Here is a 57671-nt window from a genome sequence, read left to right on the forward strand (position 1 = left end):
GAGTGAGAATGCAGGCATGAGTAGCGAATCACGGGTGAGAAACCCGTGCGCCGAATGATCAAGGGTTCCAGGGTCAAGCTAATCTGCCCTGGGTAAGTCGGGACCTAAGGCGAGGCCGACAGGCGTAGTCGATGGACAACGGGTTGATATTCCCGTACCGGCGAAGTGGCGCCCATGACGAGCCCGGTGATGCTAACCACCCGAAACATCCGTTAACCATGCTCCTTCGGGGGTGTGGGGCGGGTGCGGAGCGTGGGATCCGATCCGGTAGTAGTCAAGCGATGGGGTGACACAGGAAGGTAGCCCAACCACGCCGATGGTAGAGCGTGGGTAAGCAGGTAGGACGTGGCCCAGGCAAATCCGGGTCGCAGCCGCGAGGCAAGTCTGAGATGTGATGCCGACCCCGTATGGGGGAAGTGGGTGATCCTATGCTGTCGAGAAAAACCTCTAGCGAGCCACGAGCCGCCCGTACCCCAAACCGACTCAGGTGATCAGGTAGAGAATACCAAGGCGATCGAGACAACCATGGTTAAGGAACTCGGCAAAATGCCCCCGTAACTTCGGGAGAAGGGGGACCCGAACCGTCAACCCACTAGCTGGGGGACGCGGGGAGGGTCGCAGAGACCAGGCCCAAGCGACTGTTTACTAAAAACACAGGTCCGTGCGAAGTCGTAAGACGATGTATACGGACTGACTCCTGCCCGGTGCTGGAAGGTTAAGAGGACCGGTTAGCACACCCTCTACATGTATGGTGTGCGAAGCTGAGAATTTAAGCCCCAGTAAACGGCGGTGGTAACTATAACCATCCTAAGGTAGCGAAATTCCTTGTCGGGTAAGTTCCGACCTGCACGAATGGAGTAACGACTTGGGCGCTGTCTCAACCATGGACTCGGCGAAATTGCACTACGAGTAAAGATGCTCGTTACGCGCGGCAGGACGGAAAGACCCCGGGACCTTTACTATAGTTTGGCATTGGTGTTTGGTTCGGCTTGTGTAGGATAGGTGGGAGACTATGAAACCGCCACGCCAGTGGCGGTGGAGTCAACGTTGAAATACCACTCTGGTCGTACTAGATGTCTAACCTAGGGCCATGATCTGGTCCAGGAACAGTGCCTGATGGGTAGTTTAACTGGGGCGGTTGCCTCCTAAAGAGTAACGGAGGCGCTCAAAGGTTCCCTCAGCCTGGTTGGCAATCAGGTGACGAGTGTAAGTGCACAAGGGAGCTTGACTGTGAGACAGACATGTCGAGCAGGGACGAAAGTCGGAACTAGTGATCCGGCACCACCATGTGGAAGGGGTGTCGCTCAACGGATAAAAGGTACCCCGGGGATAACAGGCTGATCTTCCCCAAGAGTCCATATCGACGGGATGGTTTGGCACCTCGATGTCGGCTCGTCGCATCCTGGGGCTGGAGTAGGTCCCAAGGGTTGGGCTGTTCGCCCATTAAAGCGGCACGCGAGCTGGGTTTAGAACGTCGTGAGACAGTTCGGTCCCTATCCGCCGCGCGCGTAGGAAACTTGAGAAAGGCTGTCCCTAGTACGAGAGGACCGGGATGGACGAACCTCTGGTGTGCCAGTTGTACCGCCAGGTGCAGGGCTGGTTAGCTACGTTCGGAAGTGATAACCGCTGAACGCATCTAAGCGGGAAGCACGTTTCAAGATGAGGTTTCCCCACCCCTTTGAGGGTGTAAGGCCCCCAACAGACTATTGGGTTGATAGGCCGGAGGTGTACAGCAGCAATGCCCAGCCGACCGGTACTAATAGGCCGAACACTTGCCACACAAACCCCCAACACAACCAACAAACCACCGTTGGACGTGCCAGCCGGGGCGAATGCGCAAGACACAAACAACACCCCGTTATACACGGGTAGATACAACACCGACCACCGCAAACACGCGTCCACACAATCCAACCCCACCACCGGGAGACAACACCCAAACCCGGCTGGAACCCAAGGGGTTCATAAAGTTACGGCGGCCACAGCGACAGGGAAACACCCGGACCCATCCCGAACCCGGAAGTTAAGCCTGCCAGCGCCGATGGTACTGCAACCGAGAGGCTGTGGGAGAGTAGGACGCCGCCGGACATACCATTCGTAGAGGCCACCCCTCGGGGTGGCCTCTACGCTATTTCGACTACGCTGCGCGAGACGGTTTGCACGCCGTCAGCCCGACGGCGTGGTCGCGAGTTCCCCCCATCTGAAGAGAGTGAGTCGTCGTGGCAGAGCAACGACGGGGCAAGCCAGGCGCATCCGGTTCCGGACGCGCCGGCGGACAGCGCCGTACCACCGGCGGGACCGGGCGCGGCCCGGCCCGGTCGAGCAGGGGCACCGGTGACGACAAGCGGCGCGAGGGCCGCTCCGCCGGTCAGCGCCGGCCCGACCGCGCGAGCGGCGCCGGGCCGAGGTCGAAGGACGCCCGCTCGAGTCTGTCGCAGGAGGAGCGGACCGCTGCCCAGCAGGTCTACGACGGGCCGCCGCTGCCCGACGACATCACCGGCAAGGAGCTGGCGCCCGACGTCCGCGCCCAGCTGAGGACCCTTCCCGAGAAGCTGGCGCAGCGGGTGGCCCGCCACCTCGCCGCCGCGGGCGCGGTCATCGACGACGACCCGGAGACGGCCTACCAGCACTCGTTGGCGGCGCGCAGTCGCGCGCCCCGGCTCGCCGTCGTGCGCGAGGCAGCCGGTGAGGCGGCGTACGCCGCCGGTCACTACTCCGAGGCGCTGGCCGAGCTGCGCGCGGCGAAGCGGATGAACGGCGCCACGGCGTACCTCCCGATCATGGCGGACTGCCACCGTGCCCTCGGCAACGCGAAGCGTGCGCTCGAGCTCGCGAAGAGCCCGTCGGTCAAGGGGTTCCCCGCCGCGGCGAAGGCGGAGATGACGATCGTCGAGGCGGGTGCCCGACGTGACCTCGGCCAGTTCGACGCCGCCCTGCGCACGCTGGAGCTGTCCCCGATCAACAGCAAGAGCCGGGAGTCGTGGGTCGTGCGGCTCCGCTATGCCTATGCCGACACGCTCGAGCAGGCGGGCAAGGAGCGCGACGCACTCAGCTGGTTCCACCGGACCAACGCGATCGACGCGGAGGAGATCACCGACGCGGCAGGGCGCGCCGCGGCGCTGGAGAAGCGTCTCGACGGCTGACGGCGGGGTCAGGCGTTGTTGCCCGTCCTGTCCTTCCTCTCCTTCTTCTTCTCGCGGTCCGTCGGGTCCTCCTGATCGGGACGCTCGCTGGTGGATTCGTCGGCCTCGGTGTCCTCCACGACCGTCCCGGGGTCGTGCTCGACGAACGTGAGGGTGGCGCCGTCGATGCCTGCGGCCTTGGTGCCCCACTTGATGCCCTCGCGGAACGAGATCTCGATCCGGCCGATCTCGACCTCGGTCGGCTCCGCTGCCGAGACGACGAGCACGATGGAGTCCCCGTCGGAGAGCTCGGCGCCTTCGACGGGGTCGAGCTCGGGGCAGAACGGCGCCGCGTCGGTGGTCACGCTCACGCTGCCGCCGCGGCAGAGCATGGGCTCGACGTCGACCTCGCCGTCGGCCGTCACGTCCACCTCGACGTCGGAGATGTTGATCGTGCGCTCGAAGTCGTCGCCGACCGCCAACATGCCGATGTAGACCTCCTGGCCCACGACACCGACGTCGTCGACGGTGCCGGAGGAGGTCGGAAGGTCGTCGGGCGTCCGGAGGAACCAGATCAGCCACCCGACAGCGACGGCGACCGTCGCCACGATGACGAGGACCCGCCACCACTGGGAGCGCTTCTCGGGTCGTTGGCGCCGCGGGACCTCGAGAGAGCTTGACGACATGGTCGAACCATAGGACACCGGTCGGGGCGCGAGAGCACCGTGCCAGACTCGGCCGCATGTTGCACCGCGAGCAGCCCCGGCGGCCGACTCTCGAGGGCAGTGTCGCCGTCCGGGACGGCCGTCGCTTCAGCTTCGCCGAGTACGGCTCGCACGTCGGACCGGCGATCGTGTGGATGCACGGGACACCCGGGGCGCGGCGGCAGATCCCCATCGAAGCGCGGGAGTACGCCGAGGAGCACGGGCTGCGGATCATCGGCATCGACCGACCCGGCATCGGCTCGTCGACGCCGTACCTCTATCCCAACGTCCTGGACTGGACCGGGGACCTCGCGCTGCTGCTCGACGCGCTGGGGATCGACGACGTCCGGGTGATCGGCCTGTCGGGTGGCGGGCCGTACGCGCTCGCAGCCGGCGCCGGGCTCCCGGAGCGGGTCCGCGGCGTGGGCGTGCTCGGGGGCGTCGCTCCCACCCGAGGACCGGACGCCGTCGGCGGTGGCGCGATCCAGCTCGCGGTCCGGCTCGCGCCGCTGCTCTCCGTGGGCCGGGTCCCGCTCGGTGTCGCGTTGACGACGGCGATCCGTACGGTCCGGCCGCTCGCGGGCGCCGGGCTCGACCTCTACGCGATGGTGCAGCCGGTCGGCGACAAGAACCTGCTGTCACGGCCCGAGTTCAAGGCGATGTTCCTCGACGACCTGCTCAACGGCAGTCGCTTCCAGACGTCCGCTCCGCTCGCGGACCTCGTTCTCTTCACCCGGGAGTGGGGCTTCGACCTCGCCGACGTGCAGGTGCCGGTGCGTTGGTGGCACGGCGATGCCGACCACATCGTCCCGTTCCGGCACGGTCAGCACGTGGTCGACCGGCTGCCGAGCGCCACCATGTCGGTCATCGACGGCGAGAGCCACCTGGGTGGCCTCGGCATCACCGCCGCGGTGCTGAGCGAGCTGATGTCGCTCGACACGGTGTGATTTCCGCCCTTCCGCGCCGATTACTGGTGCACAGGCGTCTCATGGGTCACAATGGGTGTCACAACCACACATTTGTCACTTCGATGCTCACGGATCGACCTGACCTCCGAGAGAGACCGCTGGGGAAGGCGTAGCTCACGCCGGAGGAAAAGGCAGATCGAGGGAGAGTCGTGGTGACCACGAGCAACAGTGCGACCAGGGGCGTCTTCTACGTCCACTCTGCGCCGTCCGCGTTGTGCCCACACGTCGAGTGGGCCGTGGGCGGCGTCCTCGGCGTCCCCGTCAACCCGAGCTGGACGCCCCAGCCGGCGCAGCCCGGGTCCTTCCGCTGCGAGTTCTCCTGGTCGGGCAAGGCCGGCTCCGCGGCCGCGATCGCCTCCGCCCTGCGCGGTTGGCTCCACCTGCGGTTCGAGGTGACCGAGGAGCCGACCCCGTCGACCGAGGGTGCGCGCTTCTCGTCCACGCCCGACCTCGGCGTCTTCCACGCCGTCACCGGCATCCACGGCGACATCATGATCCCGGAGGACCGGCTCAAGGCAGCGGTCGTCCGGGCGGCGCTCGGCGAGACGACGCTCGAGAACGAGATCGACAAGCTGCTCGGCAAGCCCTGGGACGACGAGCTGGAGACCTTCCGGCACGCCGGCGACGGCGCTCCCGTCCGCTGGCTGCATCAGGTCGTCTGAAACATCGACCCGGCTCATCTGTACGCCGACCCGGCGCGTTCAGACAGGCCGGGTCGGCGTACAGATGAGCCGGGTCGATGCTGCTACAGCGGGATGTTGCCGTGCTGGCCCCGGCGTACGCCCTCGGTCTGGACGGCGGCGGCGATCGCGCGGGCGATGGCCGACCGGGTGACGGCCGGCTCCACGACCTCGTCGACGACGCCGATCTCGATGGCCTTGTCGACGCCGCCGGCGATCCGCTCGTGCTCGGCGGCCAGCTCGGCCTCGACCCGCGGTCGCAGGTCGACCGAAACCTCCGCGAGCTTGCGCCGGTGGAGGATGCGGACCGCAGCGAGGGCGCCCATCACGGCTACCTCGGCGCCCGGCCAGGCGAAGACCTTGGTCGCGCCGATCGACCGGGAGTTCATGGCGATGTAGGCCCCGCCGTAGGTCTTGCGCGTCACCAGGGTGACCCGGGGGACGACGCACTCGCCGAAGGCGTGGAGCAGCTTGGCGCCGCGACGGACGACGCCGTCCCACTCCTGGCCGACGCCCGGGAGGTAGCCCGGCACGTCGACGACGACCACGAGCGGCACTCCGAAGGCGTCGCACATGCGGACGAAACGGGAGGCCTTCTCGGCCGAGAGCGAGTCGAGGCAACCGCCGAGCCGGAGCGGGTTGTTGGCGACGACGCCGACCGTCCGCCCGCCGAGGCGACCGAAGGCGGTCACGATGTTGGGCGCCCAGCGGGCGTGCAGCTCGAGCATCGTGTCGTCGTCGAGGAGACCCTCCAGCAGCGGGTGCACGTCGTACGCCCGCTTGGTGTTCTCCGGGAGGTGGTGGGCGAGGTCGCGGTCGTCGACGGCGTCGACGAGCATGCTGCCCTGGGAGCCGAGGAGGCCGGCGAGTGTCCGGGCCCGTTGCAGAGCGTCCACCTCCGACTCGGTCACCACGTGCACGACGCCCGACCGGCGACCGTGCGGCTCGGGACCGCCCAGCCGCAGCATGTCGACGTCCTCGCCGGTCACCGACCGGACCACCTCGGGTCCGGTCACGAAGATCCGGCCCTCGGGGCCGAGGATCACCACGTCGGTGAGGGCGGGGCCGTACGCCGCGCCGCCGGCGGCGGGACCGAGGACGACGGAGATCTGCGGGATGATGCCCGACGCCTGCGTCATCACCTGGAAGATCCGGCCGACCGCGTGCAGCGAGAGCACGCCCTCGGCCAGCCGGGCGCCGCCCGAGTGCCAGAGGCCGATGATCGGGACCCGGTCGGTGAGTGCGCGGTGGTAGGCGTCGACGACGACCCGGCAGCCCTCGTCGCCCATCGCTCCGCCCATGACGGTCGCGTCGGAGCAGAACGCCACGACCGGGGTGCCGTCAACGGTGCCGACAGCGGCGAGCATCCCGGACTCGTCGTCGGGACTGATCAGCTCGAGCGAGCCGTCGTCGAGGAGCGCCCCGAGCCGCTTGATCGGGTTGCGGGGGTCCTCGGAGCGGGGCAGCTTCGGCGGCTTCGCCGGGGCGTCGGGACGGCGGTCGAGCGCGGTCATCAGGGGCTCCTAGCCGACTGATCCGAAGGCGACGGCGACGTTCGCGCCGCCGAACCCGAAGGAGTTGTTGAGCCCGACGATGTCGCCGAGCGGCAGGTCCCGGGGCTTGGTGGCGATGTCGAGCTCGACGGCCGGGTCGAGGTTGTCGAGGTTGATCGTCGGCGGGGAGAGCCGGTGGTGGAGCGCCAGGATCGTCGCCACCGCCTCGAGCGCGCCGGCGCCGCCGAGCAGGTGCCCGGTCATCGACTTGGTGCTGGTCACGATGACCTCGCTGGCGTGCGAGCCGAGCGTCGCGTGCAGCATCAGCGCCTCCGCGACGTCACCTTGCGGCGTCGAGGTCGCGTGGGCGTTGACGTGGGCCACCCGGGCCGGGTCGATGTCGCCGTCCTCGAGCGCGCGGAGGATGGCACGGGTGCCACCCTTGCCGGCCGGGTCGGGCTGCGCGATGTCGTGGGAGTCGGCCGTGATTCCGGTGCCGAGGACCTCGGCGTAGATCCTCGCGCCCCGGGCCCGGGCGTGCTCCTCGGACTCGAGCACGAGCGCGCCTGCGCCCTCGCCGAGCACGAAGCCGTCGCGGGCGGTGTCCCAGGGGCGGGACACGGTCGCCGGGTCGTTGGGGTTCTTCGAGAGCGCCATCATGTTGGCGAACGCGGCGATCGGCAGCGGGTGGATCGCGGCCTCGGTGCCGCCGGCCAGCACGACGTCGGCCCGGCCGAGCCGGATCTGGTCGGCCGCGAGAGCGATCGCCTCGTTGCCGGACGCGCAGGCGGACACCGGGGTGTTGACCGCCGCGCGGGCGCCGATCTCGAGGCTGATCGTCGCCGCGGGGGCGTTGGCCATCAGCATCGGCACGGAGAGCGGGGAGACCCGACGAGGGCCCTTCGACAGTAGCGCGTCGTAGTTGCTGAGCAAGGTCTGCACGCCGCCGATGCCGGACGCCATCGCGACGCCGACCCGGTCGCCGTCGAGCTCACCGGCCTGCTGCGGCACGTCGAGCCCGGAGTCGTGCCAGGCCTCCATGGCCGAGATCAGGGCGAACTGCGACGACCGGTCCAGCCGTCGGGCGCGGACCCGCTCGAGCACCTCGCTCGGCTCCACCGCCGCCGTGCCGCCGATGCCGACCGGGAGGTCCTTGGCCAGTCCCGACTCGACGAAGGCAGCGAACGCGGGGGAGTCGGCAAGGCGTCGTACGCCGGATCGCCCGGCGACCAGGCCGTCCCAGGTGTCGGCGACGTTCCCGCCCAGCGGGTTGGTCGTACCGAGCCCGGTGACGACGACGCGCGTCCTCTTCGGCTGTCCGGTCATCGCAGTCGAGGTCACGCCGCGGTCTGCGCGCGCTCGATGTAGGAGACGGCGTCGCCGACGGTCTTGAGGTTCTTGACCTGGTCGTCGGGGATCGTGACGCCGAACTTCTCCTCGGCCTCGACGACGACCTCGACCATCGACAGCGAGTCCACGTCGAGGTCGTCCACGAAGGACTTGTCGAGCTGGACGTCGTCGGCGTCGACGCCGGCGACCTCGTTGACGATCTCGGCAAGGGCTGCGCGGATCTCTTCGGTGCTCATCTGTTCTCCTGCTTCATCTACTGGGGGTTGGGGCGGGGGTCTCTCAGGGAATGGTGACGACCTGGGCTGCGTAGGACAGGCCGGCGCCGAACGCGATCAGCAGGGCGACGTCGCCCGACCTGGCGTCGCCGTCGCGCATCATGCGGTCGAGCGCGAGCGGGATGGAGGCTGCGGAGGTGTTGCCCGCGTCGACGATGTCGCGGGCGATGCGGACGTGGGGCGGCAGCTTCATCGACCGTGCCATGGCGTCCGTGATCCGGTTGTTGGCCTGGTGCGGCACGAAGCAGTCGAGCTGGTCGACGCTGACGCCGGCGCGGTCGAGTGCCTGGAGGGCGACCTTGGCCATCGAGAACGACGCCCAGCGGAAGACCTCGTTGCCCTGCATGGTCAGGTGCGGCATCACCGGCGCGTCGGAGGCGATCACGTCACGCCAGTCCTCGCGCTGCCGGATCAGGTCGTACTGCTCGCCGTCGGAACCCCAGACCACCGGCCCGATGGCGGGTACGTCGGAGGGGCCCACGACGGCCGCGCCGGCGCCGTCGGCGAAGATGAACGCCGTGCCGCGGTCGGTGCGGCTGGTGATGTCGGAGAGCCGCTCGACCCCGATCACGAGGACGTAGCGGGCGCTGCCGCCGCGCACCATGTCGGACGCGAGCGTGATGCCGTGGCAGAAGCCGGCGCACGCCGCGGAGACGTCGAACGCCGCGGCGCCGTCGGTGCCGAGCTCGTGGGCGATCGCGGTGGCCGCCGACGGCGTCTGGAGCAGGTGGCTCACGGTGGCGACGACGACGCAGTCGACCTGGCGCGGGTCGACACCCGCCTGGGCGAGCGCGTCACGGGACGCCGCCACCGACATCGCCACGATGGTCTCGGAGTCGTCGGCGAAGCCGCGGGTCTTGATGCCGGACCGCTGCTGGATCCACTCGTCGCTGGAGTCGATCGCCTCGACGACCTCGGAGTTGGGCACCACGCGGGCGGGGCGGTAGGCGCCGATCCCGAGGATGCCGGCGTACGACGTGCCCTGGTCTGCCTGCAACGGGGCGCTCATGCCGCGCCGCCCGCGGGGTGGAGCCGCAGCAGCGGCTGACCGGGTGCGACGAGGTCGCCATCCTCGACGAGCCACTCGACGACCTGGCCGCCGTGGGAGGAGGTGACCGAGATCCGGTCACGCAGGCTGGCCACGTCGCCGATCGTCACACCCGGCGCCAGCAGCCCTGCGTCGGCCGCCCGCTCGTCGCGGTGGAAGACGCCCTTGACGGGGGAGACGACCATCCGCCAGGTCGGGCTGGTCTCGATGGGGGAGGCCTCGCCGTGCTTGATGCAGAAGTCGCGGGCGGCGTCGAGCTGGTCGGGGGAGTCGAGCGCGAACGTCTCCACGGTCATGTCGCGACCGCGGAAGTAGCGCTTGGCGATGCCGGTGAGGGTCCCCGCCGGCGGCATCTCGATGATGCCGGTCACGCCGAGGTCGGCCATCGTCTCGAGGCACAGGTCCCAGCGCACCGGGCGTGCGATCTGACCGACGATCCGGCTCAGCACCTTCGCGCCGTCGTGGATGACACTGCCGTCGCGGTTGGAGATGAACCGGGTGCGCGGATCGTGCACCGACACCGAGCGGGCGAGGCCGGCCACGTGCTCCACCGCCGGTGCCATGTGCGGGGTGTGGAAGGCTCCGGCGACCGAGAGCGGCCGCAGCTTGGCCTTGGCGGGGGCGTCGTCGGCGAACGCCGCGAGCTGCTCCAGCGTGCCGGCGGCAACCACCTGGCCGGGTCCGTTGTCGTTGGCGGCGACCAGGCCGTGCCGCTCGATCGCGGCGAGCACGTCGTCGCGATCGCCACCGAGGACGGCGGTCATGCCGGTCGGGGTGGCCGCCGCGGCGTCGGCCATCGCCCGGCCACGCTCGCGCACCAGCACCATCGCCTGCTCGGCACTGATCACCCGGGCGCCGGTGGCGGCCGCGATCTCGCCGACGCTGTGCCCGGCGACGGCGCCGAGCTTCGTGTAGGCGTCCGCCGGGTGGGGGAACAGCTCGAGCGCCGTGACCAGGGTGGAGGCCACGAGGAGCGGCTGGGCGATGCGGGTGTCGCGGATCTGCTCCTCGTCGGCCTCCGTGCCGTAGTGGGCGAGATCGATGCTCGCGACCGTTGACAGCCAGTCGAAGCGCGCGGCGAAGGTCGGCTCCGCCAACCAGGGACGGAGGAAGCCGGGGGTTTGTGCTCCCTGCCCGGGAGCCACGATGACGAGCACGGTTCCAGCGTGCCTCGCCGGGACCGTGAACCGCGCCTCCGGCGCTCACGAACTCGCCGACAGCGCTTTGTGGAGACCCTACAAACGCCCCAGGGCCAAGGCGAGCTGCAGGGTGAGTGCGTCCCGGGGTCGCGAGGGGGTCAGACCGGTCAGGTCCGCGACCTGGCCGAGCCGGTAGCGCACGGTGTTGGGGTGGACGAACAGCGCGCGGGCGGTCGGTTCGATGGCGGCGCCGTTGGCGAAGTACGCCGACAGTGTCTCGACGAGCGTGCCGCGCGCCTGGGCCAGCGGCTCGTAGACCTGGTCGATCGCCTCCATCCGCGCCCACTCGTCGCCGTCGAGGATCCGCTCGGGAAGGAGGTCCTCGCTCAGCACCGGTCTTGGTGCCTCCGGCCAGCCGACCGCCGCCCGCAGCCCCGCGGTCGCGGACTGTGCCGACAGGTAGGCATGGCCCAGGTCGGCCGCGACCGGGCCGACGACCACCGGACCGTCCCCGTAGAGGTCGACGACCGCTCGCGCGGCCTTCTCCGGGTCGCTCACCCCGCCCAGGATCGCGACCAGCCGGTGGCCCTGCACGGCGCCGAGCGCATCCATCCCCGCGGCACGGGCCGCGCGCCGTACGGCGTCGACCACGCCGGCCTCGGTGTGCTCGGCCGGTACGGCGCCGAGCACCACGGCCACGTTGCCGCGCGCACCCCAGCCGACGGCGCTGGCGCGGGAGAGCACGGCGTCGTCGGTCTCGTCCCGCAGCACGGCATCGACGACCAGCGCCTCCAGCCGGGCGTCCCACGCGCCGCGGACCTCGGCCGCCCGGGCGTAGACCTCCGCTGTCGCGAACGCCGCCTCGCGGGCGTAGAGCAGCACGGCGTCGTGCGTGTCGCTGACGTCGTCGGGATCGAGGATGCTCTCGAGGCTCTGCTCGACGACCTCGATCGTGAGCCGGATCAGCTCGACGGTCTGGTGCAGCGGGATGGTGCCCGCCAGCGCCGGCGGCGCGACCCCGAAGAGGTTCGCCTCCGGAGCCTGGTCGAAGCGCGGCGAGGCGCTGTCCTGCTTGAACCAGGCGATGAAGTCGTGGATGCCCGCCTGGACGATCAGCCCGACCCAGGAGCGCTCCTCGGCGCTGAGCTCGGCGAACCACGGGAGGTCGGACTCCATCCGCCTGGTCGCGGCGGTGCTGAGCCGCCCGGACGCGCTGCGCAGCTTCTTGACCGCGCGCGCCCGCGGGTTCGGTGGTCGGGACACGCCTAGAGCCTAGTGTCCTGGACAGGGGCTGCCAGGCGCCCGGCAGGCAGAGAATTGCGGATGGTGGGTGTCTGGGCGGCTGCCGCGCGTGGTTGAATCCTGCACCAGGGTCGACGAGCGGGAGGACATCGGATGCGGAGCAAGGGGGATGCCACCGCCGAGGTCGAGTTTGTCACCGTCCACGGCAAGCGGCGTGCGTTCGTGAGGACCGGTTCCGGTCCGGCCCTGCTGCTCCTGCACGGTCTCGCCTGCGATCGCACCACCTGGGACCGGGTGATCCCGCTCCTGGCGAGGAAGTACACGGTCATCGCGCCCGACCTGCTCGGGCACGGCCTGTCCGACAAGCCGCGGGCCGACTACACCCTCGGCGGCTACGCCAACGGCATGCGCGACCTGCTCACGGTCCTCGGGATCGACAAGGTGACAGTGGTCGGGCACAGCTTCGGCGGCGGGGTCGCCATGCAGTTCGCCTACCAGTTCCCCGAGCGCACGCAGCGGGTGATGCTGGTGGCGAGCGGTGGCCTGGGCTCCGAGGTGACGCCGCTGATCAAGCTGGTCCAGGCGCCCGGCTGGGAAGCCGCCATGCGCGTCCTCACGATCCCCGGTCTCCGGCACCTCGAGACGACCACCCTGCGCGCCTTGGCGTCGTACGGCGGCGGCCCGCTGCGCAAGTACACCCGCGATCTCGACGAGGCGGCCACCATCGTCGAGTCGTGGCGCGACCGTCGTACCCGGTTCGCCGTCCGGCACCTGGTGCGCGCGGTCATCGACTGGCGCGGCCAGATCGTCACCATGTCCGACCGCGCCTACCTGACGGAGGCGATGCCGATGGCGGTCGTGTGGGGAAGGGACGACCAGGTCATCCCGGTCCGGCACTCGAGCAACGTTGCGGCGTTGGTCCCGGACGCGTCCGTCACCGTGCTCCCCGACTCCGGCCACTTCCCGCACCGCGACCATCCGGAGGAGTTCGTCCGGCTGCTCGACCGGTTCGTGGCGACGACCGCCCCCTCGGTCTACAGCCGGGCGAGGTTCCGCCGGATGCTGAGCCACGGCACCGCGCGGGGGCCGCGGCTCGTCACCGCCGCCGACACGGCCTGAGGTCTGCCGTCCTCAGGCGTCGCCGCCCTCCTGGAGGACGCCGGAGACCGCGGTCGGGTCGTCGATCCGGTACTGCGTGAACGCCTTCTCGACCACCGCGGGGTCGATCTCCCCGGCGTCGGCGAGCGCCTGCAGGGCCTGCACGACGACGGACTGGGCGTCGATGTGGAAGAACCGGCGTGCCGCGGGACGGGTATCGGCGAAGCCGAACCCCTCGGCGCCCAGCACCCGGTAGTCCTCCGGCACCCAGCGGGCGATCTGCAGCGGCACCGCCCGCATGTAGTCGGAGACGGCGATCACGGGACCGTCGGAGCCCGTCAGCTTCTCGGTGACGTACGGCGTCCGTGCGGTCTCGGACGGGTGGAGCAGGCTCCACTCCTCGGCCGCCACGGCGTCCCGCGCCAGCTCGTTCCACGACGTGACCGACCAGGTGTCGGCGGCCACGCCCCACTCCTCGCGCAGCATCCGCGCGGCGTCCTCGATCCACGGCACCGCGACGCCGGACGCCAGCAGCCGTACCCGCGGACCGTCGCCCTCGGCGACGCCGATCCGGTGGAACCCGCGCAGGATGCCCTCGACGTCCACGTCGTCCGGCTCGGCCGGCTGGCTCACCGGCTCGTTGTAGACCGTGATGTAGAAGATGACGTTCTCGCCCTGTCCCTCGGGACCGCCGGTGCCGTACATCCGCTCGAGCCCGCTCCGCATGATGTGCGCGATCTCGTAGGCGAACGCCGGGTCGTAGTGGACGACAGCGGGGTTGGTCGCCGCGATGAGCGGCGAGTGCCCGTCGGCGTGCTGGAGTCCCTCGCCGGTCAGCGTGGTGCGGCCGGCGGTGGCGCCGATCAGGAAGCCGCGGGCGAGCTGGTCGGCCATCGCCCAGATCGAGTCGCCGGTCCGCTGGAAGCCGAACATCGAGTAGAAGATGTAGAACGGGATCATGTGCTCGCCGTGGGTCGCGTACGCCGACCCGGCGGCGGTTGCCGACCCCACCGCGCCGGCCTCGGAGATGCCCTCGTGCAGCATCTGTCCCTGCGGCGACATTTTGTAGGCGAGCAGCAGCGCGCGGTCGACCGACTCGTAGGTCTGGCCCGCGGGGTCGTAGACCTTGGCCGACGGGAACATCGAGTCCATGCCGAACGTGCGGTACTCGTCGGGCGCGATCGGCACGATCCGCTTGCCGATGCCGGGATCCTTCATCCAGTCCTTGAGGAGCCGGACGAGAGCCATGGTGGTCGCGATCTTGTTCTTGCCGGACCCCTGCTTGAGCTCGGCGTACATCTTGTCGCCGGGCAGCTCGAGGGGGGTGCTGCGGACGACGCGACGGGGGAGCGAGCCCCCGAGCGTGCGGCGACGCTCGAACATGTAGTCGATCTCGGGCGAGTCCGGGCCGGGGTGGAAGAACGGCGCGGTGCCCGTCTCCTCGTACGTCGTCTCGAGGTCACGGTCGGAGATGGGGAGGTAGAGCCGGTCGCGGAACTTCTTGAGGTCCGCCATCGTGAGCTTCTTCATCTGGTGGGTGGCGTTCCGGCCCTCGAGGGCGTCGATCGTCCAGCCCTTGATGGTGTGCGCCAGGATCACGGTCGGCTGCCCGGTGTGCTTGGTGGCGGCGTCGAACGCGGCGTAGACCTTGCGGTAGTCGTGGCCGCCGCGCGGCAGCTTCTCGATCTGCCGGTCGGTCATGTGCTCGACCATCTTGCGCAGCCGGGGGTCCGGGCCGAAGAAGTGCTCTCGGTTGTAGGCGCCGTCCTCGACGGAGAACGTCTGGAACTGGCCGTCGGGCGTGGTGTTCATCTGGTTGACGAGGACGCCGTCGACGTCGCGGGCGAGCAGCTCGTCCCACTCCCGGCCCCAGATCACCTTGATGACGTTCCAACCCGCGCCGCGGAAGTTCGCTTCGAGCTCCTGGATGATCTTGCCGTTGCCGGTGACCGGACCGTCGAGCTGCTGCAGGTTGCAGTTGACGACCCAGACCAGGTTGTCGAGCTCCTCACGCGCCGCGATCCGGATGGCGCCCAGCGACTCGGGCTCGCCCATCTCGCCGTCGCCCAGGAACGCCCACACGTTCTGCTCGCTGGTGTCCTTGATCCCGCGGTTCTGGAGGTAGCGGTTGAACCGCGCCTGGTAGATCGAGTTGATGGCCGTCAGACCCATCGAGACGGTCGGGAACTCCCAGAAGTCCGGCATCAGCCGGGGGTGCGGGTAGGACGGCAACCCGGCGCCGACGCCGTGCTGGACCTCCTGCCGGAACCGCGAGAGCTGCTGCTCGTCGAGGCGACCCTCGAGGAACGCGCGGGCGTAGATGCCGGGGGAGGCGTGTCCCTGGATGAAGATCTGGTCGCCGCCGCCGGGGTGGTCCTTGCCGCGGAAGAAGTGGTTGAACCCGACCTCGTAGAGGCTCGCGGACGACTGGTACGTCGCGATGTGGCCGCCGACCTCGAGGCCCTTGCGGTTGGCGCTCGACACCATCACCGCGGCGTTCCAGCGGATGAAGGCGCGGATCCGGCGCTCGATCTCCTCGTCGCCGGGGAACCACGGCTCCCGCTCCGGCGGGATGGTGTTGATGTAGTCGGTGCTGCGCAGGGCAGGAACCCCGACCTGCTTCTGGCGCGCCCGCTCGAGCAGGCGCAGCATGACGTAGCGCGCCCGCTCGCGGCCACGCTCGTCGAGGAGTGCGTCGAACGAGGCGATCCAGTCCTGGGTCTCGTCCGGGTCGATATCGGGGAGCTGAGTCGGCAGACCCTCGTGGATCACCACGGGAGCGGGAGGGTTGGGGGCGTTCTCAGCAGCGTCTGCGTCTCCGGTCACCCCGTCATCGTGACACCTCCGGGGCGTACGCAAAATCTACCCAGCGGTAGCCGCTGCGGTGGACGGTGGTTGCGCGGTCGCGTCAACTCCGCTGGACTACTCCCACACCTCGGGGGACCGACCCCCGCGAAGGGCACGGGGGCTCCGCTCCCGAGCGAATGAAATGGACTGGAGGAACCCGTGAGCGCGACCGCGGAAGGCGGGACCGATTCGAGCGGACCCGCTAGCCGGCTCGGATTCAAGGCGGGCATGGTCGTCCAAGAGCTCGGGTGGGACCAGGACACCGACGACCAGCTGCGCATCGCCATCGAGGACGCCATCGACGGCGATATGGTCGACAGCGACTACGGCAACGTGGTCGAGGCCGTCGTGCTGTGGTGGCGCGACGACGACGGCGACCTGGTCGACGGGCTGTTCGACTCGATCACCGATCTCGTCGGCGGCGGCGTGATCTGGCTGCTGACGCCCAAGGTCGGTCGGCCCAACGCGGTCGACCCGGCCGACATCGCCGAAGCCGCGCCCATCGCCGGCCTGGCGCTGACGACGACGGCCGCGGTCAGCAACGACTGGGTCGCCACCAAGCTGATCGCGCCCAAGACGGTCGGGTGACCGGTCCGGCTGGTGGCGCCGGGGGCATGCTGGGACATCGCAGTGGGTAGCGTCGCCCTCATGGGATCGATGTCCGTCCGGGCGCGTGACGCCGCCTTCAGCCTGAAGACCCTGGTCGAGTCCGGGATCGTCCGCCCCTACGGGCCGCGCACGCTGGTCGGCATCGTCACTTCGCTCCGCAGGTGGGGTACGACCCCGGCGGGTGGCTTCCGGGCGCTCGCGGTCCGCAACCCCGACGGGATCGCGATCATCGACGAGCGCGGCGAGGTCACCTTCGGCGAGCTGCACCGCCGTACCAACGCGCTGGCGCGGGCCCTCACGGACCGCGGCGTCTCGGAGGGTGACGGGGTCGCCGTCATGTGCCGCAACCACCGGGGGTTCATCGAGGCTTCGATCGCGATCAACAAGCTCGGCGCCGACGTGCTCTACCTCAACACGGCCTTCGCCGGGCCTCAGCTCGCCGAGGTGGTGGAGAGGGAGGACCCGCGCGTCGTCGTCTACGACGAGGAGTTCACCGACCTGCTCGACGGCGTCGACATCGCCGACCGGGTGATCGGGTGGACCGACGGTGACGCCGGCCCCGACACCATCGAGGAGCTGATCCGGTCCGCGAGCTCGGACGCAGACCTCGACCCGCCGGAGCACACCTCGCGCACGATCATCCTCACCTCCGGCACCACCGGCACACCCAAGGGCGCGCCGCGACCGCAGGGCGGCATCCCGGCCGCCGTCTCGTTGCTGTCCCGGATGCCGCTGAAGGCCGGCTGGACCTGCCACATCGCGGCGCCGCTCTTCCACACGTGGGGCTTCGCCCACTACCAGCTCGCCATGCTGCTCGGCACCACGATGGTGCTGACCCGGAAGTTCGACCCCGAGCACGCGCTGGAGCTCCTGGCCGACCACGAGTGCGACTCGCTGGTCGTCATCCCGGTGATGCTGCAACGCATCCTGGCGCTGCCCGAGGAGAAGCTGGACCAGCACCCGCTGCCGCGGCTCAAGGCGGTGGCTTCGTCGGGTTCGGCGCTGCCCGGCGACCTGCCCATCCAGTGGATGGACCGCTACGGCGACAACCTGTACTCGATCTACGGCTCGACCGAGGTCGCATGGGCGAGCATCGCGACCCCCCAGGACCTGCGCGAGGCGCCCGGCTCCGCCGGCGGCGTCCCGCACGCCACGGTGGTCAAGATCCTCGACCCTGACGACAAGGAGCTGCCGGCGGGTGAGTCGGGCCGGATCTTCGTCGGCAACGACCTCCAGTTCGAGGGCTACACCGGCGGCGGCCACAAGGACATGGTCGACGGCCTGATGTCGACCGGCGACGTGGGCCGGTTCGACGACGACGGGCGTCTCTACGTCGAGGGCCGCGACGACGAGATGATCGTCTCCGGAGGCGAGAACGTCTTCCCGAAGGAGGTCGAGGACTGCATCTCCAAGCTCGACGGCGTCGCCGAGGTCGCCGCGATCGGTGTCGACGACGACGACTACGGCAAGCGGCTGCGCGCGTTCGTGGTCTGCGCGGACGGCGCCGACGTGTCCGAGGACGACGTCAAGGGCCACGTCAAGTCCAACCTGGCCCGCTACAAGGTGCCGCGCGACGTGGTCTTCCTCGACGAGCTGCCCCGCAACGCGACCGGCAAGGTCCTCAAGCGCGAGCTCGTCGAGGCGGGGGACTCGTGACCGAGGCCGGTCTCTCGCTCGGTGGTCCCGCGCCCGACTTCACGCTGCGGGACCAGTTCGGGCAGGACACCACGCTCTCGTCGTACCGCGGGACCAAGGCGGTGCTCATCCTCTTCTACCCGTTCGCGTTCAGCGGCGTGTGCACCGGGGAGATGGCCGCCATCCGCATCCGGCTCGACGAGTTCCTCACCTTCGACACCGAGGTGCTGGCGATCTCCTGCGACCCGGTGTTCGCGCTGCGCGCGTGGGCCGACGCCGACGGGCTCAACTTCCCGTTGCTCAGCGACTACTGGCCGCACGGCGAGGTGACCAAGGCCTACGGCGTCTTCGACGAGAAGCGGGGCAGCCCGATGCGGTCGTCGTACGTCGTCGACCGCGACGGCAACGTCGCCTGGGCCGTGCACCACGCCTACGCCGACGGTCGCGACCTCGACGAGCACCTCAAGCAGCTGCGCGCCGCCGTCGACTCGTAGTCCCATCGGATCAAGCGGTCTAGTTCTTTCGGATGAATTTTTCATGGAATCTCCGGATTGCCTTGGAGGCGTGACACGAGGTCGCTAAAGTTCGAGACGTCGAACCGCTGGTGACCCGAGACGCCAGCGGTTCGGCTTATTTTTCCGGTCCCTCGGTTCGGTCGGCGGTGTGGGACTCCAGTAGCCTGACGCCGCCGCGTTCTGGACGGCGGCACCTCGGGCGCATAGCTCAGCGGTAGAGCTCCTGCCTTACAAGCAGGCGGTCACAGGTTCGATCCCTGTTGCGCCCACCGACACCAGAACCTCCTCTGACCTCGGCCCCTGGTCGGGTCGGGGGGCGCCGTGCGTCCGGGCTTGTCGAGCGACCGGAGGCCGTGCCCTCGCGGCACCTCCGCCGTTGATCCAAGAGACCACCCCACCCGCTACGCAACTTTGCCGCCGGATCCTGCGACGGAGCCCAGCGCCAATCGCAGGTGGGGTGGCCTGCTTGTGCGGTACCCACATCGGGAGCGGCCCACCTGCTCGAACCGCGCGCTTCTTCCGCGGCGTCTCGGATCTGGTTTCCGCGGGCCGCTGACGGCGGATGGCCGGCATCAGGGCGGGGTAGCGCCACCGAAGGCCGCTTTCTCGGGGCCACGGTGAGGTCCGATCCCCCTCCGCGCGCGGCTAGGCCCCTGCCGGCATCTGAGAGCACCCGGCAGGGGCCGCTAGGCCTACCGATCGAGACCGTCCAGCGGACACGAATGCGAAGGGTGACGCCCTACGCCGCGGGTACTACACCTCGTAGCTGGCTTCTCGGGGGATCAACTCGGTCGGCTATGGCCCCGTCCGGCTGTGCTGGAGCTGCTGGGCGGGGCCGTCCTCGTGCGCGGTCGGGGGTGGCAATGAGTCGTTGGTCGGACAGGTTCGATCCCTGTTGCGCCCACCGACACGAAAGCCGCTCTGTTATCGGAATTGATACCGTTCAATGTCGGGTTGCTCCAATTCGTCGCGCCGATCGAGCAGATGATGCACCGTTGGAGAAGGATTGCGAGTCGATACCCGCGGGTGATGGCGTGGGGGCTCTGGGGATCTCCCTGAAGCGGGGGTGAGAGCGCAATGGAGCGCCCGATCCGGGTTGTACTGGTCGACGACCACACGTACTACCGCGACGGACTGGTGGGCCTGCTCACCGACTGTGGCGTCGACGTCGTCGACGACGTCAGCAGCGGCGAGGCGTCATTGGTGTCGGTGCCGAAGCTCCTACCCGACGTGGTCGTGATGGACCTGAGCATGCCCGGACTAGGAGGGGTCGAGGCCACCCGGCTGCTGCTGGAACGGGATCCGGACACCCGGGTGGTGATGCTGACGGTCTCCCAGGATGAGGAGGACATCCTCCGTGCGGTTTTGGCGGGAGCACGCGGGTTCGTGTTGAAGGACGGCCCGGTCGACGACCTTGTCCGCGCCGTGTCGGATGCCGCCGCCGGCCTGGCCTACTTCTCCCCCAGGATCGCACCGAGACTGCTGCGCCACGTGGACGCTCCCGGGCGGAAGCCCACCGGCCCTAACCGGCTCACGGCTCGCGAGGCGGACGTGATCGCCCGGATCGCTGACGGGGAGGCTCCGGCGCCGATTGCCACTGCTCTAGGTGTCGCGGAGTCCACGGTCCAAGACCTCGTCGCGAGCGTGCTGGTCAAGATCCAGGCCCAGAGCCGCGGCGAGATCGCGGTAAGGGCGATCAGGGACCGGATCGTGTGATGCCCGCGCCGGCCGAGCCCCGCGTCGAGATCTCCGAGGTGCGGTCGACCGGCACCCCTCTGCAGCGACTCGGCGTGCGGCGGGCCGTCGTGTGTGCACTGGCATTCTGCGCGGTGCTTTCGCTGGTCTTCGAGGCCATCGACTTCGACCCGACCTTCGGCACTCGTCGGTTCCACGTGGCTCTGGAGACCGCCGACGCGCTGGTCCTGATCGTCCTCGCCGCCGTGCTCCTCGGCCGGTTCCGTAGTGACGGGTCTCTCCGGAATCTCGTCCTCGCCGCCGGCGTCGTCGTGATTGCCGTCAAGAACGGGTTGTTCGCCGCGAACGCGATGTTCCTCGACGACACCGTTGCCGGCGACCACCCGATCGTGTGGGGAACGGCGGTCAGCGGTGTGCTCGGTGCGAGCCTGCTCGCGGCGGCCGGGCTGCTGACGGACCGGCGCATCGACAACTCCCCGAGGGTGGCCGGTGTGGTGCTGGTCCTGGGCTCCTTCGCGGTGGTGGCGCTGGCGTTGGCCATGAACGCAGTGCACGACTGGCTGCCAACAGCATTCCCGACGGTGCCTGACGACGACGAGTTCACCGACCTCGACGTCCTGAGCGGCCACCCAGTCAAGATCGGGATCGACCTGGGGACCTCGGTGGGCTACGCCGTGGCGGCCGCGGCGTTCGCCCGACTCGCCGATCGCTATCGGGACGACTTCGTCGGCTGGATGGCGGTCGGGTCGGCCATCGCGTCGTGCGCGTTCATCTACTACGCCATGATCCCGTCGCGGTTCACCGAGCTCCTGTACGGCGGTGAGATCCTCTGGCTCTGCGCGATCATCGCCTTCCTTTACGGCGCCATCTCCGAGATCAGCAACTTGGAGTCTGCGCTGGTTCGGTCGGCGGTGCGAGCAGAACGCCGACGCGTCGCTCGGGACCTGCACGACGGCGTAGTACAGGAGCTGGCCTACATCGCGACGCACGGAGGGCGGCTCCTGGAGCAGGTGGGTGGCACGCCGTACGAAGCCTCGGTGCGGCGGATCAGCGACGCCGCGAGCCGGGCGCTCGACGAGTCCCGCGGGGCGATCGCCGCGCTGAACCGGGAACTAGACGAGCCGCTCCATCAGGCCGTCGGGCTGGCGGCCAAGGACGTCGCGGACCGAGCCGACGTCCGTTTGGACCTGCGGATCGACCCATCCGTGGAGACGCCGGTGGAGTGGCGGGACGCGCTGATCAGGATCGCGCGGGAAGCGGTGGGCAACGCCGCCCGGCACGGGGGTGCGTCGTCTGTGGTCCTCGAGCTGGGCGGCAAGCCCGTGGTGCTGACGGTGAGCGACGACGGGCGAGGGTTCGATCCGGGCGCTCCGCGGTCCGCGCACAGCTTCGGCCTTCGGAGCATGCGGGAGCGATCGGAGTCTCTGGGGGGTACGTTCGAGGTGCTGTCCACGGAGGATGCGGGAACGACGGTCCGGGTGGTGGTCGCGCCCTCGTCCTAGTCCCGGGATCAGGCGGACCGGATGAAGAACCCGCGCGGGTCGCCCTTCGATGAGCGACCCTTTGCCACGCCTCGCAGCTCGCCGTTCGAGAGGACGATCAGGCGAACCTGCCCGGCGCGGACGTGAGTCACGTCACCGGCGCGGGTCCCGGTGACGGCAAGCTTGAGGCGCTTGCCGTCCACCAGGCTCAGCGTTCCGGTTCCCCGGTTGCCGAGCGCTATCTGACCCGTCACACCCAGACCGGCGGCGGACGCGCCGCCTAGCTCTCCGCTGCGCGTGACCGTCAACTCGTAGAGACCCGCCGAGCCAGTGGGTGGTGTGGCCTCGTACTCGACCGTCCTGCCGCTCGGAAGCGCGACCGTGCCAGTCACCGAGTCGGCGGTCAGCTCGCCCTCGGTCTCCACGTCTTTGTCCTCTGACTTCGCTGTGAAGCTGTTGTCCGAGATCGGCGCGGAGAACAACTCGCTCAAGCCCTTGCCGTCGGAGAGGTAGATCTGGACTGCGCCGGAGCCACCCTCTGCCGGTGTGGCCACGACGGCCACGAAGGCCGTCGTGCCCGACACCTTGCCCACGAAGCTGCCGAAGACTGAGGCGTCAGCCGCGACCGCCTTCGGACCCTTCTCGCCCTCGGGGTCGTCGTCACCGGAGCAGCCGGCGAGAGGTACGAGCAGGAGCACCATCAGCATGAACCAGCCATAGGTTCGTGTCCGCTTGATCATCCGTCGGTCCCTTCCACTACGCGGTGACTGATTCATCGTTACCCGTCTGCCGGCTTCCGCCGATATCGGGCTTTGCGCGCTACTCAGGAAGCCGGCTTGAAGGTCAGGACGAGCTGGGGAAGGTTGCTCCCCTTCTCCCGTGCGTGGAACTGCTGTTCAGCATCCTGACCCTCGGTGGCGTCCTTGACCAGGAAGCCGTGGTTCGACCCACTCGAGAACATCGCCTGGACCATCGCAGCCACGTTCCACTCGCGGTAACCGGTTGCCGACGTCGTCGTGACCGCCGCGCCGGTCGTCTGTGGCGCGGTCGCCCAGGTCACGCTGCTCTCCGTCCATGACCCGCCGAGCCGGAGCACCTGGAGGGTGCGCTGGCTCCCGGAGGCGGAGGCCGCGTACAGGCGCAGCTTCGCCGTGTCGACCACGCAGCCTGCCGGGATCGTCGGGAGGTTGAACCGGATCAGTGCTCGCAGGTTGGCGCTCCCCTTGGACATGACCTTGAGGATCGAGTCGCCGCCCTTGTTCGCCGATGCGCTGCTCTGATCGATCCACGCGTCGGCGACGGACGTCACGGTCTGCGCCGAGCCGCAGTTCACCGGGGTGCCGCCCGACTGGATCGTCCACTGCTGGTTCGCGGGCGTCTGGTCCGTGTTGCCGGCCGCGTCGGTTGCGCGCACCCGGAAGGTGTGCTGGCCGACGGACAGGTTCGTGTAGTCCTTCGGCGAGGTGCACGCGTTGTAGGGCCCCTGGTCGAGCGAGCACGTGAACGTCGTACCGGACTCCGGGGACTGGAACGCGAACTGCGCGCTCTTGCTCGTCGTCGACGCCGCAGGTCCGCCCGTGAGGACGGTCTCCGGCTCCGTCCGGTCGATCGTCCACGCGTGGACGGCGGCAGTCGGGTCGACGTTGCCGGAGGCGTCCTTGGCCCGCACCCGGAAGGTGTGCGACCCGTCGGCGAGGCTCGAGTAGTTCCTCGGGTTGGTGCACGGGGCCCACGACGAGGTCTCGGGGACGTCGAGCTGGCACTCGAAGGTCAGGCTGCCGGCCGGCGTCGTGTCGTCGGTCCCGGTGAAGGTGAACGAGGCCGAGGTGCTCGAGGTGGCCGGCAGCGGGCTGCCGGTGATCTGCGTCTCGGGCACGCCGTCCGGCGGTGCGCCGGTCCCGAACGTGATCACGAGCTGCGGCCGGTTGGTGCTCTCCTCGCGGCTGTGGAACTGCTGCTCGGCGTCCTGGTCCTCGTTCGAATCACCCAGCAGGAAGCCGTGGTTCGCACCCGTGTACATGGCTTGCACCATCCCGGCCACGTTCCACTCGCGGTAGCCGGTGCCGGAGTTGGTCGTCACTGCCGGGCCCGTGGTCGCCGGCTGGTTCGCCCAGGTGACCGCGCCCTCGGTCCAGGACCCACCGAGCTGGAAGACCTGCACCGTGCGGCCGCTGGCTGCCGACTTGGCGTAGAGGCGGAGCGTTGCGCTCGCGACCGTGCAGCCCGGCGGCATCGTCGGCAGGTTGAACCCGACCAGGGCGCGCAGGTTGCCGCCGCTCTTGGACATGACCTTCAGGGTCGAGTCGGAGCCCTTGTTCGACGTTGTGCTGCCGGCGTCGATCCAGGCGTCCCTGGTGGCCGTCAAGGTCTGCGTCGCGCCGCAGTTGACGGTGGTGCTCTGGATCGTCCACGAGTAGCTCGCTGCGCTCTGGTCCTGGTTGCCGGCGGCGTCCTTGGCCCGGACCGAGAAGGTGTGCTGGCCGACCGCGAGACCCGTGTATGCCTTCGGCGTCGTGCAGGGCTCGTACCCGCCCGTGTCGAGCTTGCACTCGAAGGTCGATCCGGTCTCCGTCGAGGTGAAGCCGAACGACGCGTTGGTCTCCACGGTCGTCGCTGGCGGCTGGGCGCTGATGGACGTGTCGGGCGCCGTCGTGTCGGCCGGAGCCTGGATCGTCCAGGAGCGGCTGGCCGACGACTGGTCGGTGTTGCCGGCCTGGTCCTTCGCCCGCACCTCGAACGTGTGCTGACCCACCGAGAGGCCGGTGTAGGCCTTCGGCGTGGTGCACGGTTCGAAGCTGCCCGTGTCGAGCTTGCACTCGAAGGTGAGTCCGGCCGCCGGAGTCCCGTCGTCGCTGCCGGCGAACGCGAAGCTCGCGCTCGTGTTCGTGGTGTTGTTCGTCGGGGCACCGGTGATCGTGGTGTTCGGGGCGGTCGTGTCGGCCACCGTGAACGTGCGGCTGTCGGGCTGCCCGACGTTCCCGGCCTGGTCGATGGCGCGCACCTGGAAGGTGTGGTCGCCGGGCGACATCGCGCTCAGCTCGGCGCTGGTGTACGTCTTCGGGCTGGTGCACGCGCCGTACCCCGCGCTGTCGACCCGGCACTCGAACCGGAGGTCGCCGACAGCCGTGTGGTCGTCGGTGCCGGTGAACTCGACGACCAGGGAACCGCTGGTCACGTTCGTGATCTGCGCCTCGGGATCGACGACGTCCTCCACCGTCCAGGTGTGGGTCTCGGTCCGCGCGTTGTCCGCGGAGTCGGTCGCCCGCACGACGAACGTGTGCTCGCCGTCCGACAGGCCGGAGTAGGACTTCGGCGAGGTGCAGGGCGCGAACGTGCCTCCCTCGAGGCGGCACTCGGTCGTGACCGCGCCGCCCCAGTTGTCGCTGGTGCTGAAGCTGAACTGTGCGGTCGTCTCGGACGTCGTGGCCGTCGGCTTCTCGCTGATCGTGATCACCGGCGCGGTGAGGTCGGCCACCGTCCAGGTCCGGCGCACCGTCTCGCTGGCGTTCTCACCCTCGGAGAGGTCCTCGGCGCGGACATCGAACGTGTGGGAGCCGCGTTCGAGGCCTGTGTACCGGATTCCGGACTGGCACGCGCCGAACGGGGCTCCGTCCAGCGAGCACTCGAAGATCACCGGCTCGCCGGCCGAGAAGTCGAACGTCGCCGTGGAGGCGTCGACCGTGCCCGTCGGCCCGCTGTCGATCGTGACGTGCGGGGCCGTGAGGTCGGCGACCTCCCACTCGAACTGCGCGGGCAGGAAGCTCGCGTGGCCGGCGGCGTTGATCGCCTGCACCTCGAAGGTGTGCTCCTCGAGCGCGAGGTTCTGGTAGGTCTTCGGCGACGTGCAGGCCTGCCACGTCGTGCCGCCGGCCTCGCTGGTCAGTCTGCACTCGAAGGTGCTGCCGGGCTGGTCGGAGCTGAACTCGAAGGTCGCTGTCCGGCTTTCGTTCTCCACGTCCGGGGTGCTCGGCTCCTGGTCCTCCGGACCGGAGTCGACCGTCGCGACCGGCCGGGCGAGGACCGTCCACGTGTAGACGGCAGGCGTCGCGTCCAGGACGCCGGTGTCGGTCAGCGCGCGGACGCGGAGGGTGTGCTCGCCGAACAGCGCGTTGAACTGGTACGGCGAGTCACACGAGCTCCACTGCTCGGCGTCCAGCCGGCACTCGAACGAGGCGGGGTGCTCGACGGAGTCGATCGTGGAGGAGAACTGGAACTGCACGTCGGCGCCGTCGGCGGTCGTCTGGACGGTCGGGTCTTCCGGCGCCTGGATGATGGTCGTGTCCGGAGCCACCTCCGCGGAGGCCTCGGCAACCGCGAACGGTGACAGGCTGCTGACGACGCCGCAGACCAGGCCGCCCTGCTGCTCGAGCGTGACGTCGACCCACTCGCCGTCGAAGTGCAGGACGTGCGCGTCGACGAGTGCGTCGTACGGCAGGCACACGGTGACGTTGCCGACGAACTGAGCCGTCGTGGAGACGTCGTAGTAGAGCGCGTCGGCCGCGTCGTAGCCGTTCGGCAGGTCGGGCGCCGAGCCAGCAGTGATGGTGGAGACCGACGTCGCGCCGGCCGCGGTGACCTCGGCGAACGTGATGTTCGCGCCGCCGACGGAGACCGCGACGTTCGTGCCCACATCGGTGTTGTTGGCGGTCGGGGCCTCGATCGTCCAGGCCTGCTCAGCCGGCGAGTCGTCCGTGTTCCCGGCTCCGTCGATCGCCCGCACCGCGAAGGTGTGGTCGCCGACGGCGAGGTCGGCGTACACGTCGCCGCTCGCGCAGCCCTCGAACGTCGCGCCGTCGAGCGAGCACTCGAAGGTCAGGTCCGCGGCCGCGGTCAGGTTGTCCGTGCCGTCGAAGAGGAACGTTGCGGACGTGTTCGATGTCGGGTTCGCCGGGCCGAGGTTGATCGCGGTGTTCGGCGCCGTCGTGTCGGCGGCGTCGATCATCCATGAGTACTCCGCGGCCGGGCTCTCGGTCATGGTCTGACCGTTCAGCGGCAGCGTCTTCGCCCTGACCTCGAACACGTGCTCGCCGTTCGCCAGGTCGTAGGGGTACGGCGACGTGCAGTCCTGCTCCCACGGAACGGCGTCCGGGTCGGCCGCGTACTGCGCGTCGAGGCGGCACTCGTACGTCGAACCCGGCTGGTCGAAGAACGACAGCTCGCCTGTCGCGCTCGCGCTGGTCTCACCGGCCGGGACGTCGGCCCCGGCCACCTGGTTGGTGATCGTGGTCAGCGGCGGAGCGATGACGTCCCAGGTGTGGGACACCGGCGCGCTGGTGAGGGCCGTCTCGTCGATCGCCCGCACTGCGAACGTGTGCTCGCCACCGGTCAGGTCCGGGATCGTGTGCGGTGACGAGCACGGGATCCACTCGCCGCCGTCGAGGCGGCACTCGAACTCGAGGTTCGCCGCGGTGGTGCCGTTGTCGCTACCGGTGAAGGTGAAAGTCACCTCGTCGGCGCTCGGGTCGGTCGGCAGCGGCTCGAGCAACCTCGCCTCGGGAGCCGCCTCGTCGGCGATCACCCACTCGTGGAGCGCCGTGTTGAGCGGGACGCTCGGCAGCAGGTCGGCCCTGGTCGCGGTCACCTCGAAGGCGTGCGGGTTCTGCTCGCCTGCCGGGAGGTTGGTGTAGGTGATCGGCGAGATGCACGGGAGCTCCGGGCCACCGTCGAGGACGCACAGGAAGGTGGCCTGCGGGTCGGTGGAGCTGAACTCGATCGTGCCCGTGGTCGCGGTGCCACCGGTCGCGGGCGGCGCGGTCGCCTGGTTGATGGTCACGTCGGGCGCGACGTTCGTGCCGCTGACCCACTCGAACAATGCGGGAGTCGAGTCGAGCGTGCCGTGCTCGCCGACCGCGGCGACCTCGAACGCGTGCTCGCCATAGGGCACGTCGGTGTAGGTGGCCTGGCCCGGAGCTCCGCCCGGGCACTCGACGAACGGACCCGTCTCGCTGTCGAGCCTGCACAGGAACGACGCGCCGGTGCCGGAGAAGGTGAAGGTCACCGTGGTGCTGGTCGTCTCGAGGTCCGGCTCGGCGATCGCAGGCGTGACCGTGTCGATCGCCGTCTCCGGTTCGCCCTCGATCGTGAACTCGTAGGCGGGCTGGGGCACAGGCGTCTCGTCGGCGTTCCCCGCGAGGTCGACGCCGCGGACCTGGAAGGTGTAGTCGCCGGGCGACTCCAGATAGTCCTCGAATGCGATCTCGTGGAAGAACGAGTCGCCTGCTGCCGGCTCGCCGCAGCCCTCCCACACGGGGGCGTCGCCCGCGGTCGAGTTGGTGATCGCGCACTCGAACTCGAGCTCGAAGGAGGAGGCCTGCTCGTCGTCGCCGCGGAAGGTGAACCGAAGGCCGGGGTCCACGAACTGCTCGGGCCCGATCTCTGTCGCGCCGAGGAACTCGGTCTCCGGCGGCGTGACGTCCTGGACCGTCCAGGTGTAGGTCGCGGGTGAGAGATCCATGACCTGCTCGCCGTCGGCGTTGCGGTACTGGTTGACCGCGCGGACCTCGAACTCGTGCTCCTCCGGCTCCCCGCCCTCGCCGGGCAGGAACGGGCCGGCCTGATAGCCGGACGAGCAACCGACGTACGGCGACCCGTTGACCGAGCACTGGAAGGTGGCGCCGGGCTGGTCGGAGTGGAACTCGAAGGTCGCGGTGTACGACCCGGTCGGGTCTGCGGGCCCGGAGTCGATGATCGTCTCGGGCTCACCGGTGGTCGTCCAGACGAACGGCTCGGTGTCGTTGGGCCCGAACCCGCGGTCGCGGCCGGCCGGTGTCGGGTCGACGTTGGGGATCTCCGCGGCGTCGAGCGCGCGCACCCACAGCCAGTGCTGGCCGGAGTCGAGGGCCTCGAGCAGCAAGACGGTTTCGCACTCTTCCCACGTCGTGGGCGCGGCCGGCGGCGTGCCGGTGCCCCAGGAGCACTCGAAGGACTCGACCGGCTCGTTGCTGGCGAAGCCGAAGGTGACGTCGGGGCCGGAGTTCGCCGGGTTCGGGTAGGTGGTGATGAACGTGTCGGGCGGTGTGGTGTCGTCGGCCCCGAGGATCATCCACTCGTAGAACGCGGGCGAGATGTCCTTGTTGCCGTCGGGGTCGACCGCGCGGACGTGGAAGACGTGCACGCCGCCGCCGAGCGGGCCGGCGATCGTGTGCGGCGAGGAGCAGGGCGCGAACTCGCCGTCATCGAGGGCGCACTCGAACTGGTTCACGGGCTCGTCGTTGAGCAGCTCGAAGCCCTCGAACTCGAAGGTCGCGCTGGTCTCGGTCGTCTCCTCCTCGGGACCGACGAGGATCTCGGTGTCCGGTCCGGACATGTCCACGACCGTCCAGGTCCGGGTCGCACCCACGGGGTCGATGTTGTCGGCGCCGTCGATCGCCTGGACGAGGAGGGTGTGCTCGCCCGGGGTCGTGACCTCGATCTCCTCAGGCGATTCGCAGCCCCCGATGGCCTCGCCGTCGAGCGTGCACTCGAACTCGAGCTCGAGAGTCGGCGTCATGTCGTCGGTGCCGGCGAACTCGAAGTTGGAGATGAAGTTCGGAGTCTGCGAGCCCTCTGGCGGACCGCTCGTGATGGTGGTCGTGGGTGGCGTGACGTCGGGCCCGATGACCTCCCACTCGTACAGCGCCGGGGTCAGGTCCATCCAGCCGAAGTCGTTGACTGCCTGGACGAGGAGCTCATGGCCGCCCTCCTCGAGCGGGCCGACGGTCAGCGGCGACTCGCAGTAGAAATACGGGTCCCCGTCGAGCGAGCACTGGGTGATCGCGTTCTCCTGGTCGGTCCAGAACTCGAACGTTGCGGAGCCGCTGGTCGAGGTCGGGAGGCCGTCGGGGCCGAGCGGGCCCTCGGGCCCGGACAGGATCGACGTCTCGGGCGCCATCCCGGACGAGGCGCGCGCGATCGCGAAGAGACCGAAGTCCTCGGCGATGTTGCTGCACACCCGGGCCGGCGTGGAGAACGGGTTGTGGAGCGTGGTGACGTCGAGCCACACCTCGCCGTCGAAGCTGAGCAACCGCAGCGACTTGGAACCGCCGAAGTCGGCCGGGTCGTAGTTGATGCACACCGTGATCGGCTCGGAGTACACCGCGGTCGTCGAGATCTCGTAGTACTTCCCGCCGCCGTAGCCCTCGGGCAGCGACGGCCCACCACCGAGCCGGTTGGCGGTCGTGGTGCCGGCGGTCTCGACCTCGAAGTAGGTCACCTTGACGTCGCCGACCGTCACCGTGACGTTGTCTCCCACCGGCGTGTTCGGCGGGCCGCTCGGCGTGCCGATCGTCCACTCGTGCGTTGCCGGGCTCGGGTCGACGTTGCCGGACAGGTCGGTGGCCACCGCGCTGAAGGTGTAGTCGCCGGGGACCAGGTCGGTGAACTCGGTGATGACTCCGGGCTCGCACTCGCCCTGCTCGGTGCCGGTCGGGCCGGTCAGCGTGCACTCGATCGTCGCCGTCGGGTCGTCGGAGTTGACCTGGAGGTACGCGGTGGTGCTCGTCGTGGTCGCGGGCGGCCCGAACTCGATCGTCGTGTCGGGCGCCGTGAAGTCCTGAACCGTCCAGGTGTGCTCGGCCGGGATCGGGTCGTGCTCGAACGGCAGACCCTGCCAATCGACGCCGGTGTAGAGCGTCTGCACCTGGAAGGTGTGCTCACCGGCCCACAGGTTCGTGTAGGTCTTCCGGTAGGTGCCCGGTGAGCCGTCCACCGGCGTGTCGTTGCACAGTGAGAACGGACGGTCGTCGAGCGAGCAGTAGAAGACCGCGTTGGGGTCGGACGGGTCGCTGGTGAACTCGAACGACGCCGTCGTGTTCGTCCCGCTCGCCGGGGCGGAGGTGATCCGGGCCTCGGACGGGGTGACCCGGAACTCCGAGTCCTCCCAGACGCCGATGTTCCCGAACTCGTCGACCGCGCGCACCGCGAACAGGTGTTCGCCGATGCCGAGGTCGGCGTAGGTCTCGCCTGCCGGGTCGCACGGGGCGGGCTTAGTCGGGTCGCCCGGAGCGTGCGGGTTGAACTTGCCGTCGAGCCAGCAGTGGAATGTCACCGGGCTGACGTCGGCGGAGTACGTGAAGGTCACGGTCCGGTCGGTCGTCTCCTCCTGGTCGACACCGGGGCCGGAGAGGATCGTCACAACCGGCGGAGGCGCGACGGTCCAGGTGTACACGGCCGGCGTCGCCTGGATGTTGCCGGCGGCGTCGACAGCCCGCAGGCGCAGCGTGTGCGTGCCGCGGGTGAGGTCGGAGAACTGCTCGGGCGAGGTGCACGAGTTCCAGGACGTCGTTGAGTCGAGGGCGCACTCGAAGGCCAGGTCCGCCGACGGCGTCCGGTTGTCGGTGCCGGTGAAGGTGAAGATGGCCTCCTGGAGCAGTGTGCCGTTCTCCGGTCCGGTGCGGAACTGCGAGGTCGGGGCGTTGACGTCGGCACTGAGCTGGACGAGCCACTCGTAGGCGGCTTCCTCGCCGACGATTCCCTGCGCGTTCGTCGCCCGGACGGAGAACTGGTGCTCGCCGTTGTCGACGACCCAGGCCGCGCCGCTCGCGGGCAGGGTTGTCCCACCGCACGGCAGGTAGTCTGCGCCGTCGACCGAGCACTCGAACGTGGACCCGGGCTGGTCGGACTCGAAGGTGAAGACGGCGTTCTCGGTGCCGCTCGCGCCGTCGGGCTCGCCCGAGACGGGGTCGAGTCGGCCGTCCGGACCGCTGAGGAACGTCACGACTGGCGCACCCGAGACCGTGACCGCGCGTGTAGCGGCAGGTCCGATGTTGCCCGCGAGGTCGGTCGCCCGGACGGCGACGGTGTAGGCGCCGGGCTCCAGACCGCTGATGTCGTAGCCGCCGGCCACCGGCGACTCACACGACGCCCACTCGGCCGACTCGACGCCGGCCGCGGTGAGATAGGCCGCGCACTCGAACTCGAGCAGCAGGAGGGGCGTGGCGTTGTCGAGGCCGGAGAACGTGTACAGCTCGGGCTCCTGGCCCACGGTCGCGCCGTCGGCCGGGCCGCCGGAGATGTTCACGACCGGGTCCCGGGTGTCGGCGACCGGGGTCCAGGTGAACGAGGCCGGCGTCGGGTCGGGGTTGCCCTCGAACTCGGGCTGGTTCGGGTTCGGGAACTCGGGCTCGGACATGTCCACGGCGCGCACGTAGAACGTGTGCTGGGCCATCGACATCTCGGGATCGGCGTACGAGTACGCGTCGAGCAGGTTGAACGGGCTGGTGCACGCGACCCAGTTGAGGTCGTTCGGTGGCGCGGTGCCGTTCGTGACCTGGCACTCGAAGGTGAGCAGGAACTCCGGCGTCAGGTCGTCGACACCACTGAACTCGAACACCGTCGAGCTCAGGTCGGCAGTGACGGGAGCGCGCTCGATCGTCGTCTCCGGCGGCAGCGTGTCGATCGCGTCGACGACCTCCCACTCGTAGACCGTAGGCTCGAGCTCCGCCGCGGAGCCCATCGTCTCGGACTCGCCGTAGACCTCGAGCACGTGATCGCCCGGAAGCAGCGGGTCGGGGTACTCCGTGTCACCGGCGAACGCGGGGCCGACGCGGAACGGCGACTCGCACGGGAAGTAGTCGCCCGGGTCCATGCTGTCGAAGCGGCACCAGAACTGGGCGTCCGCGACGTTGGCCTCGAAGGTGATCTCCGCTGAGGTGCTCGCGGTCGGGCCGCCCGTGGCCGGGTCGCCTTGCGGACCGCCGCTCGCCGGCACGAAGCCGGGGCCGTCGGTGACGACCACGTTGACGCCCATGAGCTCCCAGGTGAAGGTGGTCGGCGCTCCGACGTTCCCCTCGAAGTCGATGGCGCGCACGGAGAAGGTGTGCTGGCCGACCTCGTTCTCGGCCAGCGCCCACTCGTAGGCGCCCTGGCTCATGTACGTGGCCGCCTCGAAGCCGCACGGCTCGTACCCGTTGGCGTCGACCTTGCATTGGAAGGTGACGTCCGGCTCGTTGGCGTGGAAGGTGAAGATCGCGTCGAAGAGGAAGGTCGGCGTCTCCGGCACGACGTCGAGGATCACCTCGGGCGCCACGCCCGTCGGCAGCGGCACGTAGGTCCAGGTGAAGCTGGCAGGCGTGGGATCTGCCAGCCCCTGGCCGAGCATGTCGATGGCGCGGATGTCGAGGGTGTGCTCGCCGGGGCTGAGGTTGAGGTACTCGGCCGGGTACTCGCAGTCCTCCCAGGCGAGCGAGTTCGTCGAGTCGAGGCGGCACTCGAAGACCAGGTCGGTGATCGGGCTGGTGTCGTCGGCGCCGAGGTAGGTGAAGCTGGCGTTGCGGCTGTTGCTCTCGATCGCCGGCGTTGCCGCGTTGGCGTCCTGGGGGCCCGAGACGATCCAGGTGTCCGGCGCACCGGGAACCGTGCCGAGCTCGCACACGACGCCGAAGCACTGGTCAGGCTCCATGTTGCCGGCCGCGAAGTTGCCGCCTCCGTCTTCTGCACCGACGGAGTAGATGCCCCAGCCGCCGTTCAGCTGCGCGACGTTGCCCTTGATCTCGTGGCCGGCGCCCTCGACGTAGATGCCGTCGCCGCCGTTGGCGTCCGTCGTGTTGTTCTCGACCAGAGTTCCGCGGTCGAGGACGGACGACTCGGTGATCTCGATCCCGGCGCCCCCGTTGCCGCTTGCGGTGTTGTCCCGGACCACGGAGTCGAGGGAGAACTCGCCGACCTCGATGCCGGAGCCGAGGGTCCCGCTGGCGTTGTTCGCCTCGATCAGGGTGTTCGTCGCCTCGCCGACGACGATGCCCCCAGCACTGCCGCTGAAGTCGTTGCCCTTGACGACTGTGTTGGTGGCGAGCTCGACGGTCACGCCGGGGCCGGTCGTGCCGAGGGCCTCGTTGTTGATGACCGTGTTGCCGTCGCCCGCGACCATGACGCCACCCTGGCCGCCCCGGATGGTGTTGCGCTGGATGAGGTTGTTGTTGGACTGCAGCAGGTCGTCGCCGGCCATGATCCCCATGCCGCCGTTGTCCTTGAGGACGTTGTCGGTCACGGTGTTGCTGCCGCCGCCGAGCAGGGAGACGCCGCTTGCGGCGCTCTGGCCGATCTGGTTGCCCTCGATCAGGTTCTCGCTGGCGAACTCCAGGACGATCGCGCCCTCTCCGAGGTTCGCGGCCAGCGTGTTGCCGCGGATGACGGCGTGACGCGTGCCTGTGTAGAGCGCGATGCCGATCTCGTTGGCGACGATCGAGTTGTCGCGGATCGTGTTCCCGTCGGCGCCCTGGTCGGCGTCGGAGAGTGCGATCCCGGCCTCCTCGTTCCCCTCGATCCGGAGATCGTGCACGACGTTGCGCGCGGTGCCGGGGTTGAGCTGGACGCCGTAGAGGAACTGGGTGATGAGGCCGTTCGTGATGGTGACGTCGTCGTGACCGTTGTTGAGGATGCCGGCGTCGAGCCCGAGGCCGTCGATGACGTGGCCGTCGAGGTCGATGGTGATGCCAGGCGCACCGACGATGAGGCCGTGGCCACCACAGTCGACGAGGTCGTTGAGCACCCGGGTGCTCTCGGTCAGGATCTGACCGCAGTTGACGCGGGCGGCGACCGGCGGCGGCCCGACCGTCCAGGCGTACATCTGCGTGTCGTAGGTGCTCGTCGCGGTATCGGTGGCGCGGACCCAGAACTCGTACTGGCCAGGCTCGAGGCCGGCGTACGTCTTCGGCGACGTGCAGGCAGACGCCGAGGCCCAGTCAACGGCGCCGCCGGCCGGCTGCAGCACGCACTGGAAGTCCACGCCCGTGCTGCGGTTGGCCGAGAACTCGAACGTCGCGCCCGTGTCGACGGTGACCCGGTCCGGCGCCGAATCGATCGAGGCCTTGAAGTCGCCCAGTTCGACCGCCCAGGTGTAGCTCGCGGGGGTCTGGTCGGCATTGCCGGAGAAGTCGACCGCGCGAACCTCGAACGAGTACGTGTCGTTGACGAGGTCCTGGTACGTCTTGGGGCTGGTGCAGGCCTGCCAGCCGGCGTCGGCGAACTCGGCCTGAGGAGCGAACCGGCACTCGAACGTGACCGGGCTGGAGTTGTCGGCTCCCGTGAACCGGAAGACAGCGACACTCTCGGTGCTCTGGTCGAGCGGTGTCTCCAGGATGTTGGTGTTCGGAGCGATCTGGTCGCCGCCACCCGGGCCGCCGAGGCAGCTGATGTTGTAGCACTGCTGCGGCTTCAGGTCGACGCCGAGCGGGCCGTCGTTGCCCTGGGCGATGTTGCCGCCGCCGTCGATGTTCGCCCTGCCGTTGGACGGGTCGCCGACGTAGATCCCCCAGGAGTCGTTGTCGGTGGCGACGTTGTCCTTGAAGATGTGGCTCGGCTTCGAGGCCTTGATGCCCTCGCTCTTGTTCGAGTTGGTGGTGTTGCCCTGGACGAGGGTGCCCTGGCCGGCCGGCGCCTCGTCGCCGATGTAGATGCCGCCGCCGACGTTGTTGCTCGAGCTGTTGTTGAGCAGCGTGTTCGAGAACGACTGGGACTCGAGCGTGATGCCCGTCGAGTCGGAGTTGCTGGTGTCGTTGCCCTCGATCAGGTTGCCGGTCGACTCCCTCAGCGAGACGCCGCCCTTGTTGCCGCTGACGTCGTTGCCTCGCACGAGGTTGTCGTTGGCGCGGTAGAGCTCGATCGCGTACGAGTCGCTCAGCTCGCCGATGTTGTCGATCAGCTGGTTGGCGCTCGAACTCTCGATCTCGAGCGAGGGCCCGGCGCTGTCGCTGATGTGATTGCCCTGGACCAGGTTGCCGGTCGACTCGATGCCGATCGTGCCGCTCGTGGTGGCGCGGACGATGACGCCGCTTCCGGCCCCGACGATCGAGTTCTCCAGGATCGTGTTGTCGGTCGCGCCCTCGAGCAGGACCCCGCCCTTGCTGGCGGACTGGATGTCGTTGCCCTCGACCAGGTTGGACTCGGCGCGCTCGATCCAGACCGCCTCGTCGCTCGTCGAGCCGATCAGGTTGCCGCGAACGACGTTGTCCTTGGCGCCGTTGAGCAGCCAGACGCCGCGCTTGTTGGACACCAGGGTGTTCGACCGGAGGATGTTGTTGTCGACGCCGGACCGGAAGCCGGGCACCGGCTCGGCGGGCGCCAGGTTCGGGTCCTCCGGGAAGGTCCCGTGGCCCAGGCTGATCGCCGCGTCCTGGTTCAGGTCCGCGGTGATGCCCTCGACGATGTTCAGCTCGGCGCCGTTGTTCAGCATCACGCCGTAGTCGAAGTCGGTCAGCCGGCCGTTCTTGATCGTCACCGAGTCGTAACCGTTGTTGAGGATCGCGGCGCCGATCGACTTGCCGTCGATGGTCTTGCCGTTCAGGTCGATGGTGATGTTGTCGGCGCCGACGATCAGGCCGTGGGCGAGGCAGTCGGCGAGGTTGTTGTTGACCTTGATGCTCTGGGTGACCTTCTGGCCGCAGAAGACGGTCTTGGTCACCGGGGCGGTGCCGACCTTCCACACGTAGGCCGCCGGGACACCGTCGCTCGGGTCGTCCGCGACGGGCGCGCTCGGGTTGTCCACGCTGCCGTTGACGTCGTCGACGTTCCCGCCCAGGTCGACTGCGCGGACCTGGAGCACGTGCTGTGCTGGAGTCAGCCCGTTGACCGTGTACGGCGAGGTGCACGTCGTCCAGGCAGGCTGACCGGCCTCCAGCGCCCCGTCGAGCCGGCACTGGAACGCGAGCTCCTCGGTCGGGGTCTGGTTGTCGCTGCCGGTGAAGGTGAACGTCGCGCTGGTCTGCACGGTCGTCGGATCCGGTCCGGACACGATCTCGGTGTCCGGCGCAGTCGTGTCGGGCGGCGGCGGGTGGATCCACCAGGCGTGCGAGGCCGGGGTCGTGTCCTTGTTCGCGACCAGGTCGACGGACCGCACCTGGAAGATGTGCCCGCCGTGGGCGAGGTTCGCGTACGACTTCGGCGACCCGCACGAGCCCCACTCCAACGTCTCAGGGATGTCGGCCGGCGTGAGCTCGTCGTTGAACTCGTCGAAGTACGTCCGGCATTCATACCTGAGGTTGTAGCCCGCAGTCAGGTTGTCGCTGCCGGTGAACTTGAAGGTCGCCGCCTGGTTCGTCGTGTCGTAGCGCGTCCCCGCGGCGTCGGTGATCAGCTCGCCGGGCGCGGCGGTGATCCGGGTGTCGGGCGCGGCGCCCGCGACCTTGCAGTCGACGCCGAGGGTCTCGCCCGGGCCGCACTCTTCGGTGCCGTCCTCGTGGACGCCCGCCTCGATCCGCCAGGTGTACTCGGCGGGCGTGAGGTCGAAGTTGCCGGCCTGGTCGACCGCGCGGACCTCGAAGTGGTGGTCCATGGCCGGCTCGAGGCTCAGGTAGGTCAGCGGGCTCGAGCACGCGACCCAGAACTCACCCTCCGGCGGCTCGGGGAGGTCGGGCGGCTCGGTCGGGTCGGGCGGCTCGAGCTCGGGGTCCTCGGGCGGCACCGGCGGGTCCGGTGGCGCGTCGATGCGGCACTCGAAGGTCATCGCGGTCACCGGGTCACCGGTGGGGCCGTCGTTCGCCGTGAACTCGAAGACCGACGTCTCGTTCCCGGTCACCGCGGGAGGCGTCACCGTGATGGTGGTCTGGGGCGCCTCGAGGTCGGGTTCGGTGACGCCACCGGGGTCCACGGTCTCGCAGACGACGCCAAGGCACTGGACCGCGTCGGGCAGGCCCGGCGTCACGCCGTCGGAGTGGTTGCCGGCGGCCTTGTTGCCGCCGCCGTCGATGTTCCGGTTCGGGTCGGGCGGCTCGCCTGCAACGGACTCCTCGCCGGCCTCGATGCCGTAGCCGGAGTTCAGGTTTGCAGTGTTGCCGCGGATCGTGTGCCGCGCAGTGGTGGCGGAGATCCCGCTCTCCGCGTTCTCGTTGGTGGTGTTCCCTTCGACCAGCGCCCCACCGACCGCATTGCCGGTTGCGTCGAAAGCAGAGGCGTCGACCGAGATCCCGGCGCCGCCGGTCCGGTTGGCCGTGTTGTTGCGGACGATCATGTTGACGCCGTCGCCCAGCGCGATGCCTGTCTGGAGCGAGTTGGAGGCGTTGTTGTTCTCGACGATCAGGTTGTTGGTCCCGGATGCGTCGACGCCCGACGGGTTGTAGCGGAGGTCGCTGTTCTTGACGACGCTGTTGCTCGAGTTCGACAGCACGACGCCGCCGTCCGACTGCTGGTGGGCAAGGATGCCGTCGACCTCGATCCGGTCCGCGTCCTGCACGATAACGCCGGCGTCGCCGTTCCGCACCAGCACACCACCGCGCACGATGTTGCCGTGCGAGCCCTGGTGGATGACGATCCCGGCGTCGCCGGTGTCGCTGATGTCGTTGTTCTCCAGGACGTTGTTCCGCGAGCCGTTGTCGAGCACGATGCCGGCATCGGAGTCCAGGGCCGGGTCGATGATGATGCCGCTGATGGTGTTGTTGCGGATCAGGTTCCGGTGGCTGTCGAACAGGTGGATCGACATCCCGTTGGAGACGAAGTAGTTGTTCTCGATGAGCGCGCCCTCGGTGCCGCTCATGAGCTGGAGGCCGGTCTCGCCGTTGGAGTCGAAGACGTTGTCGTGGACCCAGTTCCCGATCCGTCCGTTGTCCGCGTCGAAGAGCTGGACGCCGGTGAGGGCGTTGCGGACCAGTGTCATGTCATGCACTTCGCTGTGCGTGGAGCCGGGGCCGAGCAGGACGCCGTAGCCGTAGTTGGTGACGGTGCCGTTGCGGATCTCGACGTTGGGGTAGCCGTTGCGGATGCCCGGCGTCAGGTTGTCCTCCTCGCCCGGCTCGAGCAGCAGGCCGCTCCTCACCGTGTGCCCGTTGAGGTCGAGGATGATGTTGGGCGCGCCGATGGCGATGCCCTCGCTGAGGCAGCCGGTCACGTCGGCCATCAGGCGGGTGCTCTCGGTGATGACCTCACCGCACGCGACCACGCGGTCGACGAGCGTGTCGTCGCGCGGCGGAGGAGGCGGCGTGTCGGCCGGCTCGAAGCGCAGCTCGAGCTCGGGCAGGGTGATCTCCGGCGGATCCTGGGGCGCTTCCCTGGAGATGAAGTTCTGGTCGCCGCCCTCGAGGTCGTTCTCGTGCCGGTCGCGGATCACCCAGCCGTGGTTCGGCAGCTCTCCTGCGAAGATCGCCTCGATGTGCGCCTTGACATCGAACTCGCGGTATCCCTCGCCGGCGGCAGTGGTCGCGCCGATCCCGCCCGGGACGGGGTCTGGCTGGCTCACCCAGGTGAGGGTGCTCTCCTTCCAGGTCTCGGCAAGCGGCACGGCAGCCAGGGTTCGGTCCTCGGTGTGGCCGCCCGAGTACAGGCGCAGCGTGGCCGACTCCAGCTCGCAGTCGGGCGCGTCGGACTGCAGCGGGAATCGGAAGAAGGACCGCGCGTTCTGCGGCGTGAGCGGCTGGCCGTTCCCCGGATCGGTCGCGCCGGAGCGGACCTCGAGCTCGGTCATCGTCCAGTAGTTCTCGAGCGGGTTGACCTGGTCGGCCCAGCCGTCCGCGCTTGCCGTCAGGGTGATGTTGGCCTCGTCGCAGCTGATCGGCGTGGCGCCGGGGTCGTCCGGATCCGGCCCGACCCGCCAGGTGTAGCGCGCCGGCGTCGGGTCGGGTCCCGCTGCCTCGCCGGCGATTGCCCGCACCTCGAAGGTGTGCAGGCCGGTGGCCAGGTCGGAGAACATGGTCGGGTTGAAGCACTCCAACCACATGTCCGGGTCCCGGCTGTCGAGGCGACACTCGTACTCGGCGAATTGCGAGGGCGTGAAGTCGCTGATCGCCATGAAGCTGAACAGCGCGGAGCGGCTGTTCGTCCTCGGCGTCGTCGCCGGGGCGGGGGGAACCGTCTGGCCGGGCGTCAGGCCGGGGGCTTCGACGATCTTGGTGTCTGGCGGGGTCATCCCCACGCCGCTGATGAGCTGGCTGACCGGTGTCGGGTCGGTGTTGTCCGCGCGGTCGATGGCCCGCACCTCGAACCTGAACAGCCCTTCCTCCGGCAGCGGGACCGACCAGGGGCTCGAGCAGCCGTTCCACATCTCCTCGGGCGGGATCGGGTCCCACGGCGCGACGGGCTCGGGCTCCTCGACCAGGTCGAGCTCCAGGAAGCGGCACTCGAAGTTGAGCTCGTGCGGTGCGGTCTGGTTGTCGGTGCCCCGGAACCGGAACGCCATCGTCTCCAGCGCGTCCTGGAACGGCCCGTCCTCGGGGTAGTTGAACTCGGTCTCCGGGGGCTGGTTGTCGGTGACCGGCGGGTCTCCGACGTACTCGTAGGCGCCTGCGTCGCAGCGTCCGTTCTGGGGCCGCACGATCCCGCGCTGGTCGACGGTAGAGCAGGGCTTCTTGCTCGAGTCGATGGCCAGGCTGCCGTACTGGAGGGCGTGCGTCAGCGTCGGTCCGCCGTTGTCGGCGATCGCCAACAGCTGCGGGTCACCGCGCCGGTCACGGACGCCGAGCTCGATCGGACTCTCGGCGGTCTCCGCGGTGACCGCGAGGAAGCAGGTGTTCTTCTCCCCGGTCTCGAGGTTGCCGCCCTCCGAACGGACGTACCAGTCGCAGTTGCCGCCCTTGACGCTCCCGCCCACGATGGAGTTCTTGAGGATCACCGCCGAGTTCGCCGCCGGCGGGACTGGAGGAACGAAGTCGGACTCGACGACGCCGATGCCTCCACCAGTGGGCGCCGAGTTGCGCCAGATGGTCATGTGCACGAGCCGGAGCTCACCGTCGGCGTCGTGGAACAGCCCGCCTCCGGCGACCGCGGCCTTGTTGCCCGAGATCGTGGTGTTCTCGTAGAGGGAGTCGCCGTCGGCGAAGCTCATGATGCCGCCGCCCCTGCCGGCCTCCTCCGGGAGCTCGCCGTCCTCGCCGGGGGTCCCGATCCGCGCCGTGTTGTTCAGGAACAGGGAGCCGCGCACGATGATGGCCTGGTCCGGGGCGTTGGCCAGACCGCCGCCGATCTGCGCGGTGTTCCCCCGGATCGTCGAGTCGTTGATGTGGAATTCGCCGCTCGAGGTGTTGTAGATGCCGCCGCCAGCCTCAGCGGCCCGGTTGCCGGAGATCGTCACACGACGGAACGTGACTTCGTGGGCGCTGTTCTCCAGGCCGCCGCCGTCGAACGCGTGGTTGTTGGTGATCGTGGTGTCCACGATCTCGATGTCGCCCAGGTTGTGGAGGCTGAGGCCGCCGCCCTCGTCGGTCGCGTCGTTGCCGTCGAAGGTCGATCCCCGGACGGTGACCAGACCCCCGTCGGTGTGCAGGCCGCCGCCGCCTGCGACGTCGTCGGACATCAGGCCGTCCTCTTCGAGGTGCGGCACGCCGGCGTGGTTGTTCGTGAACGTCGAGTCAGCGATCACCTGTTTGCGCTCGCTGTGGGTCCAGACGCCACCGCCTTCGCCCCAGGACTCGTTGTCGCGGACCGTGACCCGGGTCAGCGTCAGGCTCGCCCGGCCCTCGCTGGAGATCGCGGCGCCGTGGTCGGACGAGTGGTTCCGCGCGAAGGTCGAGTCGGTCACGGACATCTGCGCATCACCGTCGTTGAACAGACCACCGCCGTTCTCGGCGGTGTTCTCGATGAACTGCGTGCTCTTGACTGTGAAGGTGCCGCGCAGTCCGTGCTGCGACTCGTGGCCGCCGCTGTAGAGACCGCCACCGTTGGCGGCGTCATTCTTGGAGATCGTGCTGCCGGAGACGGTGACCTTGCCACCCTCGGTGTAGAGCCCACCGCCGCTCGAGGACGTGTGGTTCTCGGTCAGCGTCGAGTTCGTCACTTCGACGATGCCGTCACCCTCGTTGAGCACGCCGCCGCCGTTGCCCTCGGCCGCATTGAGCGAGACCGTCGAGTCCGAGATCCTGATGGTGCCGACGGCCTGCCACTCCCCGAGGTTGGCGATCGCGCTGGCGGCGATCGGGTAGTCGGACGGGTCGGCCAGGACCATCTCTTCCGGGTCGAGCGGGTCGGGCTTGATCGGGCCGGGGTTCAGGGTGACCCTGGTCTGGGCGGAGATGGTGATGGTCCCGCCCGAGGTGTTGTTGATGGCGCCACCGGTGCCGCCGCCCGAGCCGTTGCCCGTGAACGTCGAGCGCATGATGTCGATCCGGCCGTACGGGAGCAGATCGAGGCTGGGCGGTTCTGTCGTCCACGGGTAGTCGTGGACGTCGCCGTTGTTGACCCCGCCACCAGCCTTCTCGGCATAGCTGTCCTTGACCGTCACGCCGTCGAGCGTCAGCTTGCCGAGCGACCAGTTCTGGATGGCGCCGCCCTCCTCGGGGCTGTAGCCGTTCTGGAGAGTGACGTTCCGCATCGTGACGTCCCCGGCACCGGGGTGGATCTCGAAGAGCCGGTCGAGGCCCCGAGCGATGACGGGCGAGCTCGGCAGGGGCGTGCCCCCGTCGATGATCACGTCGCCGAGGTAGTCGGGGGCCTTCTCGATGGTCACAGGGTCGGTGATCTCGAAGTCGCCGACGTTGGCGGCGTTCTCGTTGATCGGCGCCAGCCCGATCGCGTAGGTGCCCGGGAGGATGTGGATGACGTCAGGACCGGCCTTCGCGTTCGCCTCTTGAGTCGCGGCGCGCAGCGTGCAGTTCCCCCCGGCCGCCTTGCACACGCCGTCGCCGATGTTGGCGTCGACGGCGTCGACCGTGCTGTTGACCACGAAGGCGCCCGGCAGCGCCGCCTGAGCTGAGCTCGGCACCATGCCGAGCACGGACACAGCGAGAATCAGTGAGAAGAGACTAAGGACCAGGACGCGAGGCACGCGTCCGGAGAGACGAAGGAGCCGTCGCACGACGCTCGCACGCATGGGGTGACGTCCGACGCGTCGTGCGACGACCGCTCGATGCCGTTTCCCAGGTCGACTGTTCGCTCCCCGTGTCGTACCAGAGATCAGGGCCCGTCCCTCGTCGGAACCGCTCATGGCGGATCCCCCAAACCTACTTGTAGCGGTCCCGAGACCATCGGGTTCGATGGAACGCCACTTGCGCCGGCGGCGCATGACGCGGCGTGATCAAATAGCGTTCAGGTGCTCTGAACGGGCGGACTACGAGCGAAGTCGCTTCGCGGGCGTCAGCTGCCGCGGTGGTGAGCCCGCCCGGGCGCCGTACGCTGGCGGCGGAGGAGCTCGATCCCCTCGTCCCGGGAGGACACCTTCAGCTTGGCCATGGCGTCTGAGATGTGGCGCCGCACCGTGATCGGCCGGACCCGCAGGTGGAGGGCGATCTCTCTGGTGGTCAGGCCCTCGCGCAACAGGTCGAGCACGTCCCACTCCCGCGGTGTGAAGACCACTTTCCGACCTTCCGCGTTGGTCATCGATGCGCCCTGGGAGCCTTCGCGAAGCTTGTCCACGACAGCGGCCGTGAGCTGGCCGTCGAGAATCGTGTCGCCCTCCAGCGCCGACAGAACAGCGCGCGGCACTTCGGCGCTCGCGACGTCCTTGAGCAGGTAACCGACCGCCCCCCGCTCGAATGCTTCGAGTACGTCGGCGTGGTCCGCGGAGACGGTGAGCATGATGCAGCGGGTGTGCGGGAGCTCCTCAAGGATGGTGCGGAGCGCCCACAGCCCACCCCCCGGCATCGCGATGTCGAGCAGGCAGGCGTCGGGGAGCGTCTCGCGGGCGAGCTCGACCGCGCGGAACGCGGTGTCCGCCTCGGCGACGACCTCGCAGCCCCCCTCTTCGAGCGCCATGCGGACCCCCGCCCGGACCGGACGGTGGTCATCGGCGATCAGCACCCTTGGCATCCGGCTCATGGCACGGTCACCTCCCAGGTCGTCCCGCCGTCGCTGTTGCTTCGGATCGCCAGTTCACCATTGATCCGGCCCAGGCGCTCGCGGATGCTGGTCATGGTGGTGTTCGCACCCGGGATCTCCATCGTCCAGGCGACGTCGTCACTGATGCGCAGGATGGTCAGGCCGTCCTGGTGAAGGTCGATGCGCACCGTGCCGGCGCGCGCCTGCCGAACGGCGGCACCCACGGCGTCCCGAGTAACCCGGACCAGCGCGAGCCGGACGTCGGGTTCGACTTCGACCGACTCGTCCAGGTCGAGCTCGAGCCGAATGCCCTCGCGTTCTGCGATGGTCTCGGCCGTCAGTCCGATCTGTGCGGCGAGTGACTCATCGAACGGTCCGCGAAGCTGCCTGATCGCGGTCCGCGCCTCGTCCATGGCACGATCGGCGGACTCCTGGATGCGCTGCAAGCCGACATCCGTCGACTCGGGGTGACTCTGGATGCGGTGCGCCTGCGCGGACACGATGGCGATCTCCTGCGCCACGCCGTCGTGCATCTCCCTGGCGATCCGGCGTCGCTCGTCGTACAGCGCGCGATCAACGAGAGCGGCCTCCGCCACACCGACCTCCCGGACCGATCCAACGAGCAGGGCGGACACGGCGAGCAGGAAGAAGTAGTCGCCGAGGTACAGGAGCTCGGTGAAGTGGGAGGGGAAGAGGGCGTAGTTCACCGACGACGCCGTGGCCAGCACCGACGCTGCCGCCAGCCACCAGGTGAGCTCGTCCTCGGAGCGTCGCGCTACCTGGGTGAACAGCACCGCGGCCATCGCCCAGCAACCGGCCGTGAGAATCTCGAGCAGGTAGAGCGAAGGGTGATCGCTCAGGAACGTGGCGTCGCCGACTGCCTCCGGCCGCGTCTCGAAGGTAGCGGGAAGCCTGTCGCGGAACGTCCACACCAGGAGCGTCATCACACCGAAACCGACTGCGGCTCCGACGAACGTGCGGATCAGGGTCTGGCGCAGGCGCCGAAGAGGTTCGTCCGGCAGCCACGCCGCGGCGGCAAGCAGCACCGCTCCGGCCAGTCCGTTGACCGTGGCCGTCCACGTCGCGAAACGGTTGGTAGAGATCGAGTCGAAACTCGCCGTGAGCAACGCCGAGAGCAGGTTGTCGACGGCAAGCATGCAGAGCGCCATGAACAGCATCAGGTGCCGTCGGGTCGGCCGTCGGCGGACCCGAGCCCACAGGACCGCCGCAATGAGGGTAAGCACCATCGCTGCTGCGACCTCGAGCTGTCCTTCGTGCAGGTCGTCGATTCTCACCACGCCGAGAGTGGGTCGCTCCTCCGCGGCCCCCGGGACCAGGCGGGCGATCGAAACCGCCGCAGTGACCACGAGGGCGGCCAGGGCGGTGGCGACGATGAAGAGGACCGGGCGTGCCGGGCTCTTTACCCGAGGAGGCACCTTTCGAGGTTAGGACCACCGGGGAACGGCCGCAACGACGATGATTCGATGACCTGTTGCGGCCGAGGCAACCTGCAGCCGAATACTTGCGTCTGTGTCTACAAGGATCCCTTGACGACAGGAGTGACGATGAAGCGGGCAATACTGGTCATGGTGGTCGGCATCATGATGTTGGGCATGGGCGCGACCTCTGCAGGGGCCGAGACCAGAAGCAAGTCCGATTCCAGCGGTGACGCCGTGCGGCAGATCGACATCACCCGGTTGACTGTGACGAACGGCGACCACCGTGTCGTGATGCGGATCAAGGTCCGCGATCTTCGCAAGCGTGGCGTCTTCAACATCCACTACTGGGGCGGAACGACGGGGACGCCGCCCGCCCGCAGTGCGATCGTCTCCACGCGACTCGTCGACGGCGAGCGCACGGTGGAGTACCTCACCTGCGACCGCGAGGAGTGCGAGGAGGTGCGGTGTCGGGGGATGAGGCTCGACTGGCGGCCGGGCGCCGACGTGATCGTCATCTCGACGCGCCAGAAGTGCTACCCGCGCCCGCGCAGGAACCCCGATGCTCCGGCGCCAGGGGTCGGCCGGTTCTTTGCGTCCGCGGAGTTCTCCGAGGACATCGACTCCACCAACGGGCTGCTGACGGTCCAGCGCGGCTAGCCTGACGCCCGAGAAGGGGAACCCACCATGAGACGAACGATCCTGGCCCTCCTGTTCGGAGTGCTGGTCCTGGGCGCTGGGACAGCGCCAGCGGCGGCGGAGAGCGGGGGCGTCAACGATCCGAGCGGTGATCTTCCGGAGCGGATCGATGTCACTCGCCTCGACGTGGAGAATGGCAGGCACTGGTTCACGATGCGGGCGAAGGTCGTCGACCTGCGGGCCCGGACGGGGACCTTCGAATTCAACTACTTCGCGCGCACCCAGGACGGCGACCCCACGAACGACCGGGGCGTCATCATCGCAGTCGACCGCGTCAACGGTCAGACACGTGCGCGGTTCTATGGGTGCGGCTGGAAGGACTGCAGTAGGGATCCCTGCCCACGAATGCGAGCCGGGTGGCTCCCGGACAAGAACATCGTCCGGGTGAGGGCGCCGCAGCGTTGCCTCCCGTGGGACGCCGCACCGCCCCCGCGCGGCGTCTTCCACGTATACAGCCATGTGGGCCCGGTGTGGAAAGACACGACCGAGGAGCTGGTGCTCGACCGCGGCTGAGCCTCACCGACCTGGTTCGGTCCACACCCGCAGGCCGGACACCCGGTGGCCGGCGGTTGCCATGGCAAGGGCGACGAACCAGCCGATGACGGTCCACCCGGTGAAGAAGTTGATCGCGCCGATCACTGGCGCGTTGGCCTTGCCGCGGGTGGTGGCGATCGCCCACGGCATCAGGTAGCCGCAGGTCGCGAACGTGGCCGCCCAGGCAACCAGGGCCTGGCGGGCGCGGTCCTGCTGGTCGGTCACGATCTCGAGGTACATGCGCGCACCCTAGGCCAACGGGTGGCGGAATGGTCGATGAGAGACCTCTCACCGACGACTCATAGCGGGCTCACCCACCCCGGGTTGGCTCTTCCTCATCGCTGACAACGACAAGGAAGGGCGAACACGATGAAGATCAATCCGCTTCGGATCATGACCCTGGGGCTCGCAGGACTCGTTGCCTCTGGCCTGATGGCGTTCCAGTCGAGCGCCACCGCCAGCGTCGACCAGTCCGTCATCAAGCGCGACGAGGACACCGCGGACGTGGTGCTCACCGACGACGACGATGACGACGACAGCAACCGGCTGGCACGGGACACCAACACCAACACCCGGTCCCGCTCCGGGAACAGCAGGGACGGATCTCGCACCGGTGACCGCAGCGGCCGCGACGACAGCCGCAGTGGCCGACGCGTGAAGGACTGGACCGGCGACAACACCAACACCCGCAAGCGTGACTGGTCGCAGAACCGGACCAACGACCGGTCGCGCCACAACACCCGGTGACGCAGTGACCTCGACCGTCGCAGCCGACACGAGCTGGTGCCTGCACGAAGGCGACGCGATCACCCCCGAGCTGACCGCCCTGCGGCTGCTCGGGGGTGGCTCGGCGTACGAAGCCTTCCTCGCGTTCGACGAGATCACCTACGGCCCGGTCGTGGTCAAGGTGGTCCGGCCGAGCGAGGTCGACGACCCGGAGACGCTGCACGGGCTGGAGCGGGAGGCGACCGCCCTCGACGTCGCCCACCACCCGGTCGTCGTCCGCGGACTCCGGCACTCCGTCGACGGGCCGCGACCGCACCTGGTGCTCGAGCACGTCGAAGGACCCCGCCTGTCGACGCTGATCCGCAGGTACGGGCGGTTGTCGGAGCAGCAGTATCTGCCGCTCGCGATCGACATCGCGTCGGCCCTCCACTACTTCCGGCACGCCGACGTCTGCCACCTCGACATCAAGCCCAGCAACCTGATCATGGGCTCGCCGGCACGACTGATCGACCTGTCGGTCGCCCGGTCGTCCGACGCAGCCGCCGCGATCAACGGGATCATAGGGACCGACGCATACCTGGCGCCCGAGCAGGCCGCGCCCGGTGAGGCCGGCAAGGTGCCGGGCTTCGCGAGCGACGTCTGGGGGCTCGGCGCGACCCTGTTCCACGCCATCGCGGGGGAGCGGCCGTTCCCCGAAGGCGATCGGGACGCTCCGACACCGGTCGAGCGGCACCCGCAGGTCGCCGTTCCGCCGGGACCGCTTCCGTCCGGGGTGGCGCCCGAGGTCAGCGAGGTGGTGTACGCCGCGCTCGAGCCGCGCGCCGCCGACCGCCCACTGCCGCACGAGATCGCGGAGGCGCTCGAGCCGGTCCTCGCGCGCCAGCCGAAGGCGCGGCTGACGTTCAAGGTCAACGCCCGTCCCGTGTGACGGTTGATGCGACCCTCGTGTTGCGTCGAATCGACAAGCTTGGCGCGTTCATTCGACGCTCTTGGTTGCCGAGCGCGCCAGGATCGTCGATTCGGCGCGCCATTGCCGTCGATTCGGCGCGCCATTGCCGTCGATTCAACCGTTGAACCGGTAGCCCATCCCGCGGACGGTCGCGATGCTGTCGGAGCCGAACTTCTTGCGGAGGTAGCCGACATAGACGTCGACGACGTTGGACCCCGGGTCGAAGTCGAACCCCCAGACGTGGTCGAGCAGCTGTTCGCGGGAGAGGACCTGCCCGTGGTTGAGCATGAAGACCTCGGCCAGGGCGAACTCCCTCGCTGAGAGGTCGACCTCGTCGCCTCCGACCGTCGCCCGCCGCGTGCGCAGGTCCAGCCGCACCCCACCCGCCTCGACGGCACCCACGGAGCCCTCGGCGTCAGTGGCGTGCACCTGCCGCAACCGCAGTCGGACCCGGGCGAGCAGCTCGGCGAACCGGAACGGCTTGGCCATGTAGTCGTCGGCTCCGCCCTCCAGGGCTGTCACCGTGTCGGTCACCGAGTCGCGGGCCGTCAGCACGATCACCGGCATCCGGGATCCCTGTGACCGGAGCTGGTCGAGGACGTCGAAGCCGTCCACGCCGGGCAGGCCGATGTCGAGCACCATCAGGTCGAAGTCGCCGCTCAGCGCGTGATCGAGGCCCTCACGTCCGTCGGCGCAGACCGTGGTCTGGAATCCGTCGGCGCGAAGGCCCTTGGAGACGAACGACGAGATCTTGGCCTCGTCCTCCACGATCAGGATGCGGGCCACGAGTTGGTCTCCTTCGGACGGGTCTGGCGGATGGGAAGGGTGAGCACGAACCGGGCACCCCCGGACGGGGCGTTCTCGACATGGGCGGTGCCGCCGTGACCGGTGGCGATCGCCCGCACGATGGAGAGTCCCAGGCCGAAGCCCTCGTCGTTCTCGCGGACCACCCCTCGTCCGAAGCGCTCGAAGATGAGCTCGCGGTCGGCGGCGGGTACGCCGGGCCCGGAGTCGCGCACCCAGATCGTGACCGACTCGGCCGAGACGGCTGCCCCGATGGCGATCTCGTCGCCCTCCTGGGTGTGCTTCACCGCGTTGTCAGCGAGCTGCAGCACGGCCTGGGTGATCCGCTGCCGGTCCATCTCGACCCGGCCGGCAGGAGCGCCGTCGTACCGCCATTCCCGCTCACCGAGGCCGCGAGCCTTGGCGACGAGGTCCTCGGCGAGTCCGTCGAGGTCCACCTGCTCGATCCGCAGGAAGTCGGGCCGGTCGCTCTTCGCCAGGAGGATGAGGTCGCGGGTGAGCCGGGCCATTCGGTCCACCTCGTCGAGCAGCAGCTTGCGGGTCGCCTCGACCTCGTCCGGGTTCGCGGTGTCGAGCAGCTCGAGGTGCCCGCTGAGCACGGTCAGCGGCGTGCGGAGCTCGTGCCCCGCATCGTCGAGGAACCTCTTCTGGGAGATGAACGCCGACTCCAGCCGCTCCAGCATGCCGTTCACCGTGTGGGTGAGATCGGTGATGTCGTCGTGGCCGCGGACGGGCAGCCGCTGCGAGAGGTCGGTGGCGCCGATCCTTTCGGCGGTCGTGCGCAAGGTGCGCAACGGCGACAGCAGCCGACCCGACTGCCACCAGCCGATGGCCAGGACCAGCAGCAGCGAGAGGAAGGCGACGATCGCGTAGGTGCGCATCGTCTCGTTGAGCAGTGCGTCCCTCTCCGAGAGCTCCTGGACCACGACCAGGGCGCCGACGCGGTTGTCGCCCTCGAACTGGACGGACTGGACAGCGATGAGGACCTCGCCGTCCCTCGGACTGGTCCAGAGCCGGCTGCCGTTGTTCGGGATCAGGTCCTCGACGATCCTGTCGAACTCCTCGTCGCCGAGATAGGCGTCGTCGCCGGGCTCCTGGCCCGGGAGTGCGTCGCCGCCGTACCAGGCCAGGAAGGCCTCGGAGGGGCTGGCGACATTGCGGTCGAGGAACGTCTGCAGCAGGGGGACGACCCCGTCGAAGGCCTTGCCGGTGCGCGGGTCGATGCCGGTTCGCTGCAGCGTCCTGAACTCCTCGACCTCTTGCTCGACCTCGTCCGCTGCCTGTTCGCGGTTCCGGTCGTGCTCGATCAGGTAGACGATCGCCCCGGAGCCGGTGAGGGCGAGTGCCACGAGCAACGCCACGGCGAGGGTGATCCGGGTGCGCACGGAAACGCCCGACCGGTGGGGTCGGGCGGCCGTGCGTGGCTCCCGGGTGTCAGTCGTCGTCTTCTCCGCCGTCGTCCGTGTCGTCGTCGTCCTCATCACCGCCGGTGTCGTCGTCACCACCGCCGGTGTCGTCGTCACCACCGCCGGTGTCATCGTCACGACCGCCGGTGTCGTCGTTGTCGTGGTCACCACCACCGGTGTCGTCGTCGCCACCGCCGCTGCGGGTGCTGGTGTCATCATCCCGCTCATCGCCCGGGTCGGCATCCTCACCACCGCGGGAGCCGACGCTTCCGTCAGTGTCGCCCTCCGCCGCGTCGGTGTCGTCATTCACCCCGTCGTCGGTGTCGTCGCCCGCCTCGTCGTCGTCCGCGACGAGGTCGTCGGAGTCGTCGGCGGGCGGCTTCCGGCCGGGGTCCTGGCCTCGGCGGGGATCCGTGGGTTCCGGCGCGGTGGGCGTGGAGACGTCCTGGATGATGATCCGCTCGCGGGTCGGTGAGTCGTCGGACACCGCCACCAAGGAGCCGGCGACGAACGCGCCGAGCGGGAGGGCCACGCCGAGCGCGACGAGGACCTTCAGGAGCGTGCTCATGTCCCGATGGTTCCCGGGCTGTGTGGCGCCGCGGTGAGACGAAGGTGAGAGGACTCTCATCCGAGGCGGCCCTAGAGTGGCGACAGTCCCACCTCACCCAGTCGGAGGAGACCATGTTCGTCCCGTTCAGCGTGTGCGACTTCCTCGACCGGGCCGTCACCGTGTACGGCGACCGGGTCGGCGTCATCGACGAGCCGGTGCAGCCGGCGCCGAGCCAGGGCGAGCTGACGTATGCCCAAGTCGGCGACCTCGCGCGCCGCCAAGCGGCTCGCCTCGACCAGCTCGGTGTCGCACCGGGGGAGCGGGTGGCGATCGTGAGCCACAACAGTAGTCGGCTCCTCACGTCGTTCTTCGGCGTCTCGGGCTGGGGTCGGATCCTGGTGCCGGTGAACTTCCGGCTGCGACCCGACGAGGTGCAGTACATCGTCGAGCAGTCCGGCTCTCGTGTCCTCTACGTCGACCCAGAGCTCGAGGAGTCCCTGAAGGGCGTGGATGCCGAGCAGAAGTTCGTGCTCGGCACCGACTCCGACCTGTACGCCGAACCCGGCGTCGAGCCGGCACCGTGGGAGCACGACGAGGGCGCGACGGCGACGATCAACTACACCTCCGGCACGACCGCCCGGCCGAAGGGTGTGCAGATCACGCACCGCAACATCTGGACCAACGCGGTGACGTTCGGCCTGCACACCACGATCAGCGACCGGGACGTCTACCTGCACACGCTGCCGATGTTCCACGCCAACGGGTGGGGCATGCCGTTCGCGATGACCGGGGTCGGCGCGCAGCACATCGTGCTCCGCAAGGTGGACGGTGCCGAGATCCTGCGGCGGGTGCGGGACCACGGCGTCACCATCATGTGCGCCGCCCCCGCTGTCGCGGCCGCGGTGCTCGACGCGCTGCCGGACTGGGAGGGCGAGGTCCCCGGACGCGACCGGGTGCGGATCGTGATGGCCGGCGCACCGCCCCCGACGAAGACCGTTGCCCGCGTCGAGGAGGAGCTCGGCTGGGAGTTCATCCAGATCTACGGACTGACCGAGACCAGCCCGGTGCTGACCGTCAACCGGCGACGAGCCGAGTGGGACGACCTCGAGGCGGAGGAGCGCGCGCAGAAGCTCACGCGCGCCGGCGCCCCCGCGCTCGGTGTCACGCTCGAGATCGACGAGTCCGAGGAAGGGTCCGGCGAGGTGCTCGCCCGGTCCAACGTCGTGCTCGAGGGCTACTGGGAGAAGCCGGAGGAGTCGGCGGCAGCGCTGCGGGACGGGTGGTTCCACACCGGCGACGGCGGCATCCTCGGCGAGGACGGCTACCTCACCATCGCCGACCGCAAGAAGGACGTGATCATCACCGGCGGAGAGAACGTCTCCTCGATCGAGGTCGAGGACGCACTCTTCTCCCACGACGCGGTCGCGGAGGTCGCCGTGATCGGGGTGCCGAGCGAGAAGTGGGGCGAGACGATCAAGGCGCTCGTGGTGCTGGCTCCCGGGAACGACCCGGGGGAAGACATGGAGGCCGAGCTGATCCAGTGGTGCAAGCAGCGGTTGGCGGGCTTCAAGGCGCCGACGTCGGTGGAGTTCCGCTCCGAGCTGGCGCGGACGGCGACCGGCAAGCTCCAGAAGTTCAAGTTGCGCGCGCCGTACTGGGAGGGCCGCGACCGCCAGGTCAACTGACGACCCCGAGCATCCTGCCCGACGCTGACGGGGCCGGTCAGTCGCGGTCGAGGACCTTGATCCGGTACCTCGCCCGCTCACCGATTCCTGTTGCAACCAGCACGGACAGGAACTCGGTCCCTTCCCGGACCCCGTCCCGCCGGACCGGGATCCGCAGGGTGACGGTTCCCCGCCGCGGACTGACCTGGTCGTACACGAACGTGCGCGTGCGCCACAGAGGTCGCTGCGGGTGCCGCGCGTCGCTGTGGTCCTCGAGCCAGGCCCGCGGCACGTCGACGCCACGGAGGTCCTCACCCTCGCCGCGGACCGCGCGTGCGAGGACCTCGGTCCCGACGCCGGTCGCGCCCTCGAGGGTAACCGTGATCTCGATCGTGCCGCCCTCCCGCACTCGGCGAGTGACGTCGATGTCGACGTCCGGGGCAGGGTCGTCGTCGACGACCAGCAGCTGGCCGAGGTAGTCGTCGGTGGCGATGCCCTGCAGCGGCCAGAGTGCGATCAGGGTCTGTTGGTCGTGCCCGAACTGCCGGTCGGCGTTGTACTCGACCGGGATCGAGCCGGACGTCTGACCGGGTGCGACGTCCACGACGAGACGCTGCACCTGCCCCCGCTGCTGGCCCGCGGTGAAGACAGCGAACCGTCCTGCGCGGGTCACGTTGCCGACGATGTCGAACGGGACGCGCGCGACCTTGATGCCGCCCGCGCCCTCGTCGATCCGGACGTTGCCGATGCGCACCTGCGGCAACCGGCGGTCCGGGACGGCCGCGACCTCCTCCGGGGCTGCGGCGAGATCGGCGACCCACACCCGGCCTCGAGGAGTGCCGGCGACCAGCTCGACGGAGGTGATGTCGGTGAGGTCGACGCCGGTCGCGTCCCGTGCGTCGACCACGACCGCGGTGGCCCACAGCTTGGTCGCCCAGGCGACCTCCGGCATCGGCGTCGGCCCCGTGCCTGGCTCAGGGTCGAGCAGGGCCGATCCGCCCGCGGAGTCGGAGATCCGCACCTGCACGTCGGGATCGGCGTACGTCGGGTCGGCGATGGTGCGCAGCTCGAGCCGGTCGCTGCTGAGGTCGAGGGGTGCGGCGAACCGCAGGCCACCCGCGGCGCCAGACTCCTGCCACGCGAACTCGAGGAACTGCCGAGTCGGCACCGGCTCGCCGCCCGTCGCCCAGTGTGGGGTCACCCAGTCCCGGTTGCGGCGCCCGCAGATCGCGAACGACCCGCTCCCGGACGAGATCCCGGTGCAGAGCCGGGCATCGGCGTCTCCTGTGGTGAGGGTCGGCCGGGCCTCGTTGCCGGGCCGGCGCAGCGAGCGTCCGCCTCCGATCGCGTGCGTCAGGACCTCGGCGTCGCCGATGGAGTCCACGGTGACCGGAGATCCGTCGTACATCGGCGTGTACTCGCCCTCGCCGGTGAACAGGCGGACGGCGCCGGCGACGTACGCCTTGCCGACCGCGCGCTGCTGCCACGGCTTGAGCCGTCCGGGGTGGCGGGTGCCGCAGGTCTCGTCGCGGTCACCACCCCAGTCGTCCCAGGACGGAGCGACCGCGGTGGCCGGGGTCCACTCGGTGTTGAAGAAGTTGTGGTTGGTGCCCATCGCCATCACCGAGCTCTTCAGCGAGGTGTCATCGGGCGCCATGCCGCGGGCGACGTCGGTGAACCGCTGGCCCTGCAGGTCGTAGACGTCGCCGTCGCAGTAGGGAAGCACGGTCACGGTCGGGACGTACGGCGCCGTGTGCCACGCGAAGTCGGTCGGGGCGAGCAGCACCTGCCCGGCGATGCGGTACGGCGCACTCGTGCGGATCTGGATCGACGCCCGGTCGACTCCTTCGCCGCCGCGGCTGTGCCCGACGAGGACGACCTTGTCGAGATCGACCTGGTGCGCAGCGGCGAGATCGACCCAGCCGTCGAGGTGCTCCTGCACGATCGCCGCACGGGCGTCCGCTCCGCCGTCGGCCAGCCGGTCGTCCTGTGCGTTGATGCCGTTGACCCGCACGGACACGGTCGCGTAGCCCTGGGACGCCAGCAGCTGCTGGACGTAGTCGTAGCCGAGGTGGCTCGGGATCTCCTCCATCGGGGCCTGGCACGGCCAGCCGTCAGCGAAGTCGTCGGGGTCCGTCGGGTTGTAGCAGACGCTGTGTCGCCCGTGGAGGAAGAGCACCAGTGGCCGGGGTCCGGTGGCCTCGCCGGGGGCCGGCTCGACGACGTGGCCGACCATCTCGATCGGCTCGGGCATGCCGGGGAGCTTGACGGGGTCCCAGTCGTAGTCGCTGCTGACGACGTCGTAGGGACCAGGCCGCCCCGGGTCGGGGGCGTCGAGCTCACGGGTGATCCGTGGGGGCATCGCGTCGTCAGCCGTGCCGGTGGACGGGTCGAAGCCGGCCTCGTCGAGGCGGTCGCCGGAGAGGACGACGTCGAGCTCTGCCGGGAGCGGTGCGCGGTCGGCGGTGACGAGCGCGGTGACGGTCCGGCCGTCGGCCTCGACCGTCGGTGCGCCGAAGGCGAGCCCGTCGCCGGTGATGGTGGGTCGGTCCGAGCCGGTCGGAAGGTCCCGCGGCGAGGTCCAGGAGACCTGGAAGCTGCCGTTGCCCACGGCGACCACCTGCCAGCCGGGATCGTCCGGTGCCGCGGAGGCTCCGGGCGCCGCGTGCGCCGGTGGGGACGCAGGGGCGGTCAGCGTCAGCGCGGTCGCCGCGGCGGCAGCGATGGCGACAGAGACTCGGCGAACTCGGGGCAGGACTCGGGGCGCACTGACGGCGCGATGCGGCTGCACACCTGGTAGACGCGCGGGCCGGCGAAATGGTTGCCGACGGACGCGGGGAAGAATCGGGCGTCTCCGGACGCTGATACCGATATCCTTGCAAGGGAGAGGAGCGCTCGATGAGCACGATGCACATCGCGACCGCGACCAGGTCCTACGTGCGGTCGGTCGAGCGGGTCGCGGCGAAGTCACCGGACCCCGCCGTCGCCGAGCGCCTCCTCACCGCCGCCGTCAGCATGCGGGTCGCCCTCGAGATGCTGCCCGAGGGCTCACCGCACCAGCTGTTCGAGCTCCGCAACCGCGCGGCAGCGATCGCCGCGGTCCCGCGAGTGGGATCCACGGCCCACACCGCACTGTTGGCAGCGCACGCGGTCTTCGCCGAGCGAGCCGCCGAGTGGGCGCTCGCTTGCGGGCTGGGCACCCGTCCCGCGCCGGTCTGACGGGGTCGGTCGCTGGTGCGGTCTCGCGTCTGACACACGGACGGGTTGCGCTCACGCCGCGATCGGCAGCATCCCGGGCAGCGACGTGACCCGGCACGCGCAGCTGTCGCTGCAGGGGAGATAGGTGTGGACCGGGTGGCCGCACCCCGAGCACGGCAGGTCGTGGGAGAGGTGCTGTCCGGCGGTCTGGTCGGTGTTCCACATGATCGTTGCCTCCTCGTGGTGCGGTGGGTGGTGCCTCACCATCTCCACGAAGGGGCCCGCGGGAATTCGACACTCAGCCCGACAATTTCCGGTGACACCCGCGGTCGACGTGACGGTCAGGGCCGACCAGGCCCACGAACCGCTGGTCTGTTTCCGCCACGCTCGGGTAGCGGTGCGGTGTGGCTCTGATGACGGAAGTACTGCTTGCCAGTGGCGTTGCCTTGGACCTGGTGGGTGCGGGGGTCCTCTCGCACGCCCACAACGCCGAGTCGATCGTCGAGCTGCGGGAGGAGGCAGGGGAAGAGGGCTCCGCCGTGGGGGAACCGGACGCTCTCTCCACGCACGCCCAGCTGTTGGCGGAGAAGAGGATCGGATTCCTGCTCCTGACCCTCGGACTGAGCGTGTATCTGTGCGGCATCGTCCTGAAGAGCTCCGAGGACGTGTCGCTGATGGCGCCCATCGCGCTGGGCGTCGTGGTGGCCGGGGTGGTGATCAGCCTGGTCTTCACTCGCGTGGCCGGGAAGCGGATCCTCGGGCAGGCACGCCGTGCTGCGGAGGAGGACGGTCCGGACGAGCTGCCTGAGCAGTAACGGCTCGCCGGTGGTCATCGATCAGGTGGCCGACAAGCCGGCGATCTCTCCCGCGCGGAACGCATCGACGAAGAGCGCGTGGTCGTTGCGGACCGTCTCGGCGTACGACATGGCGAACCCCACCAGGTCCTCGACGAACTTCTCCTCCTGGTCGCCGATGACCTCGAGGATGGCCTCCTCGGTCTGGAACTCGACGAGCTCCTCGTCGCTGTCCTCGTCGGAGGCGCAGTGCACCTTCGCCGTGGCGCGCCCGAGGTCCTCGAGCAGCGGCTCCATCTCCTCGGGCTCGGTGATGTCGCTCCAGTCGAGGTCGGTCTCGTACGGCGAGAGCTCGTCGACGACGAAGCCGGTGCCGTCGATGGTGGCCCATCCGAGGAACGGGTCCGCGTGGGCCTGGAGTGCGCGCTGGCTCACGACGGTGCGATGGCCGTCGTGCTCGAAGACGTCGCGGATCCGCTTGTCCTTGACCACCTGGCTCGCGGCAGGGTGGTTGCCCTGCTTCATGCTGAGCACGATGTCGTTCTCGAGAGCCTGGTTGAAGCCCTCGATGAGCACGTTGTACGCCGGCAGCCCCGCGCTGCCGATCCCGAAGCCGGTGCTCGCGACGACGTCCTTCACGTCGTAGAAGACCCTGCGGCTGGATCGTTTGTCCGGCGGGATCGTTTCGAGGTAGCGCTCGAACGCCGCGAGCACCATCGAACGCTCCGACGCGTTGAGGTGCCTGGCGGTGGCGTCGTCGACGAACCGGCGCTCGTGGTCGGAAACGACCGTCATCGACTCGAGCAGGTCGATGCGGTTCTGCGCCCGCGCGACCTGGAGGATTGCGTGCACGGCCCCTTCGGTGTTGTCGAGCCGCAGCGCGAACTCCTCCAGGTCGTCGTCGGTCTCGGCGTAGCGCCGGACCTGGTCGACGTATGCACGGAGGTAGACGGCCGCCAGGCGCCGCACCTCGTCCTCGGGGAGCGCCTTCTGCCATCCCATCAGGGCCAGGCTGGCGACGAAGCGACGGAGGTCCCACGAGAAGTGGCCGAGGTAGGCCTCGTCGAAGTCGTTGACGTCGAACACGAGCCGGCCCTCGGCGTTCATGTAGGTGCCGAAGTTCTCGGCGTGCAGGTCGCCGTGGATCCACACCCGCGACGTGCGGTCGTCTGCCCACCGGTCGTCGAGCTCGGCCATGTCTGCGTAGAACAGGCAGGCCGAACCCCGGTAGAAGGCGAACGGGTCGGCGGCCATCTTGCGGAACTTCGTCCGGAAGCCACGCGGGTCGGTCCGGAGCAGGTCGTCGAAGGCATGGGCGAGGACGTCGATGACCTGCTGGCGCCGCTTCGCCGCTCCACTGCT

35 protein-coding genes, 1 tRNA gene and 2 rRNA genes (2 of these 38 cut by a window edge) are annotated in these 57671 nt (G+C 69.2%); 19 read left to right on the forward strand and 19 right to left on the reverse strand.

The annotated features are described in order from the left end of the window. From SHK19_RS08730 to SHK19_RS08740, 3 genes are all read left to right on the forward strand, one after another. A 23S ribosomal RNA gene (locus SHK19_RS08730) occupies positions 1-1780 on the forward strand; it begins 1398 nt to the left of the window's first position. Between the two features lie 191 nt (positions 1781-1971). Next, a 5S ribosomal RNA gene (gene rrf, locus SHK19_RS08735) occupies positions 1972-2088 on the forward strand. Positions 2089-2219: 131 nt separating this feature from the next. Then, entirely contained in the window at positions 2220-3143 is a 924-nt protein-coding gene (locus SHK19_RS08740) for a tetratricopeptide repeat protein (protein WP_322458293.1), read from the forward strand. An 8-nt stretch (positions 3144-3151) separates the two neighbouring features. On the opposite strand, the gene SHK19_RS08745 is transcribed toward SHK19_RS08740, so the two are convergent. Next, on the reverse strand, positions 3152-3808 hold the full coding sequence (locus SHK19_RS08745) for a hypothetical protein (protein ID WP_322458292.1): 657 nt from the start codon (positions 3806-3808) through the stop codon (positions 3152-3154). Positions 3809-3864: 56 nt separating this feature from the next. Here SHK19_RS08745 and SHK19_RS08750 point away from each other — a divergent pair, with 56 nt between their 5' ends. Beyond that, positions 3865-4773, forward strand: coding sequence for an alpha/beta fold hydrolase (locus tag SHK19_RS08750; protein WP_322938418.1), 909 nt, complete (start codon positions 3865-3867; stop codon positions 4771-4773). A 173-nt stretch (positions 4774-4946) separates the two neighbouring features. Continuing rightward, a complete protein-coding gene (locus SHK19_RS08755) occupies positions 4947-5456 on the forward strand; it encodes a DUF3145 domain-containing protein (RefSeq protein ID WP_322938419.1) in 510 nt (169 codons plus the stop codon). Positions 5457-5539: 83 nt separating this feature from the next. Here the strand turns inward: SHK19_RS08755 and SHK19_RS08760 are convergent, their stop codons facing one another. The 6 genes from SHK19_RS08760 to SHK19_RS08785 all read right to left on the reverse strand — a co-directional run bounded on the left by SHK19_RS08760 (position 5540) and on the right by SHK19_RS08785 (position 12042). Further along, positions 5540-6988, reverse strand: coding sequence for an acyl-CoA carboxylase subunit beta (locus SHK19_RS08760; protein WP_322457402.1), 1449 nt, complete (start codon positions 6986-6988; stop codon positions 5540-5542). 9 nt (positions 6989-6997) lie between these two features. Beyond that, positions 6998-8293 carry a beta-ketoacyl-[acyl-carrier-protein] synthase family protein gene (locus SHK19_RS08765; protein ID WP_322457401.1) on the reverse strand — a complete coding sequence of 432 codons (1296 nt, stop codon included), beginning with the start codon at positions 8291-8293 and terminating at the stop codon, positions 6998-7000. A gap of 11 nt (positions 8294-8304) precedes the next feature. Continuing rightward, on the reverse strand, positions 8305-8553 hold the full coding sequence (locus tag SHK19_RS08770; RefSeq protein ID WP_183101455.1) for an acyl carrier protein: 249 nt from the start codon (positions 8551-8553) through the stop codon (positions 8305-8307). Positions 8554-8596: 43 nt separating this feature from the next. Next, positions 8597-9601, reverse strand: a complete 1005-nt coding sequence (locus tag SHK19_RS08775; RefSeq protein ID WP_322938420.1) for a beta-ketoacyl-ACP synthase III — start codon at positions 9599-9601, stop codon at positions 8597-8599. Next, positions 9598-10797: an acyltransferase domain-containing protein gene (locus tag SHK19_RS08780; RefSeq protein WP_322938421.1), complete on the reverse strand. Its 1200-nt coding sequence runs from the start codon at positions 10795-10797 to the stop codon at positions 9598-9600. Before SHK19_RS08780 ends, SHK19_RS08775 begins: the two co-directional genes overlap by 4 nt. A gap of 78 nt (positions 10798-10875) precedes the next feature. Beyond that, positions 10876-12042 carry a PucR family transcriptional regulator gene (locus tag SHK19_RS08785; RefSeq protein WP_322457398.1) on the reverse strand — a complete coding sequence of 389 codons (1167 nt, stop codon included), beginning with the start codon at positions 12040-12042 and terminating at the stop codon, positions 10876-10878. Between the two features lie 132 nt (positions 12043-12174). Here SHK19_RS08785 and SHK19_RS08790 point away from each other — a divergent pair, with 132 nt between their 5' ends. After that, positions 12175-13140: an alpha/beta fold hydrolase gene (locus SHK19_RS08790; RefSeq protein WP_322938422.1), complete on the forward strand. Its 966-nt coding sequence runs from the start codon at positions 12175-12177 to the stop codon at positions 13138-13140. A 12-nt stretch (positions 13141-13152) separates the two neighbouring features. Here SHK19_RS08790 and aceE read toward each other — a convergent pair whose 3' ends face one another. Beyond that, positions 13153-15894: a pyruvate dehydrogenase (acetyl-transferring), homodimeric type gene (aceE, locus tag SHK19_RS08795; RefSeq protein ID WP_322457404.1), complete on the reverse strand. Its 2742-nt coding sequence runs from the start codon at positions 15892-15894 to the stop codon at positions 13153-13155. A 300-nt stretch (positions 15895-16194) separates the two neighbouring features. On the opposite strand from aceE, the gene SHK19_RS08800 reads away from it, so the two are divergent. The 6 genes from SHK19_RS08800 (at position 16195) to SHK19_RS08825 (ending at position 21922) form a co-directional block, all read left to right on the forward strand. Next, positions 16195-16554 carry a DUF3052 domain-containing protein gene (locus tag SHK19_RS08800; RefSeq protein WP_405030465.1) on the forward strand — a complete coding sequence of 120 codons (360 nt, stop codon included), beginning with the start codon at positions 16195-16197 and terminating at the stop codon, positions 16552-16554. A 60-nt stretch (positions 16555-16614) separates the two neighbouring features. Then, the gene (locus SHK19_RS08805) at positions 16615-18231 is read left to right on the forward strand and encodes an AMP-binding protein (protein ID WP_322938423.1); all 1617 of its coding nucleotides are present in this window, start codon (positions 16615-16617) and stop codon (positions 18229-18231) included. Next, on the forward strand, positions 18228-18704 hold the full coding sequence (locus SHK19_RS08810; protein WP_322457394.1) for a peroxiredoxin: 477 nt from the start codon (positions 18228-18230) through the stop codon (positions 18702-18704). The genes SHK19_RS08805 and SHK19_RS08810 overlap by 4 nt, the downstream gene beginning before the upstream one ends. Positions 18705-18922: 218 nt before the next feature. Continuing rightward, positions 18923-18994: transfer RNA gene (locus SHK19_RS08815), tRNA-Val, on the forward strand. Between the two features lie 808 nt (positions 18995-19802). Then, positions 19803-20441, forward strand: coding sequence for a response regulator transcription factor (locus tag SHK19_RS08820; RefSeq protein WP_322938424.1), 639 nt, complete (start codon positions 19803-19805; stop codon positions 20439-20441). Next, positions 20441-21922 carry a sensor histidine kinase gene (locus SHK19_RS08825; RefSeq protein WP_322457392.1) on the forward strand — a complete coding sequence of 494 codons (1482 nt, stop codon included), beginning with the start codon at positions 20441-20443 and terminating at the stop codon, positions 21920-21922. The genes SHK19_RS08820 and SHK19_RS08825 overlap by 1 nt, the downstream gene beginning before the upstream one ends. A gap of 8 nt (positions 21923-21930) precedes the next feature. Here SHK19_RS08825 and SHK19_RS08830 read toward each other — a convergent pair whose 3' ends face one another. From SHK19_RS08830 to SHK19_RS08845, 4 genes are all read right to left on the reverse strand, one after another. Beyond that, complete coding sequence (locus SHK19_RS08830; RefSeq protein WP_322938425.1) at positions 21931-22602, reverse strand: hypothetical protein; 672 nt, start codon at positions 22600-22602, stop codon at positions 21931-21933. A gap of 122 nt (positions 22603-22724) precedes the next feature. Continuing rightward, a complete protein-coding gene (locus SHK19_RS08835) occupies positions 22725-42515 on the reverse strand; it encodes a right-handed parallel beta-helix repeat-containing protein (protein ID WP_322938426.1) in 19791 nt (6596 codons plus the stop codon). Between the two features lie 353 nt (positions 42516-42868). Then, positions 42869-43549 carry a response regulator transcription factor gene (locus SHK19_RS08840; protein WP_322457389.1) on the reverse strand — a complete coding sequence of 227 codons (681 nt, stop codon included), beginning with the start codon at positions 43547-43549 and terminating at the stop codon, positions 42869-42871. Next, positions 43546-44985 (reverse strand): sensor histidine kinase, encoded by a 1440-nt coding sequence (locus tag SHK19_RS08845; RefSeq protein WP_322457388.1) that lies wholly within the window; start codon positions 44983-44985, stop codon positions 43546-43548. Before SHK19_RS08845 ends, SHK19_RS08840 begins: the two co-directional genes overlap by 4 nt. Positions 44986-45114: 129 nt before the next feature. Here SHK19_RS08845 and SHK19_RS08850 point away from each other — a divergent pair, with 129 nt between their 5' ends. Then, positions 45115-45645 carry a hypothetical protein gene (locus tag SHK19_RS08850; RefSeq protein WP_322457387.1) on the forward strand — a complete coding sequence of 177 codons (531 nt, stop codon included), beginning with the start codon at positions 45115-45117 and terminating at the stop codon, positions 45643-45645. Between the two features lie 27 nt (positions 45646-45672). Beyond that, on the forward strand, positions 45673-46197 hold the full coding sequence (locus tag SHK19_RS08855; RefSeq protein WP_322457386.1) for a hypothetical protein: 525 nt from the start codon (positions 45673-45675) through the stop codon (positions 46195-46197). 3 nt (positions 46198-46200) lie between these two features. Here the strand turns inward: SHK19_RS08855 and SHK19_RS08860 are convergent, their stop codons facing one another. Next, complete coding sequence (locus SHK19_RS08860) at positions 46201-46458, reverse strand: superinfection immunity protein (protein ID WP_322457385.1); 258 nt, start codon at positions 46456-46458, stop codon at positions 46201-46203. Between the two features lie 129 nt (positions 46459-46587). Between SHK19_RS08860 and SHK19_RS08865 the strand changes: the two genes are divergently transcribed. Beyond that, positions 46588-46965, forward strand: coding sequence for a hypothetical protein (locus SHK19_RS08865; RefSeq protein ID WP_322457384.1), 378 nt, complete (start codon positions 46588-46590; stop codon positions 46963-46965). Positions 46966-46969: 4 nt separating this feature from the next. Then, a complete protein-coding gene (locus tag SHK19_RS08870) occupies positions 46970-47872 on the forward strand; it encodes a serine/threonine-protein kinase (RefSeq protein WP_322457383.1) in 903 nt (300 codons plus the stop codon). A 135-nt stretch (positions 47873-48007) separates the two neighbouring features. Here the strand turns inward: SHK19_RS08870 and SHK19_RS08875 are convergent, their stop codons facing one another. Genes SHK19_RS08875 through SHK19_RS08885 form a run of 3 tightly spaced genes read right to left on the reverse strand, consistent with a single transcriptional unit; the run spans position 48008 to position 50671 of the window. Further along, a complete protein-coding gene (locus SHK19_RS08875) occupies positions 48008-48679 on the reverse strand; it encodes a response regulator transcription factor (RefSeq protein ID WP_322457382.1) in 672 nt (223 codons plus the stop codon). Then, entirely contained in the window at positions 48664-50082 is a 1419-nt protein-coding gene (locus SHK19_RS08880) for a sensor histidine kinase (RefSeq protein ID WP_322938427.1), read from the reverse strand. Before SHK19_RS08880 ends, SHK19_RS08875 begins: the two co-directional genes overlap by 16 nt. A 49-nt stretch (positions 50083-50131) precedes the next feature. Next, a complete protein-coding gene (locus SHK19_RS08885) occupies positions 50132-50671 on the reverse strand; it encodes a hypothetical protein (RefSeq protein ID WP_322938428.1) in 540 nt (179 codons plus the stop codon). A gap of 113 nt (positions 50672-50784) precedes the next feature. On the opposite strand from SHK19_RS08885, the gene SHK19_RS08890 reads away from it, so the two are divergent. Further along, entirely contained in the window at positions 50785-52338 is a 1554-nt protein-coding gene (locus SHK19_RS08890; RefSeq protein WP_322938429.1) for an AMP-binding protein, read from the forward strand. A gap of 37 nt (positions 52339-52375) precedes the next feature. Here SHK19_RS08890 and SHK19_RS08895 read toward each other — a convergent pair whose 3' ends face one another. Next, on the reverse strand, positions 52376-54928 hold the full coding sequence (locus tag SHK19_RS08895) for a hypothetical protein (protein WP_322938430.1): 2553 nt from the start codon (positions 54926-54928) through the stop codon (positions 52376-52378). A 287-nt stretch (positions 54929-55215) separates the two neighbouring features. Between SHK19_RS08895 and SHK19_RS08900 the strand changes: the two genes are divergently transcribed. Then, the gene (locus SHK19_RS08900; RefSeq protein ID WP_322938431.1) at positions 55216-55536 is read left to right on the forward strand and encodes a hypothetical protein; all 321 of its coding nucleotides are present in this window, start codon (positions 55216-55218) and stop codon (positions 55534-55536) included. 51 nt (positions 55537-55587) lie between these two features. On the opposite strand, the gene SHK19_RS08905 is transcribed toward SHK19_RS08900, so the two are convergent. Next, positions 55588-55740 (reverse strand): hypothetical protein, encoded by a 153-nt coding sequence (locus SHK19_RS08905; protein WP_322457376.1) that lies wholly within the window; start codon positions 55738-55740, stop codon positions 55588-55590. A gap of 188 nt (positions 55741-55928) precedes the next feature. Between SHK19_RS08905 and SHK19_RS08910 the strand changes: the two genes are divergently transcribed. Further along, a complete protein-coding gene (locus SHK19_RS08910) occupies positions 55929-56330 on the forward strand; it encodes a hypothetical protein (protein WP_322457375.1) in 402 nt (133 codons plus the stop codon). A 21-nt stretch (positions 56331-56351) separates the two neighbouring features. On the opposite strand, the gene SHK19_RS08915 is transcribed toward SHK19_RS08910, so the two are convergent. Continuing rightward, a protein-coding gene (locus tag SHK19_RS08915) for a DUF2252 domain-containing protein (protein WP_322938432.1) crosses the window boundary here: on the reverse strand, positions 56352-57671 show its 3' portion. The gene runs 3 nt beyond the window's last position; the window shows 1320 of its 1323 coding nt (coding positions 4-1323); its start codon lies beyond the right edge, outside the window — the gene reads right to left on this strand; the stop codon is at positions 56352-56354.

It is taken from the genome of Nocardioides bizhenqiangii (genome assembly GCF_034661235.1).
GTDB lineage: Bacteria > Actinomycetota > Actinomycetes > Propionibacteriales > Nocardioidaceae > Nocardioides > Nocardioides bizhenqiangii.

Bases quoted from the DNA above. Each gene is read 5' to 3' on its own strand.
- SHK19_RS08820 (WP_322938424.1), top strand. From the start codon at position 19,803: ATGGAGCGCCCGATCCGGGTTGTACTGGTCGACGACCACACGTACTAC.
- SHK19_RS08830 (WP_322938425.1), bottom strand. From the start codon at position 22,602: ATGGTGCTCCTGCTCGTACCTCTCGCCGGCTGCTCCGGTGACGACGAC.
- SHK19_RS08825 (WP_322457392.1), top strand. From the start codon at position 20,441: ATGCCCGCGCCGGCCGAGCCCCGCGTCGAGATCTCCGAGGTGCGGTCG.
- SHK19_RS08850 (WP_322457387.1), top strand. From the start codon at position 45,115: ATGAAGCGGGCAATACTGGTCATGGTGGTCGGCATCATGATGTTGGGC.
- SHK19_RS08910 (WP_322457375.1), top strand. From the start codon at position 55,929: ATGACGGAAGTACTGCTTGCCAGTGGCGTTGCCTTGGACCTGGTGGGT.
- SHK19_RS08840 (WP_322457389.1), bottom strand. From the start codon at position 43,549: ATGAGCCGGATGCCAAGGGTGCTGATCGCCGATGACCACCGTCCGGTC.
- SHK19_RS08790 (WP_322938422.1), top strand. From the start codon at position 12,175: ATGCGGAGCAAGGGGGATGCCACCGCCGAGGTCGAGTTTGTCACCGTC.
- SHK19_RS08855 (WP_322457386.1), top strand. From the start codon at position 45,673: ATGAGACGAACGATCCTGGCCCTCCTGTTCGGAGTGCTGGTCCTGGGC.
- SHK19_RS08775 (WP_322938420.1), bottom strand. From the start codon at position 9,601: ATGAGCGCCCCGTTGCAGGCAGACCAGGGCACGTCGTACGCCGGCATC.
- SHK19_RS08800 (WP_405030465.1), top strand. From the start codon at position 16,195: ATGGTCGTCCAAGAGCTCGGGTGGGACCAGGACACCGACGACCAGCTG.
- SHK19_RS08750 (WP_322938418.1), top strand. From the start codon at position 3,865: ATGTTGCACCGCGAGCAGCCCCGGCGGCCGACTCTCGAGGGCAGTGTC.
- SHK19_RS08805 (WP_322938423.1), top strand. From the start codon at position 16,615: ATGGGATCGATGTCCGTCCGGGCGCGTGACGCCGCCTTCAGCCTGAAG.
- SHK19_RS08860 (WP_322457385.1), bottom strand. From the start codon at position 46,458: ATGTACCTCGAGATCGTGACCGACCAGCAGGACCGCGCCCGCCAGGCC.
- SHK19_RS08885 (WP_322938428.1), bottom strand. From the start codon at position 50,671: ATGAGCACGCTCCTGAAGGTCCTCGTCGCGCTCGGCGTGGCCCTCCCG.
- SHK19_RS08765 (WP_322457401.1), bottom strand. From the start codon at position 8,293: ATGACCGGACAGCCGAAGAGGACGCGCGTCGTCGTCACCGGGCTCGGT.
- SHK19_RS08745 (WP_322458292.1), bottom strand. From the start codon at position 3,808: ATGTCGTCAAGCTCTCTCGAGGTCCCGCGGCGCCAACGACCCGAGAAG.
- SHK19_RS08905 (WP_322457376.1), bottom strand. From the start codon at position 55,740: ATGTGGAACACCGACCAGACCGCCGGACAGCACCTCTCCCACGACCTG.
- SHK19_RS08865 (WP_322457384.1), top strand. From the start codon at position 46,588: ATGAAGATCAATCCGCTTCGGATCATGACCCTGGGGCTCGCAGGACTC.
- SHK19_RS08770 (WP_183101455.1), bottom strand. From the start codon at position 8,553: ATGAGCACCGAAGAGATCCGCGCAGCCCTTGCCGAGATCGTCAACGAG.
- SHK19_RS08760 (WP_322457402.1), bottom strand. From the start codon at position 6,988: ATGACCGCGCTCGACCGCCGTCCCGACGCCCCGGCGAAGCCGCCGAAG.
- SHK19_RS08890 (WP_322938429.1), top strand. From the start codon at position 50,785: ATGTTCGTCCCGTTCAGCGTGTGCGACTTCCTCGACCGGGCCGTCACC.
- SHK19_RS08900 (WP_322938431.1), top strand. From the start codon at position 55,216: ATGAGCACGATGCACATCGCGACCGCGACCAGGTCCTACGTGCGGTCG.